Origin of the sequence: Pseudomonas sp. NS1(2017) (assembly GCF_002269425.1) — a bacterium.
GTDB lineage: Bacteria > Pseudomonadota > Gammaproteobacteria > Pseudomonadales > Pseudomonadaceae > Aquipseudomonas > Aquipseudomonas reactans.
The window spans coordinates 4,259,130-4,313,669 of record NZ_CP022960.1; the positions used below are offsets into that span (position 1 = coordinate 4,259,130).

General features: G+C 59.8%; 49 protein-coding genes and 2 riboswitches. Of the genes, 25 read left to right on the forward strand and 24 right to left on the reverse strand.

The window, feature by feature from the left end; all coding sequences use genetic code 11:
* Positions 1–183: 183 nt before the first annotated feature.
* Positions 184–768: a Fe-S biogenesis protein NfuA gene (gene nfuA, locus CI807_RS20090; RefSeq protein WP_003190728.1), complete on the forward strand. Its 585-nt coding sequence runs from the start codon at positions 184–186 to the stop codon at positions 766–768.
* Between the two features lie 63 nt (positions 769–831).
* Here nfuA and cobM read toward each other — a convergent pair whose 3' ends face one another.
* From cobM to CI807_RS20115, 5 genes are all read right to left on the reverse strand, one after another.
* Positions 832–1,578 (reverse strand): precorrin-4 C(11)-methyltransferase, encoded by a 747-nt coding sequence (gene cobM, locus CI807_RS20095; RefSeq protein ID WP_095015898.1) that lies wholly within the window; start codon positions 1,576–1,578, stop codon positions 832–834.
* A gap of 69 nt (positions 1,579–1,647) precedes the next feature.
* Entirely contained in the window at positions 1,648–2,040 is a 393-nt protein-coding gene (locus CI807_RS20100) for a cobalamin biosynthesis protein (RefSeq protein WP_095015899.1), read from the reverse strand.
* On the reverse strand, positions 2,037–2,741 hold the full coding sequence (locus CI807_RS20105; protein WP_095015900.1) for a CbtA family protein: 705 nt from the start codon (positions 2,739–2,741) through the stop codon (positions 2,037–2,039). Before CI807_RS20105 ends, CI807_RS20100 begins: the two co-directional genes overlap by 4 nt.
* 11 nt (positions 2,742–2,752) lie before the next feature.
* Positions 2,753–2,941: a CbtB domain-containing protein gene (locus CI807_RS20110; protein WP_095015901.1), complete on the reverse strand. Its 189-nt coding sequence runs from the start codon at positions 2,939–2,941 to the stop codon at positions 2,753–2,755.
* 94 nt (positions 2,942–3,035) lie between these two features.
* Positions 3,036–3,241, reverse strand: a riboswitch (cobalamin riboswitch).
* 77 nt (positions 3,242–3,318) lie between these two features.
* Positions 3,319–3,996, reverse strand: coding sequence for a hypothetical protein (locus CI807_RS20115; protein ID WP_095015902.1), 678 nt, complete (start codon positions 3,994–3,996; stop codon positions 3,319–3,321).
* 265 nt (positions 3,997–4,261) lie between these two features.
* Positions 4,262–4,462, forward strand: a riboswitch (cobalamin riboswitch).
* A gap of 91 nt (positions 4,463–4,553) precedes the next feature.
* Between CI807_RS20115 and cobW the strand changes: the two genes are divergently transcribed.
* From cobW to CI807_RS20135, 4 genes are read left to right on the forward strand one after another with little or no spacing between them, the layout of a single operon-like run.
* Complete coding sequence (gene cobW / locus CI807_RS20120) at positions 4,554–5,615, forward strand: cobalamin biosynthesis protein CobW (RefSeq protein WP_095015903.1); 1,062 nt, start codon at positions 4,554–4,556, stop codon at positions 5,613–5,615.
* A gap of 3 nt (positions 5,616–5,618) precedes the next feature.
* Positions 5,619–9,380 (forward strand): cobaltochelatase subunit CobN, encoded by a 3,762-nt coding sequence (gene cobN, locus CI807_RS20125; protein ID WP_095015904.1) that lies wholly within the window; start codon positions 5,619–5,621, stop codon positions 9,378–9,380.
* On the forward strand, positions 9,380–10,378 hold the full coding sequence (locus CI807_RS20130) for an ATP-binding protein (protein WP_095015905.1): 999 nt from the start codon (positions 9,380–9,382) through the stop codon (positions 10,376–10,378). Before cobN ends, CI807_RS20130 begins: the two co-directional genes overlap by 1 nt.
* 53 nt (positions 10,379–10,431) lie before the next feature.
* Entirely contained in the window at positions 10,432–11,031 is a 600-nt protein-coding gene (locus CI807_RS20135) for a VWA domain-containing protein (protein ID WP_095017588.1), read from the forward strand.
* On the opposite strand, the gene CI807_RS20140 is transcribed toward CI807_RS20135, so the two are convergent.
* On the reverse strand, positions 11,028–11,975 hold the full coding sequence (locus CI807_RS20140) for a DUF1853 family protein (RefSeq protein ID WP_095015906.1): 948 nt from the start codon (positions 11,973–11,975) through the stop codon (positions 11,028–11,030). The genes CI807_RS20135 and CI807_RS20140 overlap by 4 nt on opposite strands.
* A 144-nt stretch (positions 11,976–12,119) precedes the next feature.
* Here CI807_RS20140 and CI807_RS20145 point away from each other — a divergent pair, with 144 nt between their 5' ends.
* From CI807_RS20145 to CI807_RS20175, 7 genes are all read left to right on the forward strand, one after another.
* Entirely contained in the window at positions 12,120–13,010 is an 891-nt protein-coding gene (locus tag CI807_RS20145) for an NAD(+) kinase (RefSeq protein ID WP_038845279.1), read from the forward strand.
* Entirely contained in the window at positions 13,007–13,981 is a 975-nt protein-coding gene (locus tag CI807_RS20150) for a metallophosphoesterase (RefSeq protein ID WP_371858013.1), read from the forward strand. Before CI807_RS20145 ends, CI807_RS20150 begins: the two co-directional genes overlap by 4 nt.
* Entirely contained in the window at positions 13,978–14,847 is an 870-nt protein-coding gene (locus CI807_RS20155; protein WP_016979428.1) for a rhomboid family intramembrane serine protease, read from the forward strand. The genes CI807_RS20150 and CI807_RS20155 overlap by 4 nt, the downstream gene beginning before the upstream one ends.
* Before the next feature lie 14 nt (positions 14,848–14,861).
* Positions 14,862–15,122, forward strand: a complete 261-nt coding sequence (locus tag CI807_RS20160) for a YeaC family protein (RefSeq protein ID WP_016972751.1) — start codon at positions 14,862–14,864, stop codon at positions 15,120–15,122.
* Entirely contained in the window at positions 15,119–15,949 is an 831-nt protein-coding gene (locus CI807_RS20165) for a DUF2797 domain-containing protein (protein WP_095015908.1), read from the forward strand. Before CI807_RS20160 ends, CI807_RS20165 begins: the two co-directional genes overlap by 4 nt.
* Before the next feature lie 13 nt (positions 15,950–15,962).
* Positions 15,963–18,620: an aminopeptidase N gene (gene pepN / locus CI807_RS20170; protein ID WP_095015909.1), complete on the forward strand. Its 2,658-nt coding sequence runs from the start codon at positions 15,963–15,965 to the stop codon at positions 18,618–18,620.
* A 188-nt stretch (positions 18,621–18,808) separates the two neighbouring features.
* On the forward strand, positions 18,809–20,251 hold the full coding sequence (locus CI807_RS20175) for a serralysin family metalloprotease (protein WP_095015910.1): 1,443 nt from the start codon (positions 18,809–18,811) through the stop codon (positions 20,249–20,251).
* 35 nt (positions 20,252–20,286) lie between these two features.
* On the opposite strand, the gene CI807_RS20180 is transcribed toward CI807_RS20175, so the two are convergent.
* Entirely contained in the window at positions 20,287–21,333 is a 1,047-nt protein-coding gene (locus CI807_RS20180; protein ID WP_095015911.1) for an aldo/keto reductase, read from the reverse strand.
* Between the two features lie 159 nt (positions 21,334–21,492).
* Here CI807_RS20180 and CI807_RS20185 point away from each other — a divergent pair, with 159 nt between their 5' ends.
* From CI807_RS20185 to CI807_RS20200, 4 genes are all read left to right on the forward strand, one after another.
* A complete protein-coding gene (locus CI807_RS20185; RefSeq protein ID WP_016979424.1) occupies positions 21,493–22,209 on the forward strand; it encodes a YafY family protein in 717 nt (238 codons plus the stop codon).
* Between the two features lie 52 nt (positions 22,210–22,261).
* Complete coding sequence (locus CI807_RS20190) at positions 22,262–22,597, forward strand: nuclear transport factor 2 family protein (RefSeq protein WP_095015912.1); 336 nt, start codon at positions 22,262–22,264, stop codon at positions 22,595–22,597.
* A 15-nt stretch (positions 22,598–22,612) separates the two neighbouring features.
* Positions 22,613–23,716 (forward strand): cell division protein ZapE, encoded by a 1,104-nt coding sequence (gene zapE / locus CI807_RS20195; RefSeq protein WP_095015913.1) that lies wholly within the window; start codon positions 22,613–22,615, stop codon positions 23,714–23,716.
* Between the two features lie 173 nt (positions 23,717–23,889).
* Positions 23,890–24,381 (forward strand): GNAT family N-acetyltransferase, encoded by a 492-nt coding sequence (locus CI807_RS20200; RefSeq protein WP_095015914.1) that lies wholly within the window; start codon positions 23,890–23,892, stop codon positions 24,379–24,381.
* Between the two features lie 102 nt (positions 24,382–24,483).
* Here CI807_RS20200 and CI807_RS20205 read toward each other — a convergent pair whose 3' ends face one another.
* The 4 genes from CI807_RS20205 to CI807_RS31335 form a co-directional block, all read right to left on the reverse strand.
* A complete protein-coding gene (locus CI807_RS20205; RefSeq protein WP_095015915.1) occupies positions 24,484–24,705 on the reverse strand; it encodes a hypothetical protein in 222 nt (73 codons plus the stop codon).
* Positions 24,706–24,849: 144 nt separating this feature from the next.
* Complete coding sequence (locus CI807_RS20210) at positions 24,850–27,075, reverse strand: TonB-dependent siderophore receptor (RefSeq protein ID WP_095015916.1); 2,226 nt, start codon at positions 27,073–27,075, stop codon at positions 24,850–24,852.
* A gap of 114 nt (positions 27,076–27,189) precedes the next feature.
* Positions 27,190–28,947: a phosphoethanolamine transferase CptA gene (locus CI807_RS20215; RefSeq protein ID WP_095015917.1), complete on the reverse strand. Its 1,758-nt coding sequence runs from the start codon at positions 28,945–28,947 to the stop codon at positions 27,190–27,192.
* Positions 28,948–29,107: 160 nt separating this feature from the next.
* On the reverse strand, positions 29,108–29,287 hold the full coding sequence (locus CI807_RS31335; protein ID WP_157742049.1) for a DUF6026 family protein: 180 nt from the start codon (positions 29,285–29,287) through the stop codon (positions 29,108–29,110).
* A 269-nt stretch (positions 29,288–29,556) separates the two neighbouring features.
* Between CI807_RS31335 and gnd the strand changes: the two genes are divergently transcribed.
* Genes gnd through CI807_RS20230 form a run of 3 tightly spaced genes read left to right on the forward strand, consistent with a single transcriptional unit; the run spans position 29,557 to position 32,881 of the window.
* Positions 29,557–30,540 (forward strand): phosphogluconate dehydrogenase (NAD(+)-dependent, decarboxylating), encoded by a 984-nt coding sequence (gnd, locus tag CI807_RS20220; RefSeq protein WP_021491799.1) that lies wholly within the window; start codon positions 29,557–29,559, stop codon positions 30,538–30,540.
* Positions 30,537–32,060 (forward strand): glucose-6-phosphate dehydrogenase, encoded by a 1,524-nt coding sequence (gene zwf / locus CI807_RS20225; RefSeq protein WP_095015918.1) that lies wholly within the window; start codon positions 30,537–30,539, stop codon positions 32,058–32,060. Before gnd ends, zwf begins: the two co-directional genes overlap by 4 nt.
* On the forward strand, positions 32,057–32,881 hold the full coding sequence (locus CI807_RS20230; protein WP_016979414.1) for a Cof-type HAD-IIB family hydrolase: 825 nt from the start codon (positions 32,057–32,059) through the stop codon (positions 32,879–32,881). The genes zwf and CI807_RS20230 overlap by 4 nt, the downstream gene beginning before the upstream one ends.
* 59 nt (positions 32,882–32,940) lie before the next feature.
* Here CI807_RS20230 and CI807_RS20235 read toward each other — a convergent pair whose 3' ends face one another.
* Positions 32,941–33,201, reverse strand: a complete 261-nt coding sequence (locus tag CI807_RS20235; RefSeq protein WP_033897462.1) for a hypothetical protein — start codon at positions 33,199–33,201, stop codon at positions 32,941–32,943.
* Positions 33,202–33,544: 343 nt separating this feature from the next.
* Between CI807_RS20235 and CI807_RS20240 the strand changes: the two genes are divergently transcribed.
* Complete coding sequence (locus tag CI807_RS20240; RefSeq protein WP_095015919.1) at positions 33,545–34,870, forward strand: sigma-54 dependent transcriptional regulator; 1,326 nt, start codon at positions 33,545–33,547, stop codon at positions 34,868–34,870.
* 177 nt (positions 34,871–35,047) lie between these two features.
* Here CI807_RS20240 and CI807_RS20245 read toward each other — a convergent pair whose 3' ends face one another.
* From CI807_RS20245 to CI807_RS20275, 7 genes are all read right to left on the reverse strand, one after another.
* Positions 35,048–36,352 carry a hypothetical protein gene (locus CI807_RS20245; protein ID WP_016979411.1) on the reverse strand — a complete coding sequence of 435 codons (1,305 nt, stop codon included), beginning with the start codon at positions 36,350–36,352 and terminating at the stop codon, positions 35,048–35,050.
* A 49-nt stretch (positions 36,353–36,401) separates the two neighbouring features.
* The gene (locus tag CI807_RS20250; protein ID WP_095015920.1) at positions 36,402–37,145 is read right to left on the reverse strand and encodes a hypothetical protein; all 744 of its coding nucleotides are present in this window, start codon (positions 37,143–37,145) and stop codon (positions 36,402–36,404) included.
* Between the two features lie 38 nt (positions 37,146–37,183).
* Positions 37,184–37,864, reverse strand: coding sequence for a C39 family peptidase (locus tag CI807_RS20255; protein WP_095015921.1), 681 nt, complete (start codon positions 37,862–37,864; stop codon positions 37,184–37,186).
* Positions 37,865–37,924: 60 nt separating this feature from the next.
* The gene (locus CI807_RS20260) at positions 37,925–38,665 is read right to left on the reverse strand and encodes a hypothetical protein (RefSeq protein ID WP_095015922.1); all 741 of its coding nucleotides are present in this window, start codon (positions 38,663–38,665) and stop codon (positions 37,925–37,927) included.
* A gap of 67 nt (positions 38,666–38,732) precedes the next feature.
* The gene (locus CI807_RS20265; RefSeq protein WP_095015923.1) at positions 38,733–39,284 is read right to left on the reverse strand and encodes an adhesin; all 552 of its coding nucleotides are present in this window, start codon (positions 39,282–39,284) and stop codon (positions 38,733–38,735) included.
* Positions 39,284–39,739: a hypothetical protein gene (locus tag CI807_RS20270; RefSeq protein ID WP_095015924.1), complete on the reverse strand. Its 456-nt coding sequence runs from the start codon at positions 39,737–39,739 to the stop codon at positions 39,284–39,286. The genes CI807_RS20265 and CI807_RS20270 overlap by 1 nt, the downstream gene beginning before the upstream one ends.
* A 329-nt stretch (positions 39,740–40,068) precedes the next feature.
* Positions 40,069–41,064 carry a FecR family protein gene (locus tag CI807_RS20275; RefSeq protein ID WP_095015925.1) on the reverse strand — a complete coding sequence of 332 codons (996 nt, stop codon included), beginning with the start codon at positions 41,062–41,064 and terminating at the stop codon, positions 40,069–40,071.
* A gap of 142 nt (positions 41,065–41,206) precedes the next feature.
* On the opposite strand from CI807_RS20275, the gene CI807_RS20280 reads away from it, so the two are divergent.
* On the forward strand, positions 41,207–41,476 hold the full coding sequence (locus tag CI807_RS20280; protein WP_016979404.1) for a PepSY domain-containing protein: 270 nt from the start codon (positions 41,207–41,209) through the stop codon (positions 41,474–41,476).
* A gap of 51 nt (positions 41,477–41,527) precedes the next feature.
* Here the strand turns inward: CI807_RS20280 and CI807_RS20285 are convergent, their stop codons facing one another.
* Positions 41,528–46,666, reverse strand: a complete 5,139-nt coding sequence (locus CI807_RS20285; protein ID WP_256578551.1) for a M35 family metallopeptidase — start codon at positions 46,664–46,666, stop codon at positions 41,528–41,530.
* Positions 46,667–46,842: 176 nt separating this feature from the next.
* Between CI807_RS20285 and CI807_RS20290 the strand changes: the two genes are divergently transcribed.
* A complete protein-coding gene (locus tag CI807_RS20290; RefSeq protein ID WP_095015927.1) occupies positions 46,843–47,880 on the forward strand; it encodes an Ldh family oxidoreductase in 1,038 nt (345 codons plus the stop codon).
* A 34-nt stretch (positions 47,881–47,914) separates the two neighbouring features.
* Here the strand turns inward: CI807_RS20290 and CI807_RS20295 are convergent, their stop codons facing one another.
* The gene (locus CI807_RS20295; RefSeq protein ID WP_095015928.1) at positions 47,915–48,235 is read right to left on the reverse strand and encodes a YqjD family protein; all 321 of its coding nucleotides are present in this window, start codon (positions 48,233–48,235) and stop codon (positions 47,915–47,917) included.
* A gap of 163 nt (positions 48,236–48,398) precedes the next feature.
* On the opposite strand from CI807_RS20295, the gene CI807_RS20300 reads away from it, so the two are divergent.
* Positions 48,399–48,653, forward strand: a complete 255-nt coding sequence (locus tag CI807_RS20300; RefSeq protein ID WP_003190904.1) for a hypothetical protein — start codon at positions 48,399–48,401, stop codon at positions 48,651–48,653.
* Here the strand turns inward: CI807_RS20300 and CI807_RS20305 are convergent.
* Positions 48,646–49,539, reverse strand: a complete 894-nt coding sequence (locus CI807_RS20305; RefSeq protein ID WP_095015929.1) for a LysR family transcriptional regulator — start codon at positions 49,537–49,539, stop codon at positions 48,646–48,648. The two genes, CI807_RS20300 and CI807_RS20305, sit on opposite strands and share 8 nt — an antisense overlap.
* A gap of 81 nt (positions 49,540–49,620) precedes the next feature.
* Between CI807_RS20305 and CI807_RS20310 the strand changes: the two genes are divergently transcribed.
* The gene (locus tag CI807_RS20310) at positions 49,621–50,547 is read left to right on the forward strand and encodes a carbon-nitrogen hydrolase family protein (protein ID WP_095015930.1); all 927 of its coding nucleotides are present in this window, start codon (positions 49,621–49,623) and stop codon (positions 50,545–50,547) included.
* A 181-nt stretch (positions 50,548–50,728) separates the two neighbouring features.
* On the opposite strand, the gene CI807_RS20315 is transcribed toward CI807_RS20310, so the two are convergent.
* Together CI807_RS20315 and CI807_RS20320 are read right to left on the reverse strand one after the other, a co-directional pair.
* Complete coding sequence (locus tag CI807_RS20315) at positions 50,729–51,190, reverse strand: LEA type 2 family protein (RefSeq protein WP_095015931.1); 462 nt, start codon at positions 51,188–51,190, stop codon at positions 50,729–50,731.
* 12 nt (positions 51,191–51,202) lie between these two features.
* On the reverse strand, positions 51,203–52,630 hold the full coding sequence (locus CI807_RS20320; protein ID WP_095015932.1) for a nucleobase:cation symporter-2 family protein: 1,428 nt from the start codon (positions 52,628–52,630) through the stop codon (positions 51,203–51,205).
* A gap of 235 nt (positions 52,631–52,865) precedes the next feature.
* On the opposite strand from CI807_RS20320, the gene CI807_RS20325 reads away from it, so the two are divergent.
* Entirely contained in the window at positions 52,866–54,491 is a 1,626-nt protein-coding gene (locus CI807_RS20325) for a methyl-accepting chemotaxis protein (RefSeq protein ID WP_095015933.1), read from the forward strand.
* The last annotated feature ends 49 nt before the right edge of the window (positions 54,492–54,540 follow it).

Genomic DNA, 54,540 nt, shown 5'->3' on the forward strand with positions numbered 1-54,540 from the left:
CCTTTTGGTTACTTTTGGGGCTCTTTTCCAAAAGTGACCCGCCGTAAGGGCGGAACCATAGGCCGCCATCACCCAAATAACGGATATGCCCCCAAAAACAAACCTATCCCGACAAAAACACTAGGACTTTGTACCTACGTAATATTTTGGCGTAAACTGCCGGCAAGCCTGTGAGGAGTTTCCATGACTGCCATAACCATTACCGACGCCGCCCACGATTACCTGGCTGACCTGCTGTCCAAGCAGAACACCCCGGGTATCGGCATCCGCGTCTTTATCACCCAACCCGGCACCCAATACGCCGAGACTTGCATCGCCTACTGCAAGCCTGGTGAAGAGAAACCTGAAGACACCGCCCTGGGGCTGAAAAGCTTCACCGCCTACATCGATGCCTTCAGCGAAGCCTTCCTCGACGACGCCGTGGTCGACTACGCCACCGACCGCATGGGCGGCCAGTTGACCATCAAGGCGCCAAACGCCAAGGTGCCCAACGTCAACGCCGACAGCCCGGTGAACGAGCGTATCAACTACTACCTGCAGACCGAGATCAACCCAGGCCTGGCCAGCCACGGCGGCCAGGTCAGCCTGATCGACGTGGTCGATGACGGCATTGCGGTGTTGAAGTTCGGCGGCGGTTGCCAAGGCTGTGGCCAGGCGGACGTGACCCTGCGCGAAGGCATTGAGCGCACCCTGCTGGAGCGCATTCCAGAGCTCAAGGGTGTGCGTGACGTGACCGACCACACGCAGAAAGAAAACGCCTACTACTGAGTAAGGCGTTCACTGCGAACAAAAAAACGGCGCCCCGTGAGCGCCGTTTTTTATGCCCGGGTTTCAGGGGCGGTAAAGATGGGCATGGCCCGCACGATACAGCGACGATTCGCTGAAGCTGTCACTCGCCAACACTCGGCCCACCACAATCAATGCCGTGCGCCGAAAGTCCTTGACCGCCACTTTCTCGGCAATATCACTCAAGGTGCCCATCGCCCAATCCTGATCCGGCCAGGTCGCCCGGTGCACCACAGCAATCGGGCAGTCCGCGCCGTAGTGCGGCAGCAGTTCAGCGACGATCTTTTCCAAGTGATTGACCCCCAGGTGAATCGCCATGGTGGTGCCATGCCGGGCCAGGCTGTCGAAATCCTCGCCGGCGGGCATGCTGGTTTTATCGGCGTAGCGGGTCAGGATCACGCTCTGGGCGATGTCCGGCAGGGTCAGCTCGGTTTCCAGCAAGGCTGCGCAGGCGGCTACGGCGGTGACGCCGGGAATGATCTGGAAGGGGATGCCCAACTCCCGCAAGTGGCGGATCTGTTCGCCTATGGCGCCATACAAGCTTGGATCGCCAGAATGGACGCGCGCCACATCCTGGCCTTTCCCGTGAGCTGTCCTGATCAGATCGATGATCTGCTCCAGGTGCAATTCGGCGCTGTTGACCAGCGTTTCTGCCGAATGACCTTCCAAAACCGCCGTGGGGACCAATGAGCCTGCATAGATGATCACCGGGCAGCTGCGGATCAGCCGTTGGCCTTTGACGGTGATCAGTTCCGGGTCGCCGGGGCCTGCGCCGATGAAGTAGACGGTCATGGTGGTTCCTGTCGAAAAGCGGGCGAGCATGAATGTTGCTCATGATCGGGGAGGGCGATTATCGGGATTTTAGTCGGCGCAAGCCAATGCAAAGGTGGCCTGGGCAGTTTTTTTGCGGGTAATCAGCAGGCGCGGAGGGCTGCCTGTGAGGCGTTCGGCAAGGGCCAGCGCGGCGCTTTCGGCGATGCCATAACAGCCGGTATGGGCAAAAGCGATGTCGGATTTATGGCTCAGGCGGTGTTCAAATACCGCCAATTGTTCAGCGCTGAAACACTGCAATGGCAGGTTCAGCGTCTGCGCCAGTGCCAGTAATCCCGGTTCATTCTGTTTGCGATCGATACTGGCGAGCGCAGCAATGCGCTGGCGCTCGATACCGCCCTCGGCGAGGGCGGCATCAAATAGCGCCAGCAAGGTATGAGCATCACAGCCCCGCTGGCACCCCAGGCCGACCACCAGGGTCATGCCGAGTATTGGTCGTCACGGTTGCGACGGAACAGCCACGCGCTGATCAGGCCCAGGGCCAGCCAGAAGGCGACATTGGTCAACTGCGAAGCGATCTTGAACTGCGCTTCCAGGGCCTCCGGGGCCAGCATCGAATGCACTTCCGGCTGTGGTGCGCCGATCACGTGCGGTACGGCGAGGATCGCTACACCCAGTACTTTCAGCAGCCAGTTGCGACCAAACACGATCAAGGCGGTGCCGGCAGCGGTAGACGCCGCAGTGCCGATCCACCAGGTCTGGCGCAGCGCCAGGTCGGCGGCGGCAGTACCCGGCAGCTCAGGCGGCAGGCCCATCGTCGGTGCCAGCACGAAGGTTGCGTAACCGGCCAAGCCCCACAGCAGGCCTTGGGCGGTACGGGTTGGCGCGCGCAGTGTATAGAGACCGGCCAGCATCAGCGCAAAACCGACGGCGACCACCAGGTTACCGCCCGTGGTGGACAACACGCGCTGCCAGCCGTCCTCCGGCTCCCAGGCTTCGGCGTCATGGGTATGGGCGGCAGCACCTTCGGCGTGCTCGTGGGCCATTTCGGTGGCGGCCGGGGCTTTTTCAAAGGTTTCCGCCTGCAGAATCAGCGGGGCGACCCAAAAGCTTTGCAGCAGAGTCAGCAGCAGGGCGGCCAACAGACCGGTGAAACCTGCGGTTTGCGCGATACGCTTGATCATGTCGGCAGGTCTCAGTGGCACGGGAACGCGGCGCTGTGGCGGGTATCGTGGGCAGCGTTGTGTACGGCCTCGATATGCGAGAAACCGGCGAAATACACCAGGCACGCGCCGAGGATCGACGCGCCGATGGCGGCGGTCAGGCGTTGGCTCAGGGTGGAGGTGCTGCTGACGGAGTGCGGAGTGCTGCTGATGATCGACATGGCGCGTCCCTTTCAGGTATCAGGGTGAAACGAGCGCATGAAAACCCCGCGAGCCGGGCACGCAGGGTTTGAACAGCGCCCGCTCACCGCGGGTTTGTTATCTGATTTTTCGGGCCGGTCTCCGGGCTTGCGAGGGGCATTGCGCCTATTAAACATCGCCTTCCCATGCCGTACCGGCACAGTGGATCTGACGCTTCGCTCGCTTACCGTTGCGGGGGCAGCACCGGACTGGTCATATCGCTATGACGCACCGGTTTCCCGTTTCACCCTGTGAAGGGCACCCGAAACAAGATGTGTAGGAGAGCATGGACGAGCAATGTGCGTCAAATACATGAAGTCAATGACTCAAGTGTTGTACGCCTCGTCCTTCCAGGAGGTCAGACAGTTATACTCCTGGATGGGTAATTAACCCGCTTGGAACTGTTTTTAATCATATAGTCGAGGTTGGTGACGTCATAGCGTTCATCATCCTTGCCTGCGAACCCGAGGAAGCCGACACCAATATCCAATTGCTTAAGAAGTTCTGGGCGCGCGAGTAACTCTCGGGCAACTTTTTTTGCCAGTTCGGGAATGTCACGGTCTTCGGCTTTTCTCAGTTCGTTGTAGTTGACATAACCATTATCTGTGGTGTCGTAAGTGGTATGGAAATCCTTGGCTAACTGCATCAGCTTGCGGTCACTAACCTGTGAAATCTCTCCCGCTATATAGGCAACTGAATCCAAATCTATATTTCCGTCTGGGGTGCTACCATAGGGCAGGCTATCGAGGTGATCATAAAGATCAGGGCGTGCCAGAAACTCCTTCATCGTCTCTATTTGTTCTTGGGTAGCAGGTTCGCCGTTCTCTTGTGTGCCTTTTGCCATTCGATCGGCAGTATGGAGCGTGAAAAATTCGTTTCCCCAGGGGTCAAGTGCAGGGGCCAATTCCAGTACTTTTTTCGTCAACGCTTGATCACTCAACGACTCAAGAGGGCGCGAGGTTGAAGTCAGGGAGGTTTCATTCAGTTGTGCGGGCTGCGGGGTGGCGTCGGTGCGCGTAGAGGCGATAGTAGACATAAGTTGATCTCAGTTGTGGTGTCTTAAATAGTCGTACGTCTAGGAGAAATCACGTTCATGGCCTCTTAACTAGACAGAATGTTTGTGTTGCCCTCCCTAGGTGGCGCAAGTCGTTTAATTGTTCCATGAACAGGGTTGATAAGTTTTTGCAAAGTAATACGTCATGTATTCGCGTCAATATGATCAGGTCTGCAATGTCGGCAGGCAGTGCGCTTGTTGATTCTTCAATAAAGCCCACTGACATTGACCATCCTGTCTGCACTGCGTAGCCTTGCACCCTCGAGGTTCTTCAGCCCCAGGCCGAAGCTAAGAAGGGAACGCGGTCCAAGCCGCGGCTGCCCCCGCAACTGTAAAGGGTTCAGCTGACTGCCACGCCACTGCCGAAAGGCGGGAAGGCGCAGCCAGCGCCGGTCGCAAGACCCGCAAGCCCCAAGCCAGGAGACCTGCCTCGCAACCGATTTTCTACTCAACCGGGCGGGGTGATCCGGTGACGAAATCCGCTGCTGCGCACCGTCGCAGGGCCTATCGTCCCGTATGCCCGCCCCCAAGGGCATCCGATGAAAACACTGGCCAAACTCCCCGTCACCATCGTTACCGGCTTCCTCGGCTCGGGCAAAACCACCTTGCTGCGCCACATGCTCGACAACGCCCAGGGCCGTCGCATTGCCGTGATCGTCAACGAATTCGGCGAGCTGGGTATCGACGGTGAAATCCTCAAGCAGTGTTCCATCGGCTGCACCGAAGAAGAAGCCAACGGCCGCGTCTACGAGCTGGCCAACGGCTGCCTGTGCTGCACCGTGCAGGAAGAGTTCTTCCCGGTGATGCGCGAATTGGTGGCCCGCCGCAGCGACCTTGACCACATTCTCATCGAAACCTCCGGCCTGGCCCTGCCAAAACCGCTGGTCCAAGCCTTCCAATGGCCGGAAATCCGCAGTGCCTGCACCGTCGACGCCGTGATCACCGTGGTCGACAGCCCGGCCGTGGCCGCCGGCACCTTCGCCGCCTTCCCGGACCAGGTCGATGCCCAGCGCAAGCTCGACCCGAACCTGGACCACGAATCACCCCTGCACGAGCTGTTCGCCGACCAACTGGCCAGCGCCGACCTGGTGATCCTCAATAAATCCGACCTGATCAGCCCTGAAGACCTGGCCCGCGTGCGCCTTGAAGTCGCTGAAGAACTGCCACCCGCGGTGAAGATCATCGAGGCCAGCAGCGGTCGCCTGCCGCTGGACGTGCTGATCGGCCTGGGTGCCGGCTCCGAAGAACACATCGACGGTCGCCACAGCCATCACGATCATCATCACGAAGGTGAAGACGATCACGACCACGACGCCTTCGACTCCATTTCCATCGACCTGCCGCAAGCCGACGAAGCATTGCTGCTCGACGCCTTGACCCAACTGGTGGTGCAACACGGCATCCTGCGCGTCAAAGGCTTCGCCGCAATCCCGAACAAGCCTATGCGCCTGCTGATCCAGGGCGTGGGCACGCGTTTCGACAAGCACTTCGACCGCGCCTGGAGCGCTGACGAGCCGCGCATCACGCGCTTGGTGCTGATCGGTCAGGACCTCGACGCGGCTGGCCTTGAAGCGCAACTGCGCGCCGCCCTCAGCGTTTAACCCATGCACCTGCTCAGGACCCAGCCCGGTGGTTTCGTCTCGGACGACAATATTGCCGACCTTGGCCAAACCCCCGCTGACCTGGTGATCCTGTGCAGCGGCGATTCCAGCCTGGCGCTGCTGGCCGAAGCGGCGCAGCAGTTACCCGACGATTACCCCAGCTTTCGCCTGGCCAACCCGATGCAGGTGCAGAACCACGCCTCGGTCGACCTGTACGTCGATGAAGTGCTGCGCCACGCCAAGGTCATCCTGATCTCGCTGCATGGCGGTATCGGTTATTGGCGTTACGGCATCGAGCGTCTGGTGGAGTTGGCCGAAAGGGGCGTGCAGCTGATCCTGGTGCCGGGGGATGATCGCCCGGACCCTGAACTCAGCGGGTTGAGCACCGTCGGCGCCGAAGCGCGTGATCGCCTCTGGCACTTCCTGCGCCAGGGCGGCCTGGGCAATGCGCTGGATTTTTATCGCTGCCTGGCCAGTGCCTACCTGGGCCGTGACTACGCCTGGGCCGAGCCGCAGACCCTGCCGCGCACGGCGATTTATCATCCGCGCCACGCTAACGCCCGCCTGAATGATTGGCAGGCCGACTGGAATGCCGAGTGGCCGGTGGCGGCGGTGCTGTTCTACCGCTCCCATTTGCAGGCGGCCAATACCGGTTTTATCGATGTGTTCTGCCAGCGCTTGCAAGCGGCGGGCCTCAACCCGTTGCCGATGGCGGTGGCCAGTTTAAAAGAGCCCGGCTGCCTGGCGGTGGTCGAGGACCTGCTGGACGAGGTGGGCGCGGCGGTGATCCTCAACACCACCGGCTTCGCCCAATCCAGCCCGGAAGCGCCGCATTTGCGCCCGTTTCGCCGCAATATCCCAGTGATCCAGGCGATCTGCGCCCAGGACAACCAGCCCGGCTGGGAAGCCAGCGAGCAAGGCCTTGGCCCCCGTGACCTGGCGATGCACATTGCCCTGCCAGAGTTGGACGGACGCATCATCAGTCGGCCGATCAGCTTCAAGGACCTGGCCTGGCACAGCGAGCGCAGCCAGTCGGATGTAGTGTGCTATCGAGCAGCGCCGGAGCGCATGGATTTTGTCGCTGAACTGGCGCGACGCTGGGTCGAGCTGGCGCGGGTGCCGAATGCCGACAAACGCATTGCGCTGATCCTTGCCAACTACCCGACCCGCGATGGGCGTATCGGCAATGGTGTCGGCCTGGATACGCCGGCGGCGGCGCTGAATATCCTGCGTGCGTTGCACGCCGAAGGCTATCCGGTACCGGATGCACTGCCGGAGAGCGGCACGGCGCTGATCCACGATTTACTGGGTGGCGTCACTAACGACCTGGACAGCCTCGACCTTCGCCCCTGCCACCAGAGCATGAGCCTGGACGAGTACGAGGCGATGTTCAGCCGCTTGCCCGAGGCCAATCGCCAGGCGGTAGTGGAGCGCTGGGGCACGCCCCATAACGATCCGATGTTCCGCGATGGCCGCATGATGATCGCCGGCCTGCGCCTGGGCATGACCTTTGTCGGTATCCAACCGGCGCGGGGTTATCAGGTGGACGCCAGCGCGGTTTACCATGATCCGGACCTGGTGCCGCCCCACGGCTACCTGGCGTTCTATTTCTGGCTGCGCCACACCTATGGCGCCCACGGTGTGATCCATGTGGGCAAGCACGGCAACCTTGAATGGTTGCCCGGCAAGGGCGTCGGCCTGTCGGAAAACTGCTGGCCCGATGCACTGCTGGGGCCGCTGCCGAATATCTACCCGTTTATCGTCAACGATCCGGGCGAGGGCGCCCAGGCCAAGCGTCGTACCCAGGCGGTGATCATCGATCACCTGATGCCGCCGCTGACCCGTGCTGAAACCTACGGCCCGTTGCGTAACCTTGAATTGCTGGCGGACGAGTATTACGAAGCGCAACTGCTCGATCCGCGCCGCGCCCTGGAGTTGCAGAAAGACATCCTCAAGCTGGTGCGCGAAACCCGCATCGACCAGGAGCTTGAGCTGGAGAGCGACGCCGATGCCGCCGTGTGGTTGCCGCGCCTGGACACTTACCTGTGCGACTTGAAGGAGTCACAGATCCGCGATGGCCTGCACATCTTTGGTGAGTCGCCCGCAGGCCGTTTGCGTATCGACACGTTGCTGGCCTTGTTGCGTATCCCGCGTGGCGATGGGCGTGGCCCGCAATCGAGCCTGCTGCGTGTGTTGGCCAAGGCTTTCGACTTGGGCTTTGATCCGTTGGACTGTGCCCTGGCCGAACCTTGGACGGGGCGCCGACCTCAGGTATTGCAGAAGATCGACGCGCAATTGTGGCGCACCGCTGGCGATACCCGCGAACGCCTGGAGCTGTATGCCGCACGGCTGATCGAGCAGGCGCTCGAAGGCCCGCTTGAACAGTTGGAAGAACCCGGCTGGGAGGAGGTGAAGGCGGTTATCGAAAGCCTGCGCATCGTGGTTGCACCGCGACTGGATGCTTGTGGCCCTGCGGAAATGCGCGGATTGCTGGATGCCCTCAGCGGCCGGTTTGTACCGGCGGGTCCGAGTGGTGCACCGAGTCGCGGGCGTTTGGATGTGCTGCCGACGGGGCGCAACTTCTTCACCGTCGATGTGCGCAACCTGCCCACCACCACGGCCTGGCGCATCGGTTTCCAATCCGCCAACCTGATTCTTGAGCGACATCTGCAGGACCACGGCGACCACCTGCGCCAGCTCGGCCTGTCGGTGTGGGGCACTGCCACAATGCGCACCGGCGGCGACGATATTGCCCAGGCCATGGCACTGATGGGCGTGCGCCCGGTGTGGGCGACCGGCAGCCAGCGCGTGGATGATTTCGAGATCCTGCCGATCAGCCTGTTGGACCGCCCGCGCGTGGACGTGACCTTGCGGGTGTCGGGCTTTTTCCGCGATGCCTTCGCCAACCTGATCCGCCTGTTCGACGCCGCAGTGCAGGCAGTGGCTGCGCTGGATGAGCCGGACGACATGAACCCGCTGGCGGCCAAGGTGCGTAGTGAGCGTGAGGCGCTGCTCCAGTCTGGCCTGGACGCAGAAGCGGCGGCGAAACAGGCCGGGTGGCGCATCTTCGGTGCCAAGCCCGGCGCCTATGGCGCGGGCGTGCAGGGCGCGGTCGACGGTCGCCTGTGGCAAAGTCGTGAAGACCTGGCCGAGGTTTACTTGAACTGGGGCGGCTACGCCTATGGCGGTTCCGACGAAGGCACCGCCGCCCGCGCGCAGTTTGCCCAGCGTTTGAGCCAGGTGCAGGCCGTTTTGCAAAACCAGGACAACCGCGAGCACGACCTGCTCGACTCCAACGATTACTACCAATTCCAAGGCGGCATGCTCGCCGCGGTGGAAACCCTGAGCGGCGACAAGGCGGCCAGCTATCATGGTGATCACAGCCAGCCCGACCTGCCGAAGATCCGCACGTTGAAGGAAGAGCTGAACCGGGTGATCCGTTCCCGCGCCGCCAACCCCAAGTGGATCGAAGGCGTGAAGCGCCATGGCTATAAAGGTGCCTTCGAGATGGCGGCGACCGTGGACAACCTGTTCGCCTTCGACGCTACCACGGCGCTGATTGACGATCACCAATATGCCCTGTTGGCCGACGCTTATTTGCTCGACCCCGACACCCGCGCCTTTGTGCAGCAACACAACCCCGATGCGCTGCGTGATATGACTGAGCGCATGCTGGAGGCCCAGCAACGTGGCATGTGGCAGGAGCCGGGGGCGTACCGCGAGGCGTTGGAAAACCTGTTGCTGGATATAGAAGAAGACAGCTGATGACCGATATTCCCCATTTCCCGCTGTCCGCCGTGGTCGGCGCCGATGACTTGAAACTGGCACTGTGCCTGACCGCCATCGACCCAAAGATCGGCGGTGTGCTGATCGAAGGCCCGCGCGGGATGGCCAAGTCGACCTTGGCGCGTGGTCTGGCGGACCTGCTCGCCAGCGGTCAGTTCGTGACCTTGCCCTTGGGCGCGACTGAAGAGCGCCTTGTCGGCACGCTGGACCTGGATGCTGCATTGGGCGAGGGCCGGGCGCAGTTTTCCCCCGGTGTATTGGCCAAGGCGGATGGCGGCGTGTTGTACGTCGATGAAGTCAACCTGCTGCCCGATCATTTGGTGGATTTGCTGCTGGACGTGGCCGCCAGCGGCACCAATCTGATCGAGCGCGACGGCATTTCCCATCGCCATTCGGCGCGGTTCGTGCTGATCGGCACCATGAACCCGGAGGAGGGTGAGTTGCGGCCGCAACTGCTCGACCGTTTCGGTTTCAACGTGGCGTTGAGCGGGCAGACCTTGCCGGCCGAGCGTGGGCAGATTATTCGTCGGCGCCTGGATTTCGACAACGATCCGGCGGCGTTCTGCGCGCAATGGGAAGCGTCGCAGGCGGCCTTGCGTGAGCGCTGCACCCAGGCGCGGGCACGGCTCGACACGATTGCGCTGGATGACGAGGCGCTGGCACAGATCACCGAGCGGTGTTTTGCAGCAGGTGTCGACGGTTTGCGTGCGGACCTGGTGTGGTTGCGCGGCGCTCGGGCCCATGCCGCCTGGCGTGGCGCCAGTGCGATCGCCGAGGAAGATATCGAAGCGGTGGCCGAGTTTGCCCTGCGCCATCGTCGCCAGGAACAAGCCCCATCGTCCAACCCGCCAAGTGAAGGGCAGTCGCCCAAATCCTCCGACGCTTCGCCAGGCCAAGGCCAGTGGGGCGACCTGCCCGCTCCGGCCCTGCCCACGGGCGCGCGCCGGGAAGTCCCCACCTGGCCAAAAAAGCCCTAGGCATTCGCCCCCGACCTGACGCGGGGGCGGATGCCCGCCCCAAGGCAGGGCGACTGGACAGCGGCAGGTACGGCAAGGCGCGCAGCGCGAAACAAGGCTCGATCAATTGGCCGGGCACCTTGCTCGGTGGTCGGCCGCAAACCCGTGAGGATCTGCTGTATCAACTGCGCAGTCGTTCGGCCCATGAGCTGTGGCTGGTGATTGTCGATGCGTCGGCGTCCACCCGGCGGCACGGTGCGCTCACCGATGCCAAGGGTTTGTTGGCGCAATTGTTTGATGACGCCTACCGCCAGCGGGCGCGGATGGCGTTGTTGACGGCCAGCGGGCACTCGCCCAAATGGCAGGTCCAGGGGTTGAAGGCGGCGAAGGGCTTGGCGGATTGGTTGGATCAATTGGGCGCGGGCGGTGGTACGCCGTTGCTCGCGGCGTTGACCGAAGCCGGGGCGTGGCTGGCGCAGCGGCGCAAGCGGTATCCGGCTGAACAACAGCGGCTGCTGGTGATCACTGATGGGCGACTCAAGGACATCGCCGGGTTGCCGTTGCTGGAGTGTCCTGGTGTGCTGGTTGATATGGAGCGTGGGCCGATCCGCTTGGGTCGGTCACAGGCGCTGGCGGTGGGGCTGCAACTGGATTACCGGCATATCGACGATTAGGTGTTGCCGGGCACGTTCGGCCACAGGTCGGCCACCAGGAACAGTCGCTCGGCTTCTTCCCAATCCTCGTTTACTTGAACCATCCGTACCAACAACTGCGCCGGCGCCATCGGGTCCAGCTCCGCCAGCCAGTCCCTCATCTGTTCTTCACTCCAGACTTCATCCGCCGAGTAATGCGCCGGTGCCAACCACGCATGTCGGGGCAGGGGTTGCCAGCGGCCCGGCTGGCTGTGGGCGACAAACGCTTGCCAATCACGCTGATGCAACCAGCGTCCCCGCAGGTGTTGTGGATGAGCGCCAACGGGCTCAACGGCCTCGCCGGGCCAGGGATATAACAGATAACCGCCCAGCCACAAATGTGCATCGAACTGCTGGATATCCAGCGCCGCCAGCGCCTCTCGGCTTTCCGCCCGCGCTGAAATCGGCAGTTGATGCTGGGCCAGATGCGCCAGTTTGCGGTCCAGCCGGTCGTGGCAGCCCGGCCCCAACCATTGATCCGTGTCCTGGCCATTGCCGTCCTGCGGACCGAGATAGAGTTTGATCGCCAGTTCCAGGTGATGCACGCCGTCACGGTCGCGCAGCAGCATGTCCAGCTCGCCGAGGGTATGCCCGGCGCGGCGGATTGGCAGATTGGCCGCCAACAGTTCCACGCCCGGCGCATGTTGTACGGCGAACTGCCACAGGCGCTCGTAATACAGGCCCAGGCGCCGGGTGCGTGACAGGCTCAGCCATTGCTGCAAGGCGCTGCTGTCGTGGTCGAGCTGGCGCAGCCACTGTTCAAGTAAGTGGGGTTGCTGCACCCAATCGCTGCCGGCCAGCGGATGGCGTTGCGGCCAGGGTGTTTGCGCCAGCATCGGCGGGGCGAGCATCACCCACGCCAGGTCGCGCACTTCGGGGTGGCGCAGCTGGCGGGGCAGGTTGTGCAGATCCGGGAACACAGTCATGGTCCGAGCATAGCCTTTTAAGTGCCGGGCAGGTGGCTGAGAACCATTGTCATCAAGGCTTCACGGCGACAAAGGATTTTGCCTGGGGCGGCCTTTCGCCCATAATCCTTCTTTTTGCCACACCCCACATCCCGCAGGAGCCCCATGGAGCAATTTCGCAATATCGGCATTATCGGTCGCCTGGGCAGTACCCAGGTGCTGGACACCGTCCGCCGGCTGAAAAAATTCCTGCTGGACCGCCACCTGCATGTGATCCTCGAAGACACCATCGCCGAAATCCTTCCTGGCCACGGCCTGCAGACCTCATCACGCAAGATGCTCGGTGAAGTGTGTGACATGGTGATTGTGGTCGGCGGCGACGGCAGCCTGCTCGGCGCAGCCCGTGCCTTGGCACGGCATAACGTGCCGGTGCTGGGGATCAACCGCGGCAGCCTGGGTTTTCTCACCGATATCCGCCCGGATGAGCTGGAAGTCGAAGTGGCCAAGGTGCTCGACGGCCACTACCTGGTGGAGAACCGCTTCCTGCTGCAAGCCGAAGTGCGCCGCCACGGCGAAGCCATCGGCCAGGGCGATGCCCTGAATGACGTAGTGCTGCACCCCGGCAAGTCAACGCGGATGATCGAGTTCGAACTCTATATAGACGGCCAGTTCGTGTGCAGCCAGAAGGCCGACGGCCTGATCGTGGCCACGCCCACCGGCTCCACCGCCTATGCGCTGTCGGCGGGTGGCCCGATCATGCATCCCAAGCTGGATGCCATTGTGATCGTGCCGATGTACCCCCATATGTTGTCGAGCAGGCCGATTGTGGTCGACGGCAACAGTGAGCTGAAAATCGTGGTGTCCAAAGACATGCAAATCTACCCGCAGGTGTCGTGTGACGGGCAGAACCATTTCACCTGCGCCCCCGGTGACACCATCACCGTGAGCAAAAAGGCACAGAAGTTGCGGTTGATCCACCCGCTGGACCACAACTACTACGAAGTGTGCCGCACCAAGCTGGGCTGGGGCAGCCGCTTGGGGGGTGGAGGCGACTGATGCTCGATCCCGCGCGTAGCTACGACCTGATTGGTGACGTGCACGGTTGCGCTCATACCCTTGAGCACTTGCTCGACCAGTTGGGCTATAACAAGGTCGGCGGAGTCTGGCGGCATCCATCGCGTATGGCGGTGTTCCTCGGCGATATCATCGACCGTGGCCCACGCATCCGCGAGGCGTTGCACATCGTCCACGACATGACCGAAGCCGGCCAGGCGCTGTGCATCATGGGCAACCATGAGTTCAATGCGCTGGGCTGGACCACGCCGGCACCGCCGGGCAGTGGCAGGCAGTTCGTGCGCGAACACAACCCACGGCACGCGCGGTTGATCCACGAAACCCTGACCCAGTTCGAACACCACCCGGCCGACTGGCACGACTTCCTCGGCTGGTTCTATGACATGCCGCTGTTTGTCGATGCCGGACGCTTCCGTGTGGTGCATGCCTGCTGGGATGACGGCTTTATCGATCCGCTGCGCGCCACGTTCCCGGACGGCTGCATCGACCAGCATTTCCTGCAGGCCGCTGCCGTGCCGGGTAGTTTTGCCTGCAACGCTTTCGACCGACTGTTGCGCGGCACCGACATGCGCCTGCCGGATGGCCTCACGCTGACCGGTGGCGATGGCCTGACGCGCTCGTTCTTTCGCACCAAGTTCTGGGAGGACGACCCCAAGACCTACGGCGACATCGTGTTCCAGCCCGACGCCTTGCCGGAGCCAGTGGCGCGTACGCCCTTGTCGTCCACCGAAAAGAATTCCCTGCTGCGCTACGGCGTCGACGAACCCTTGTTGTTTGTCGGGCATTACTGGCGCAGCGGCAAACCGGCGCCGATCCGCGAGAATTTGGCCTGCCTGGACTACAGCGCCGTGCTGTACGGCAAGTTGGTGGCTTATCGCCTGGATCAGGAAACGCGGCTGGATCCGAGTAAATTCGTATGGGTCGACGTTGAGCGCCCCGAGGTCATCAAATGAGTACCGTGGCTGTATTGCGCCTGCCCCTGAGTGTTGACCTGGGCGGCTTTGTCCAGTTGCTGCAACGCATGCAAGTGCCCCATCGCGTCAGCGAAGAGGCGGGCGAGCAGGTGTTGTGGGTGCCGGAAACCATCAGCGACGACGTGCGTGTCCTGTATCAACGCTTTCCCGCCGGTGACCCGGACCAGCAACTGGATATTCCCGAGCAGGCGCCGGTCAAGCGCCCCGGGTTTGTGCAGCAACTGCGCCAAAGCCCGGTGACTGCGCTGGTGTTGCTGGCAAGCATCATCGTAGGCGCGCTGACCTTGCTCGGTGAAAACCTGCAAGCCATGAGCTGGCTGACGTTCCTGCAGTTTCGCATCGTCGGCGAGTACATCCAGTTCACGCCCCTGGCCGACAGCCTGGCGGCGGGTCAGTGGTGGCGCCTGGTCACGCCGATGCTGATCCACTTCGGCATCCTGCACCTGGCCATGAACGGCATGTGGTACTGGGAGTTGGGGCGGCGCATCGAAGCGCGCCAGGGCAGCATCAACTTGCTCGGCCTGACGCTGTTGTTCAGCCTGGTGTCGAACTACGCTCAATACGTTTTTGGCGGCCCTGGCCTGTTCGGTGGGTTGTCCGGTGTGCTGTACGGCCTGCTCGGCCATTGCTGGATTTTTCAATTACTGTCGCCCAACCCGGCCTATCGCCTGCCCCGTGGGGTGCTGGTGATGATGCTGGTGTGGTTGCTGCTTTGCCTGTCGGGGCTGGTCTCGATGATCGGTTTCGGCGAAATCGCCAACGCTGCCCATGTCGGCGGCCTGGTTATCGGTTGCCTGACGGGTTTGCTGGGTGGGCTGTACAGCCGCCGCAAAGCCTCTCTTTGATAAGGAAGAGCCTTATGTCCTCTTTTGCTGAAATGATCGAAAACATCACCCCGGACATCTACGAGAGCCTCAAGCTTGCCGTGGAAATCGGCAAGTGGTCCGATGGCCGCAAGCTCACTGCCGAACAGCGCGAGCTGTCCCTGCAAGCGGTGATCGCCTGGGAAATCCAGAACCTGCCGGAAGACCAGCGCACCGGTTACATGGGCCCGCAGGAGTGCGCCTCCAAGTCCGCGCCAGTACCGAATATTCTGTTCAAGTCGGATGCGATCCATTGATTGAAATTGGTCGCGGTGCAGTCAGCAAGATGTCGGCGCAACTCGGTGAGCCGACCGTTCAATACGCGTTTCGACTGGGCGATGTCGAGGTGCCGGTCAACCCGCTGATTGGTACACACGTACGCCTGGAATACCTCGGTGCCATCCATTGCAGCCATTGCGGCCGCAAGACCAAGACCAGCTTCAGCCAGGGTTACTGCTACCCGTGCATGACCAAGCTGGCCCAGTGTGACCTGTGCATCATGAACCCCGAGCGTTGCCATTACGACGCCGGCACCTGCCGCGATCCGGGCTGGGGTGAAAAATTCTGCATGACCGACCACGTGGTGTACCTGGCGAATTCGTCGGGGATCAAGGTCGGCATCACCCGCGCCACCCAGTTGCCGACGCGCTGGCTGGACCAGGGCGCGAGCCAGGCGCTGCCGATCATGCGCGTGGCGACCCGCCAGCAGTCCGGTTTCGTCGAAGACCTGTTCCGCAGTCAGGTCGCCGACAAGACCAACTGGCGCGCGCTGCTCAAAGGCGACGCCCAAGCCGTCGACCTCAAGCAGGTGCGCGATGAGCTGTTCGCCTCCTGCGCCGAAGGCTTGCTCGGTTTGCAGGAACGCTTTGGCCTGCAGGCCATCCAACCGGTAACCGACATTGAACCGATCGAAATCCGCTACCCGGTCGAGCAGTATCCGGCCAAGATCGTCAGCTTCAACCTGGACAAGAACCCGATTGCCGAAGGCACGCTGCTGGGGATCAAGGGCCAATACCTGATCTTCGACACCGGCGTTATCAACATTCGTAAGTACACGGCCTACCAGCTCGCCGTGCATCAGTAGAAGGATGCCACCCATGCGCACCGAACAACCGAAGATGATCTACCTGAAAGACTATCAGGCGCCGGACTACCTGATCGAAGAGACGCACCTGACCTTCGAGTTGTTCGAGGACCACAGCCTGGTCCACGCGCAACTGGTGATGCGCCGCAACCCTGAGCGCGGCGCCGGCTTGCCACCATTGGTGCTGGACGGCCAGCAACTGGAGCTGCTGAGCGTGAACCTTGCCGATCAGGAGTTGACGGCAGATGACTACCAACTCACCGACAGCCACCTGACGGTACAGCCAAAGAGCGCGACCTTTACCCTGGACACCACGGTAAAAATCCACCCGGAAACCAACACCGCCCTGGAAGGCCTGTACAAGTCCGGCAGCATGTTCTGCACCCAGTGCGAAGCTGAAGGTTTCCGCAAGATCACCTATTACCTCGACCGCCCGGACGTGATGAGCACCTTCACCACCACGGTGATCGCCGAGCAGCATCGCTACCCGATCCTGCTGTCCAACGGCAACCCGATTGCCAGCGGCCCCGGTGAAGACGGTCGCCACTGGGCGACCTGGGAAGACCCGTTCAAGAAGCCGGCGTACCTGTTTGCGCTGGTGGCGGGTGATTTGTGGTGTGTCGAAGACACCTTCACCACCATGACCAACCGCGAGGTCGCGCTGCGCATCTACGTCGAGCCGGAAAACATCGACAAGTGCCAGCACGCCATGACCAGCCTGAAAAAATCCATGCGCTGGGACGAAGAAACCTACGGTCGCGAGTACGACCTCGACATCTTCATGATCGTGGCGGTAAACGACTTCAACATGGGCGCGATGGAAAACAAGGGCCTGAACATCTTCAACTCCAGTGCCGTGCTGGCCCGTGCCGAAACCGCTACCGACGCCGCGCACCAGCGGGTCGAGGCGATCGTCGCCCACGAATACTTCCACAACTGGTCGGGCAACCGCGTGACCTGTCGCGACTGGTTCCAGTTGTCGCTCAAGGAAGGCTTCACCGTCTACCGTGACTCGCAGTTCTCTGCCGACATGAACTCGGCCACCGTCAAACGCATCCAGGACGTGGCGTACCTGCGTACCCACCAGTTTGCCGAAGATGCCGGCCCGATGGCCCACGCGGTGCGTCCGGACAGCTTTATCGAGATTTCCAACTTCTACACCCTGACCGTGTACGAAAAGGGTTCGGAAGTTGTGGGCATGATCCACACCTTGCTCGGCGCCGAAGGCTTCCGCAAAGGCAGTGACCTGTACTTCGAACGCCATGACGGCCAGGCCGTAACCTGCGACGATTTCGTCAAGGCCATGGAAGACGCCAATGGCGCCGACCTGACGCAGTTCAAGCGCTGGTACAGTCAGGCCGGTACGCCACGTCTGGCGGTGAGCGAGTCTTACGACGCCACGGCTAAAACCTACAGCCTGACCTTCCGCCAGAGCTGCCCGGAAACCCCGGACAAGGTGGAAAAACTGCCGTTCGTGATCCCGGTAGAACTGGGCTTGCTGGACGGGAAGGGCGCGGGTATCGCCTTGCGCCTGGCCGGGGAAGCGGCGGCTGGTGCCACGTCCCGCGTGATCTCGGTGACTGAAGCCGAGCAGACCTTCACGTTCGTTGATATCCCTGAGCAACCGTTGCCTTCGCTGCTGCGCGGTTTTTCGGCGCCGGTGAAGCTGAGCTTCCCGTACAACCGCGATCAACTGATGTTCCTGATGCAGCACGACAGCGACGGCTTCAACCGCTGGGATGCCGGCCAGCAGTTGTCGGTGCAGGTGTTGCAGGAACTCATCGCCCAGCATCAGCAGGGCCAGGCCTTGCACATGGATCAACGTTTGATCACCGCGCTGCGCAGCGTGTTGAGCGACGAAAGCCTGGATCAGGCCATGGTTGCAGAGATGCTGTCGTTGCCGGGTGAAGCCTATCTTACGGAAATCAGCGAGGTTGCGGATGTGGATGCCATCCACGCTGCCCGTGAGTTTGCTCGCAAACAACTGTCGGAGAATCTGCACGAAGCACTGTGGTTGCGCTACCAGGCCAATCGCGAGCTGTCCAAGCAGACGCCTTATGTGGCGGCGGCCGAGCACTTTGCCCGTCGCGCGTTGCAGAACATTGCGCTGTCGTACCTGATGCTCAGTGGCAAGCCGGAAGTGTTGGCGGCAACCCTCGAGCAGTTCGAAACCGCCGACAACATGACCGAGCGCCTGACCGCGCTGGCGGTGCTGGTGAATTCGCCGTTCGAAGCGGAGAAGGCCAAGGCGCTGGCGGTGTTTGCCGAGAACTTCAAGGACAACCCGCTGGTCATGGACCAGTGGTTCAGCGTACAGGCCGGCAGTACCTTGCCGGGCGGGCTGGAGCGGGTGAAGGCATTGATGGAACATCCGGCGTTCACGCTGAAAAACCCGAACAAGGTGCGTGCATTGATTGGCGCGTTTGCCGGGCAGAACTTGATCAACTTCCACGCGGCGGACGGTTCGGGCTATCGCTTCCTGGCAGACCTGGTGATCGAGTTGAATGGCTTCAACCCGCAGATCGCTTCGCGCCAGTTGGCGCCGTTGACCCGCTGGCGTAAATACGACAGCGCGCGCCAGGCACTGATGAAGGCGGAACTGGAGCGCATTCGGGCTTCGGGTGAGCTGTCGAGCGATGTGTTTGAGGTGGTCAGCAAGAGCCTGGCATAAGCGTTGATTCAGAGGTCTGTCCAGCGGGTGACAGGCCTTTTTTTATCCAGTTCCTACATCGACACCGGCAACTTTCTTCTGTCTGTTTGGACTCGATCAACTGACGTCAAGGACAACTCCCCTAGGCCAGCTCGTAGACCAATGTCATCTTTTTTTATCACTTCAATGATTGTAAAAAGGATATTGATATGGTTATTACCAAGGCGGCTCCTACGCCCATTCCACCCAGCACCGCATTCGAACAGATGCAGGCATTCGCCCGTCGTGATGATCGCGTGCCGGGTCAAGACCTCAATGGCAAACCATCGTTGACCCACGACCAGGCGGCCGAGAAAATAAATGTCAAGGGGGTTGAGCGTTGGCCAGATCGCGACGGCGACGGCAAGGCAACCCTTAGCTATTCGTTCGCCAAATTCCCTGGCGCGACCTTCTCTTCTGCGCAGCTCATCGGTTTTAGTGAGTTCAATCAAGAGCAGAAGGCTCAGATGCGTCGGTCTCTACGGTCCTGGTCAGACGTCTCCAATGTCAACTTCACCGAGAAGGAAAATGACGGGGTGGGTGACGGGCATCTGCGGTTTGGTAACTTTCAACAAATCGAAGGGCTTGAAGCCCCGAATGGAAAGGCGGTCACCCTTTACGATCCACAGGGGCATGAACAGCAAGCCTGGTATCGAACGGGCGGTTATGACGGTCACCTGGCACCTACGGTGAACAGTCAGGGACGCAATACATTCACCCACGAGGTTGGGCATCAAATCGGCTTATACCATCCTGGAGACTATGGTGGACCCACAGCCGGGTATACGGAGGATGCCGAGTATGCCCAGGACTCTCAGGGACACTCGGTCATGAGTTATTGGGATGAGACTCACACGGGGCAGGACTTCAGAAAAAACGGAAAACAGTACTATGCCTCGGCCCCCCAAATGGACGATATCGTCGCAGCCCAGCAGCTCTACGGGCCGAATAGGCGAACCCGCAAAGGCGACACTGTCTACGGCTTTGGTTCCAACACCTGCCGTGATTATTACACGGTCAAATCAGCCGAAGATCCTCTGGTGGCTTCGATCTGGGACGGCGGTGGGCATGACACGTTGAACCTGAGCGTCTATCGCGATGATCAGAAAATCAACCTGAATGCGGGTTCCTATTCGGACGTCGGTGGCATGAAGGGCAACTTATCCATTGCGCCGGGTGTGGTCATCGAGGATGCCATCGGCGGTGTGGGTAATGATTGGGTTCTCGGTAACGAGGCTTCCAACACGCTATGGGGTGGCGCCGGTGATGATGTGATCGATGGCGGGATTGGGCAGGACACGCTTTGGGGCGGGACGGGCAAAGACATATTTTTGTTTTCTGACGCAAGCCATTCAACGTCCGATGCGCCAGATCACATCATGGATTTTCGCAGCGGCGAGGACAAGATTGACGTTTCCAGCATTCGGCTTGCCAGCGGTCAACCTGAATTGAGATTCGTCTTGGCATTCTCGGGGTGGCCAGGTGAGGCCGTACTGACTTACAACGCAAAGAAAGATGTGAGTATGCTGCAAATTGATACTACTGGCGACGCACGCCCAGATTTTAAAGTGCGCGTCAACGGTCAAGTGGGGCTCAGCGATATTGTCGCCTGATGAACTGGGCTGCCCTTGCGGGGCAGCCGAGTTATTCAGATTACCGGCGATCGCCGTGGGTCCGGGTCGTTTTCGACAGGGAAGCGCTCGGCAATGATGCCGTGCGGAACACCCAGTGGTATAGCGCTGGCGTTGTCGAGGCGGGTGACTTGCTCGGCTGACAACTGCACATTCAATGCGCCCAAGGTGCTGTCCAGTTGGGCGCGTGTGCGTGAACCCAGGATCGGGATCAGTGCGGTGGTGGAGCGGCGCGCCTTTTCCCGTAGCCAGGCGATGGCAACGTGGGTTGGGGAGGCTTCCACTTCGGCGGCGACCGCCAGCAGGGTGTCCAGCACGGCGGTTTCGCGGGCGCTGTGCTCGGCGTGCACCAGGATCCCGAGCTTGTTGGCGCGGTTGTCGTCCTGGGTGTTGCGGTACTTGCCGGTCAGGAAGCCACCGCCGAGGGGCGACCACAGTGTGGCAGCCAGGCCCAGGGCTTCGGCCATCGGCAGCAGTTCGCGGTCGGCGGTGCGCTCGACCAGGCTGTATTCCACCTGGATGCCGATGATCGGCGCAAAGTTGCGCACTTCGGCCAGCAGGTCGGCGCGGGCAATGCGCCAGGCGGGGAAGTTGGAAAGGCCGGCATAATGGATCTTGCCGGCGCGAACCAGGTCATCGAGGCCGCGCAGGATCTCTTCCATGGGCGTGACGTTGTCGCTCATGTGCGCCCAGAGCAGGTCGATGCGGTCGGTGTTCAGGCGCTTGAGGCTTTCTTCCACTGAGCGGACCAGATTCTTGCGGTTGTTGCCGAGCCTGATTGTGCCTTCATCCGACGGCTGGGTGCGCAAGGTGTATTTGGTGGCCACCACCAGGTTGTCGCGTTCGGCGGCGATAAATTCGCCCAGCAATTTTTCGGCCTGGCCGAACTGGTAGCCGTTGGCGGTATCGAGGAAGTTGCCGCCGGCTTCAAGGAAACCGTCGAAAATCTGCTTGGCTTCATCGCGTTCGGCGCCATGGCCCCAGCCCGTACCGAAATTACCGGTGCCCAAGGCCAGTTCAGATACCTGCAGACCGCTGCGGCGGCCAAAGACTTTATTGCGCATACAAGGACTCCTGAGGCAGTGATTTTTCTTACATGTTTAGCAACATGTATTTAATATGATCGCTATAATTTATTCGGTCAAGAGGCTTTTTTACTGCTGACGTTTTCTGACAGGGGGCTCTGCTAAGCTGCGGGACTTTTCCTTTTTGCGGGGATCCCCGTGTCGCGAACCACTCGTCTACTGACTTTGCTCCAGGCCCTGCGGGGCAAGAAACGTCCGGTGACGGCTGCCGTACTGGCGGCGCAGTTGGAGGTGTCCGAGCGCACGCTTTACCGTGATATTGCGGAATTAACAGCGCTGGGTGCGCCGATTTTCGGCGAGGCCGGGGTTGGGTATGTGTTGCGCAGCGGGTTGTTTTTGCCGCCCTTGATGCTGAACGCCGAGGAAACCGAGGCCATCGTGCTTGGCTTGCGTTATGTGGATCAGCGCGGTGATGACGTGCTCAGCCGCGCCGCCGCCAACGCCTTGGCAAAAATCGCCGACGTGCTCGACCCCGCCGCCCAGGAAGCGTTGCGCAACCCGACGGTTTTGCCCGGTCCGCCTGGGTTTGGTTACCCGGAGAACCGTGTGCCGCTGAATGTGTTTCGCGAGGCCATCCGCAACCAGGCCAAGCTGCATATCGATTACGCGGACGCCAGCCAGACCCAGAGCCAGCGCCTGATCTGGCCCCTGGCCCTGGGATTCCTGAATGAAGTGCGGGTGATCGTCGCCTGGTGTGAGCTGCGTGGCGCGTATCGCACCTTTCGTACCGACCGCGTGGCGAGTGCCGAGGCCCATGGCGAGCGTTATCCGGGGCGGCGCAGTGATTGGCTGCGCGGCTGGCGCAAGCTGATGGAGCAGAATGAATCCGGGCCATTCACTCCTGACAAAAACTGACACAACCCTGGCTTAGCATGGCGTCACAAATCACCAAGAAAGGAGCTGTGCCATGTCTATTCCTGAGTTGGCACCGGCCATCGTGGCCTATCTCGAAGCCGCCAATGCCCGTGATACCTCGGCTGTTGCCCGCTGTTTTGCCGACGACGCCAATGTGTTCGATGAGGGGCAGCATGAGGTCGGCACTGCTGCCATCGCGCGGTGGATGGAAGACACCGCGCGCCGTTACCAGCCAAGGGTCGAAGTGCTCAAGGTGCAACACCGCACGGGCAAAGTGTTGGTCAGCAACGTGGTGTCCGGCAATTTTCCCGGAAGCCCCTTGGAGCTGCGCTACACCTTTCGCTTGAACGAACAAGGCAAGATTTCACGGCTGGATATTTCCCTGTAGGTCATACTGGCGGGCATGACTTTCGACTCGCCCCTCGCTGCCTACCAACACGCCATCGCTCAACAAGGCTTCGTGGCCGACGACGCCCAGCGCCGCGCGGTGGAAGCGTTGCAAGCCTGCCATGAAGCGTTGCATCAAGGTCGTGCGCCCACCACGGGCGTTTATCTGTGGGGCCCGGTGGGCCGTGGCAAAACCTGGTTGATGGATCAGTTCTACCAAAGCTTGAAAGTGCCCGCACGCCGCCAGCATTTTCATCACTTTATGGGCTGGGTGCATCAGCGTCTGTTTCAACTGACCGGCACGCACGATCCTTTGCAGGCGCTTGCTCGGGAATTGAGCCGTGAGGTGCGGGTGCTGTGCTTTGACGAGCTATTCGTCAATGACATTGGTGATGCAATCATCCTGGGGCGTTTGTTTCAGGTGATGTTCGAGGAAGGCGTGGTGATGGTCTGCACCTCCAACCAACCGCCAGACCAGCTGTATGCCGAGGGTTTCAATCGCGAGCGGTTCCTACCGGGGATTGCGGCGATACAAGAGCATATGCAAGTGATTGCGGTGGATGGGGGAGAGGACCACCGTTTGCATCCGGGTATCGGTATCCAACGCTATTGGGTCAATCAGCCCTCCGCGTTGGCCGGTGTGTTCAAGCAATTGGCCGAAGGCCAGCCAGTGCGCAGTGGGCCTGTCGCAGTGGGGCATCGGTCCATCGTCGCGGTGCAATCCAGTGATACCGTACTGTGGTGTCGTTATGCTGAGCTGTGTGAGCAACCCCTGGCAGCGATGGACTTCATGCTGCTCTGCGATCGGTTCAAGGCGATCCTGCTGGGCGAGGTGCCCAACCTCAGTGCGCAAAAACGTCCAGGGCGGATTGCCCGTGGCACCGAAGACGGTGCGCAACGGGTGGAGGCGGGTGATCGCGAGTTGCCCGAATTGTCGGTGCATGATGACAGCGTGCGACGGTTTATCGCCTTGGTGGACGAGTGCTACGACCGTAAAGTGCCGTTGTTCATCGAGGCTCAGGTGCCGCTTGAGCGCCTCTATACCGAGGGTTACCTGGAATTTCCCTTCCGTCGCACTTTGAGCCGCCTGCAAGAAATGCAATTGCAGCGTTTTTCCTGAAGCGTGTGTGAACAAACCCTTGAAACGAGCAACCTCGCCCTTTTTAGGGGCACAACCTACGCGTTTTCAAACGCCTATTTGTAGTTAATCTCCTTCAGTTGGCGGTGCTCCCACGCTTACAATCATGCCCTCAAAGGGAACCGAGTCCCTTGTTGCCGTTATCGAGGAAGGAAATGGACACCCCTGACATCCTGGTGCTGCAAGCCAGCTACACCAATACCGTGCATGCCGAAGCCATCGCTTTGGTACTCAACCACTACGCCGAAGACCCTATGGGGGGCGGGCACAGCCTGGACCCGGATTTGCTGGCGCAGTTGCCAGCAGAATTGGCCAAGCGTGCGCACGCGTTCAGCGTACTGGCGTTTGTGAACGGAGAGCCGGCCGGGCTGGTGAATTGTTTTGAAGGGTTTTCCACATTTGCCTGCCGTCCGCTGGTCAACGTCCACGACGTGGTGGTGATGGATGCGTTTCGGGGGCTGGGGCTCAGCCAGAAAATGCTGCAGAAGGTCGAGGAAATCGCCCGTCAGCGCGGCTGCTGCAAAATCACCCTGGAGGTGCTGGAAGGCAATGCGGTGGCTCAGTCGGCCTATCGCAAGTTCGGTTTTGATGATTCGATATTTGATCCAGCGCACGGGCGCATGTTGTTCTGGAGCAAACCGCTTTAATAAATAACAGGCAAAAAAAGGGCGCCATTAATTAAATGGCGCCAAGTTCACCTTAGCCATAGGAGCAGGATGGTAAAGGGCCGTGCGGTTAAACCCGTTGAATCAAGTGTTCGGTTGTTGCTCGGCGGTGGATTGACCGGCCGCCTCTTTCTTCACGTTCTTCCCATCAGCCTGCGCGGTTTGTTCAGCCGTGCCGTGAGTCTTTTGCTGCATGAACGTGAAGTTGTTGTAGAACTCCTTCGAACGCTCGGAACCGCCTTCGGCAAAGGCTGCGGCGGAGGTCAGGGTCATCAGGCTGGCAAGCACTAGGGTGGAGAGTTTCATGGCAGTATTCCCATTAAGAGTGATCGGTATCCGCTCTGTCCTTGATCAGATTCATGGGGCGAGTTTGGCGTGAGTTTATTAAGTAGGAATTAACGCGAAAAACCCCCGAAGTTAACAATTTCGTTAACTTCGGGTTAAAAAGCCTTACAGCTTCCAGTCCAATGCCAGAGTGATCGAGCGCGGGTCGCCCCAATACACGCCATTATAGAAACCGACGCGCTCGTAATATTTTTTATCAAATAGATTGTTGACGTTAAGTGATGCCGAAACATGTTCGTCGAACTGGTAGCGCGACATCAGGTTGACCACGGTGTAGGCCTGTTGCGTGATTTTCGCGCGCTCGGTCACTAGCCTGTTACCGATGCGTTGCCCTGTAGGCCGGTTGCTGAATTCGTAGATATCGCTCTGCCAGTTCACCGCGCCGCCCAACGTCAGGTTGCGCCATGCCCCCGGCAATCGGTAGGCACTGGAGACCTTCACCAGGTTGAGAGGCTGCCCGGTGTTGTTGCGCTTGTCCGTGCCATTCACCGAGTGGGTATAGGTGTAGCCTGCCGTCAGGTTCCAGTCCGGCATCACTTCGCCGGCAACCTCCAGTTCAAAGCCATTGACCTTATTCCCCTTGCCGCCGGATTTGTAGTATTCCTCGCCGGTGGTCGGGTTTGGCGGTACCGAATAATCCCGTTCGGCGACGTTGTCCTGTTTGCTCCAGAAATACGCGGCCGCGACGTTCAGGCGCTCATTCAACAGACTCCCCTTGAGCCCGACCTCATAGTTGCTGCCCACCACCGGTTCCAGGTATTTGTTGCTGACGTCCTTGAGGCTCTGCGGCTTGAAGATGTCGGTATAGCTCGCGTAAACGGTGTACTCCGGCGTGATGTCGTAAAGCAGGCCGGCATAGGGCGTCCACATATCGTTGTGGGTCTGGCGGGTCTTGTTGGCCCTGAGTAGCTGATCATTGCCATCGTATTCGGGCGCCGCGCTTTCCAGCTCCCAGCTGCCATAGCGGCTTCCGAGTACCGCATGCAAGCGGTCAGTCAGACTCAGGCGAGTAGCCAGGTAGCCAGCTTTCTGTTGCTTGCTGCTGTGCTCGCCCTTGAGGCCGGTGACCGTGTCGCCGAACTTGCCGATCCCGCCCATGTATTTCCAGTCTTCGATCGTGTAGTAGCCGTCAGGAATGTTGCTGCGCATCACCGGGGACACGTCGCGTTGTGTCGCCTCGCCATACCCCATCATCAGTGCATGTTCGTGGCCCAACAAGGCGTAGCTGCCGGCGAGGTTGAGGTCGACCGCTTCCATTCTCGAGGTGCCGCGCATGTGGCTGGCCCAGGCGGTCATGCCGCTGCGGTCGTCATTGGGGAAGCCCGCGCCGCCGTAGTACACCTTGCCATCGGTGTCGCTTTGGCGATGGGTATAGGCGGCTTTCAAATGCCAGTCACCGCCGAGCCGATGATCGAGGGTGGCGAAGGTGGTCTTGTCCGTCAGCGGCCAGGAACTCCAGTGCGCCGCCATATTGGTGGAGCGGGACAGCCCCGCCTTGCCTCCCTGGCTGTTCCAGTACGGCACGGTGCCCCAGGAAGTGCCTTGGACCTGCTTGTTCTGGTAATCAAAGCCTACGGCTAAGACCGTATCGTCTGATAGGTCGCCTTCAAGGATGCCGTATCCCACCGCCCGTTGCAGCCCGTAATTGTCGCGGAAGGATTGGCTGTCCCGGTAGGCCAGTACCGTCCGCCCGCGCAGCTTGCCGTCAAATGCCAACGGACCGCCCACGTCTACGTAGCTGTAGTAGTTGTCATAGCTGCCGGCCTTGACCCCGGTTTGCGCCTGCCATTGGGCCGTCGGGCGTTTGCGCACCATATTGACCGTGGCGGAAGGGTCGCCGGCGCCGGTGGTCAAGCCCGTGGCGCCCCGCACCACTTCGATGTGGTCATAGATGATGGTGTCGGAATCGGACTTCATGTAGCCAAACGTGTTGAGCATCCCGTCAATCTGGAAGTTGCTGATGCCATAGCCACGTGAAGAGTACGAAACACGGTCGGAGTCGTTGTGCTGGACGTTGACCCCCGTGGTCTGGCGCAACACCTCGGTCAAGGTATTGAGATTGAAATCATCCATCTGCTGGCGCGTGATCACCGAGATCGATTGCGGGGTTTCCTTGACGGACAGGTTGAGGCGGGTGGCGGTACTCATGGAGCCGGTGGTGTAGGCCCCGGTGTGTTCGGTGGTGGCGCCCAGGCCTTCGGCAGTGATGCTGGTGGCACCCAGCTCCAGGGCTTTGTTTTCGGGGTCGGTTTCAGCCAGCAGAGTGGGGCTGGTGGCCACACTGAAGAGGCCGAGGGTGAGGGTCATGGAACGGGTGAAAGGCGCGAACATCGCGGAAGACTCCTTGTCGTCTTTGCGGCCTTTCCGGTCGGGAAAGGCCATGGTTCAAAGACGAAAGGACGGGAGGAACTTTAGGCTTAAACGAGAATGATTATTATCTTTCTGTTACAGCGCTGGTTTTTCCTGGAGCACAACGTCGGTTGGATTGACCTTTTTCGGCTTGATCAGGCTGAAGTCGATCAGTGGTTTCTGCTGACGCAGGTAGGGGTTGCCGATCATTTGTGGGCGGGCCGTGAAGCTGTCGCTCACCAGGCTTTTCGTGCGGTCCAGCTCTTTGAAGCTCAGCCCGGCAAGGTCCGCCCAGGTGTGAATCAACTGCGAGCTGCTGTAGGGCCGCTGTAAATCACCGGCGAAGCTCCAGTCGTGGGTTTCCCGCCATTTTGGCGAGGCATACGCCATGAAGGGAATGGTGTACATCGGCGCGGTCGGCTTGGCTTCGTTGCGCCCCAGAGTGGCGTGGCCCGCTGAGTCGAATACGTCTTCGCCATGGTCTGACAGGTATAACAGGAAGCCGTTGGGATCGGTCTTGGCGTAGTCCTTGATCAGGCTAGACACCACGAAGTCGTTGTACAGCACGGCGTTGTCGTAGCTGTTGTAGGTCGGCAGTTGATCGTCGGTCACGCCCGCCGGTACGCCCTGGCGGTCAGTGAATTTGTCGAAGGTCGGCGGGTAGCGGTACTGGTAGCTCATGTGGGTGCCCAGCAAGTGGACCACGATGAATTTACGTTCCGCAGGATCAGCCAACGCCTTGGAAAACGGTGCCAGCACATCGCCGTCGTATTGGCGGGCGTTCTGGTTGCGGTTGTTGTTCAGGTACACCTGTTCGTCGGCCTGTTCGGAGAAGGTCGTGAGCATGGTGTTGCGTTTGGTCATGGTCTGCTGGTTGGTGATCCAGTAGGTCTTGTAGCCTGCCTGTTTCATCACGCTGACAATGGATGGCGTCTTGAGGTACAGGTCAGGGTTTTCTTCGTCGGCGAAGGTCAGTACCTGTTGCAGCGCTTCGATGGTGTAGGGGCGTGGGGTGATGACGTTGTCGAACACGGCTAATTGATCGCGCAGCTTGTCCAACTCGGGCGTGGTGTTGCGCGGGTAGCCGTAGAGGCTCATGCGCTGGCGGTTGGTCGACTCGCCGATGACCAGCACCAGGGTGGAGGGCTGGCCGGCCATGGTGTCCTTCAGGTTCGTCAAGGGCGGAATCTGGCTGGCGCTGTCGAGCATGCCTTGCATGTTGTCCAACTGCTCGGTGTAGCGGCGGTAGGCGACGATCATCTGCCACGGTACGGCGGGTTCGATGCGCGATTCAAAGCGGTCGATGGCATCGTCGAGGGTGTCGCTGCGGGCGATCTGTTTGACCAGTGGGTAACCAATGATGCCCACCAGGATTGCGGTCGCCGCGATCAGTGCCTGGCCACGCGGCAGGTACACCGGGCGTACGCGAGTCCAGAGGAAAATAGCCACGGCGGTGTGGGCCATGAACGCCAGCACGATCCACCAGGCGAAGTATTGGGTCGCGTATTCGCCGGCTTCAGAGATGTTCGACTCGAACATGATGAAGATGACGCTCTGGGAAAACTCCTGCTGGTAGATGAAGAAATATCCCAGGCTGGCCATGGAACAGGCCCACAGCACGACGCCGATCAAGGCGGCAAGCAAACGCGTACGACGAGGGAATATCAGCAGCGGCGCCAGCCAGATCGCACTCATGAAGAACGCTTGGCGAAAACCACTGAAGCCGGCAGTGCCGCTGAGTTGAATCAGCAGTTGGGTAATGCCCGAGAAATACCAGAAAAACAGGAACAGCCAGCCAAGACCGGCCCAATCAAAGCCTTTCGCAGACTTGGTGCTGCGTTCGAACATCGCCATCCAGCGCTCCAACCCGGTAATTTTTCAGTCGACACGCAGGGCTGCGCGCAACAGAGGCCACCCTTGCATGGGGTGGCCCTTCGGGCGGGAGTATCGGGAGGGGCATGTGAAAACTTTGTGAGATTTGTGTAGACGTTATCTTACAAAGCGATGACAGGGCTTAGCAGAGCGCTGGCTGGGCGCCGGAAGGCTGGTCCAACTGGGCTTGGATGATGTGCGAGCGCAAGCGCAAGACTTCCTGCTGCAGCTGTTCGCGTTCGTCTTTCAACTGGCGCAGCTCATCGCGTCGAATGGTGACGTAGAGAGTCTGTGGAGGACGGGTCATCTGTGCAGTGCTCATTGCTTACCTCGCAAATAGCCGGTGTGTCGCGGTGTGCCAGAACGCTTGAGTCGAGGTTCTCGGCAGCAGTCAGGACAATTCTGAATTCTTTTTGCGGGCAATGGAACTTTTTTATTTTTGATGGTCGTGTGACTTTTTGTGCCGTGATGGTGAAATGGTGGCAGCTTTTTTCCATGAAACTACATCGATATCCACCTGACTAACCCTCATTGGCCTCATTGCGCTATAAACTATGCACACATTTTTTTAGTAGTTAGGAGCATCAGCACATGCAACTGGGGATTATCGGACTAGGCCGCATGGGCGGGAATATTGCACGGCGCCTGATGCTCAATGGGCATACCACCGTTGTTTACGACCGTAACGAAGCTTTTGTAAAAGGCTTGAGTGAAGAGGGCGCCACGGGCGTTGCTGACCTCAAGGCATTGGTGGCCGGGCTGCAGAAACCGCGCACCGTTTGGGTGATGTTGCCAGCCGGCGCACCGACCGAAGACACCATCAACGAACTGAGTACGCTGCTGGAAGACGGTGACGCAATCATCGACGGCGGCAACACCAACTACAAGGACGACGTTCGCCGGGCCAAGGCCCTGGCGGAAAAAGGCCTGCACTATGTTGACGTCGGCACCTCCGGCGGTGTCTGGGGCCTGGAACGTGGTTACTGCATGATGATCGGTGGCGACGCCGAGACCGTGCAGCGCCTCGACCCGATCTTCAAGAGTCTGGCCCCGGGCCTGGGTAATATCCCGCGTACCAAGGATCGTTCAGACAGCGCTGACCCGCGCGCCGAACAGGGCTACATTCACGCCGGCCCTGCGGGTTCCGGGCACTTCGTCAAGATGATCCACAACGGCATCGAATACGGGATGATGCAGGCGTTTGCCGAAGGGTTTGACATTCTCAAGACCAAAAATTCGGAAAACCTACCGGAAGACCAGCGCTTCGACCTGAATGTGGCCGATATCGCTGAAGTCTGGCGCCGTGGCAGCGTGGTCTCGTCCTGGCTGCTGGACCTGACCGCCGATGCGCTGGCCACCGACCCGAAACTCGACGGTTACTCCGGCTCCGTGGCCGACAGTGGTGAAGGCCGCTGGACCATCGAAGCCGCCATGGAACAAGCCGTGCCCGTACCGGTACTGTCCACCTCGCTGTTCGCACGCTTCCGCTCGCGCCAGCAAAGCACCTACGGTGACAAAATGCTGTCTGCCATGCGCTTCGGCTTTGGCGGCCACGTGGAGACTTCCAAAAAATGACCGCCAACGGCAAGAAACCCAAGGCCGAACCTGCTCCGCCCACCACGCTGTTTCTGTTTGGTGCCCATGGTGATCTTGTCAAGCGCCTGCTCATGCCGGCGCTGTACAACCTCAGCCGGGATGGCCTGTTGGGCGACGGCCTGCGCATTGTCGGCGTTGATCACAACGCCATCAGTGATGCCGACTTCGCCAAGAAACTCGAAGACTTCATCCGCACCGAAGCGGCGAGCAAGGTCAAGGGCAATGGCGAAAACGCCCTGGACCCGCAGTTGTGGGCCCAGTTGGCCAAAGGCATCAGCTACGTCGAGGGTGACTTCCTCGACGACAGCACCTATGCGGACATCGGCAAGAAGATCGCCGACAGCGGCACCGGCAACGCCGTGTTTTACCTGGCCACGGCACCGCGTTTCTTCAGTGACGTGGTGCAGCGCCTTGGCAACGCCGGGCTGCTGACGGAAACTGACGACAGCTTCCGTCGTGTGGTCATCGAGAAGCCCTTCGGCTCCGACCTGGCCACCGCCGAAGCGCTGAACGCCAGCCTGCTCAAGGTGATGAGCGAGAAGCAGATCTATCGCATCGACCATTACCTGGGCAAGGAAACGGTGCAGAACATCCTGATCAGCCGTTTCTCCAACGTGCTGTTCGAAGCGTTCTGGAACAACCATTACATTGATCACGTGCAGATCACTGCGGCCGAAACCGTTGGCGTTGAAACCCGTGGCAACTTCTTCGAGAAGACCGGCACCCTGCGCGACATGGTGCCCAACCACCTGTTCCAGTTGCTGGCGATGGTCGCGATGGAACCGCCTGCTGCCTTTGGCGCCGATGCCGTACGCGGTGAAAAGGCCAAGGTGATCGGTGCGGTACGCCCTTGGTCCCTCGAAGATGCGCGGGCCAACTCAGTGCGTGGCCAGTACACCGCCGGTGAAATCGGCGGCAAGGCACTGCCGGGTTATCGCGAAGAGGCCAATGTCGCCCCGGACAGCAGCACCGAAACCTTCGTCGCCCTCAAAGTGATGATTGATAACTGGCGTTGGGTCGGCGTGCCTTTCTACCTGCGTACCGGCAAGCGCATGAGCGTGCGCGACACCGAAATCGTTATCTGCTTCAAGCCTGCACCCTACGCGCAATTCCGTGATACCGAGGTGGATGAACTCAAGCCCACCTACCTGAAAATCCAGATCCAGCCCAATGAAGGCATGTGGTTTGACCTGCTGGCGAAAAAACCTGGGCCGACCCTGGACATGGCCAATATCCAGCTGGGTTTTGCCTACAAGGACTTCTTCGAAATGCAGCCGTCGACCGGGTACGAAACCCTGATCTACGACTGTATGACCGGCGACCAGACCTTGTTCCAGCGCGCAGACAACATCGAGAACGGCTGGCGTGCGGTGCAGCCCTTCCTTGATGCCTGGAAGGAAGACGACGGGATCCAGGCCTACAAGGCCGGTGAAGATGGCCCGGCTGCGGCCGACGCCTTGCTGGCCCGTGACGGCCGCACCTGGCATAGCCTCGGATGAGTGATGCCGCGATCCATCCCATCCGTTTTATCCTCAGTGACGTGGACGGCACCTTGCTGCATCCCGATCACAGCCTCAGCCAACGCACTGCCGACGCGGTGCGGGCCTTGCGTGACAGCGGCGTGTTTTTCAGCCTGGCCAGCGGGCGTCCGCCCAAGGCCATGCTGCACCTGATCGAAACCTTCGGTATCGATGTGCCGGTGGCTGGCTTTAATGGCGGCACGCTGATCAACCCGGACGGCAGCATTCTGGTTGCTCACCATCTGCCGGCCGAAGCGGCGCTGGTCACCCTGGCGCTGTTCTCGGCAGAGCCGGATGTGGAAGTCTGGGTGTTTGCCGACGGTGACTGGCTGCGCCGCGACCCGCCAGGGCCGATGGTGCAGCGCGAGGCCGATGGCCTGGGCTACGGGCCGATTGTGGTGGAGAGTTTCGAGCCCTACCTGGATCGTGTGGACAAGATCGTCGCTGCCAGCAACAACACGCAATTACTGGTGGAGCTGGAGGCGCAGTTACAGCCCAAGGTTCAGGGGCTGGCTCAAGTATCCCGTTCGCAGCCGGTGTATCTGGACGTGACGGCGATGCTGGCCAACAAGGGCGAAGCCTTGAAAACCTTGGCGGCGTACCTGGGTGTCCCCGTGGAGCAGACGGCGGCTATCGGTGATGGCGGCAATGATCCGGCCATGTTTCACGTGGCCGGGTTGTCAATTGCCATGGGGCAGGCGGAGGAAACCGTCAAGCGCCAGGCCAACGTAGTCACCGGCAGTAATGTCGATGACGGCGCGGCAGAAGCAATCGAGCGGTTTATTCTGGCCGCTCAATAAGCGTTCTAACACTGAACTTGCGCCTCTCTAAACCGATAAGCGCAAGTTGCGGTGTTGGATTACTTCGGCATTGCCCAGGATTGCAACTGGTAGCCACTTTTATCGAGTTCGGCACGGGCCTGCAACAGCAGGTCTTCCAGTTGTGCCGGGTCGGTATAAGCGCTCGAAGACAGTTGTTTGCTGCCGATACGGTTGTTGGTGCGGTCGATGACGCTCAGGCTGAGGGCGCCATTGCCGTCATGCCAGGCCACGCACTGAAAGGGCTGGAAGGCACGGTCTGCGATCAAAAGAGCTTCGTTGATGCGGAGCGGGGCGTTCATGTGGGGTTCTCTCTCATTGCCCATTCAAGTGAGTGCCGGCGGTTGGGCTGACCGTGCGGCGGGTTACTTGTACTGATGCACGATGGCGGGGTACGGGTCACATGTTAGAGCAACTATTTTCGATGTTTAGTGATTAATGTCATGTAAGCGGCTGTTTTGAAAGCTGAATGAAAGTTTCGGCAACCCTGAACTTTTTTGCGCTAAGCGTAGCGCGATGGCTTTTTGCCCAGACTTATAGCGAAACGGTACAAGGACCGCGTCAAGACCTTGCTAGTGTTAGCGCCAGGCGTCACAAACCGTTGTTTCTAAATAACTTTAACAATTTTGACGCCAAGGAATAGTCATGGTTGTTACACCTGTGCAGCGTCGCTTGCTCGTGGTCGACCCCTGTGACGACTGCCATGGGCTATTGCCTGGTTTGCGCACCGCCGGGTGGGAGGTGGATAGCTGTACGCTGGAGGCCGTGGGCGACCGATCCTGCGATGTCGGGCTGCTGCGCCTGCAGCCCTACCACCTGGAGCGTCCGGAAGCGGTCAAGGAACTGATCGGCCGCAGCGGCACTGAATGGATCGCCGTACTCAGCCAGGACGTGCTCCGCCTGCAGAACGTGGGTGACTTCGTCTGCGAATGGTTTTTCGATTTCCATACCTTGCCCTTCGATGTGGCCCGTGTGCAGGTCACCCTGGGCCGCGCGTTCGGCATGGCGCGCCTGCGCGGCAAGGGCCATATGCCGGTGGATGAGCCCGAGCACGAGTTGCTGGGGGACAGTCGACCGATCCGCGAACTGCGCAAGTTATTGTCCAAGCTCGCACCCACCGAATCTCCGGTATTGATTCGCGGCGACAGCGGCACCGGCAAAGAACTGGTGGCCAAGACCCTGCATCGCCAATCCCAACGTCACGCCAAGCCGTTTGTGGCGATCAACTGCGGGGCGATTCCTGAACACTTGATCCAATCCGAATTGTTCGGCCATGAGAAGGGCGCCTTTACCGGCGCCCATCAGCGCAAGGTCGGGCGTATCGAAGCCGCCAACGGTGGCACGTTGTTCCTCGATGAAATCGGCGATTTACCGATGGAGTTGCAGGCCAATCTGCTGCGGTTTCTGCAGGAGAAACAAATTGAACGCGTCGGCGGCAGCCAACCGATTCCCGTGGATGTGCGGGTATTGGCGGCCACTCACGTCGACCTGGAAGCAGCGGTAGAGAAGGGCACCTTTCGCGAAGATCTGTATTACCGCCTCAATGTCCTGCAAGTGGTCACGGCGCCTTTGCGCGATCGGCATGGCGACGTTGCGATGCTGGCCAATCATTTCTCACGTTTCTACAGCCAGGAGACCGGCCGCCGCCCGCGCAGCTTCAGTGACGATGCGCTGGTTGCCATGGGTGATCATGCCTGGCCGGGTAATGTCCGCGAGCTGGCCAACCGCGTCCGTCGCGGCCTGGTACTGGCCGAAGGGCGCCAGATAGAAGCCGTTGATCTGGGATTGCATGGTCAACAGGCAATTTCGCCGCCGATGGCTACACTGGAAGACTATAAACACCGCGCCGAACGCCAGGCGCTGTGCGATGTGCTCAATCGGCACAGCGACAACCTGAGTGTCGCAGCCCGTGTACTGGGAGTTTCCCGGCCCACGTTCTACCGGTTGCTGCACAAACACCAGATCCGCTAGGGCGGGTAAACCGAAAAGCCCCGCAACGACCCTTATCGTTGCGGGGCTTTTCCTTGCTCCGAAGACCTGTAGGAGCGAGCTGGCTCGCGAAAAACGCAATGGCACCGCATTTATCCTGGCACCACGCGTCATGGTGGGGGGGCTTCGCGGGCAAGCCCGCTCCTACAGCGTTTGTGGTTAGAAGTAGTACGGGAATTTCAGACTGAACGTAAAGTCCGGCGCATCATCCGTCATGCCGATCGCCAGGTTCGGCACAATCGTCAGGTTTTCCGACGCCGCAATCGTCATGCCCACGTTGAAGTAACCGGCGTTGGCATCACTGGACACCACCGACTGCCAGTCCCCGCCATTCGGCTTGAGCTTGCTTTTACGCTGGATCAGGTCGGACACCGAGAACGACATACTCATCTTCTCGTTCAGCGCAAAGGCAACGCCGACGCCCAGTTGGAAGCTGTCGCCCAGGCTGACTTTGCCGCCGACTTTCTGGTTGACGTCACTGCTGATGTCATCAAACGACTCTTCGAAGTTGTGGGTGTAGGAGAACGAGCCGAACAGCACCGCCGGGTCGAAGGTCTTGACCAGCGAGATCCCCGGGGTGATCGACCACACACCATTACCCGTCGGCAGGTTTTCCGGTACATACAGGTTGTCGTTGGCGGTTGAGCGCACCAGTTTGATGCCGAACGGTTCTTTACCCGTCGGCGCCTTGACGCGTACCGACACCACGGCATCGGGCAGGGTGGGGGTTTCATCCAGGAACTTGTAGGCCACACCGAAGTTGACGTCGCCGATGGTCGGGTCGCGGCTCACCGATTCTTCCGAGGTGGCGTTGGCGTTGTTACCCGCACCGCCGGACTGGTAGGTCGATTCGCGGTATACCACCGGCACGTTCACGTCGAACTGCCAGCGGTTGTCGACGTTATAGCGACCGGTCAGGTCAAGCGTCCAGTTATCCGCCTTGATTCGATCCAGGTTGATATTGCCGAGGAAGATCGAGTCCAGCGCCAGGAAACCGTTCAGCGTGAGCTGGCGTGCATCGTAGCGCGCGTAGGTAATACCGGTTTCAAAGCTGAACTTGCCGTTGCCAAAGAAACCGCTGGCTTCGTTGTAGAGGTTGCTCACGCTCTGCGCCGGCGCCGAATCATCCTTGAGCGACTGGCCGTAGGAACTGCCGCCGCCGCCCGCACCACCGGATGCCGCTGCCGCACCAGTACCGGCGACGGTGGCGCCGCTGGCTTTCTGGAAGTCGGCTGGGGATTTTGCCAGGCGTTTCGGTGGCGGGGCTGCCGGTTGATCCTCCACCTGACGCACCCGTTGCTCCAACACTGCCAAGGCTTTTTGCTGCACTTCGTACCGCTGCTTGAGTTCCAGAAGCTCCTGTTTGAGGGTCTCGATATCGGCATCTGGCGCGGCATACAGAACGGATGCGGGCAAGAGCGTACTTAAACAGACCACCGCACGTAGCGATAACGATCGATGCATGAAATAAGCCGTCCTTTTCTAATGCGTAAGTGTCGAGGGTCAGCGTAGTTCAATAACCGAGAGTGCGTAGGCCTTTGAGTTGATCCAGATTGCAATTCAATGCCGGGTTGTTCAGCCCGTTATTCATCACCACATTGAGTTGGGTCATGTTGCTGACGAAGTTTCTGTCACCCGTCAAGACGGTGCCTTGCAGCACCTGGCCGCCGCCAATCTGCTGGAGGCTATTGCCTTGGTTGTGGTTGCCCTGAATCGCCATCTGCAAGCCGCCATTGTTGGCCGATACGCTCACACGGCCTGCGGCGCTGTCACCGGTGACGGTGCCGCCGGCAACCAGTACTTTTCCGGATTGCACAGCGTTGGAGGGCGCGAAGCCGTTCTCGGTGACGTTAATGCCGACATTGTTGTAGGCGGTGTTGCCGTCGCCGGCGGTGCGCACGCTTTGGGTCACGCCTGTGCCTGAGCCCAGGCCGGCGCCTCCGCTGACATTACCGGTGCCAGTATTGGGGTTGGTGCCCGTGCCTGTCGAACCGGTGGTCTGCACGTAAAATTGAGGGGTGATGGTGGAAGAGTCGACTTGCATGCTGGCCTTGCCAGTGATGGTGTCACCCACGGCGTTGGTCCAGGTGCTGCTCATGACAATACCGAAGCTGATAATCCGCCCCGGCATCACATAACGGCCGCGCAGCTCGGCCATTTCCGAGTCCTTGAGTTCGATCGGCTTGAACGCCGATGAAGCATAAGCGGGCATTGAGGCTGCCAGACACAAGACCGTCAGCCAACGGGAAGTGTTCATCTTCTGCTCCTGGAGCGTCCTGCCCCTTATTGCGCTTCTTAGAAGAAGTCGCTCTGGATGAAACCGAAGTCCATCAGCTCGGCATCGCCGACAGGCCTGAACTCATTCAACTGGTTCTTGGCGGTCAGTGGCATGGGTGGGGCGAGCAGGGCGTTGGCCTTGTCGTAACCTTCACCCAGCACGGCGAAGACGATGCCATTCCAACCTTTGATGAAGTCGTCATGTGAATAGCGTTTGTGGCCCAGTACTGGGTCGCCGATATAGACCCAATCCTTGTCCGCGCGCTGAAGTACCACGAAGTGCTTGTAGCCACGAATCTCCAACAGCACCACCACAGGGATTTTCACGGTCACCAGGGTGTCTGGCCCGATCTTGTAGCCCCGGGCACGCATGCCGATGCTTTCGAGGTAGCGCTTCATGTCCAGCATGGAAAAGCCCTGGGTGCGTACCAGGTCCTGGTCTGCATTGACCAGCATGCCTTTGATCACGTGAGCTTCGTCGACGTCCAGCCAATAACCCTGGCGCAGGATGGTGGCGAGTGCCGCAGCACCGCAGCTGAAATCGGTTTTCTGTTCCACCAGGTTGGCGAACCGGCGTTCACGGATGCTCTCGACCTTCTTGTAGATGACTGCACCGCCAGGCATGGCGGAGATCGCCATGGTGCCTGCCCAGGTCGGGCCGGTGAGCAGCATCAAGAGGGTGAGGGTCGCGAGGCGCATGATCGTCTGACCTGATGGACACTGAAATAAAAAGGGCCTTGTTGCCAAGGCCCCGTTGGATCAGAAGCGCACGCCGCTGGAGCAGACGCTGCAGCCTTGGCCTACAGATAGGCTGTTGCTGGCTTGGTTGCCGGCACCGGATTGCAGGTTCACACCGATGTTGCCGGAGTTGTTGTTGATCGAGTTGTCAGCACTGGCGTTGTTCGAAACGTATTGAGGTTTGCCGCCATGATGGCCGTACCCGGTGGCAGCGGTGTTGAGGTAGTTGTTGGCGAGCGAGTTTTGCTCGGTGTTGGCAGCCGCTGCGATGTTTTTGCCATCAGCCGTGGTGATTGCCAGGTTGTTTTTGCCTTGGTTGCCTTGACCTGCCTGGCCGTTGTAACCCACGTTGCCGGAGTTATGGTTAACGGAGTTATCCAGGGAAGCGTTGTTTTGGGTGCCTTTGTTTACGAAGTTGTTCAGCGCGCTGTTTTGATTCACATCGACTACAGCGAACACGGTCGCAAAGTCGCCTTTGGCGCTGGAGATGGCGCCAGAGTTATCGGCCTCGTTGCCAGTGCCGCCCTGAATGTTGGCGCCGGTGTTACCACTGTTGTAGGTGACCGAACCGTCGGCAGAGGCGTTGTTTTCGGTTTTTGTATCATCAAACTTGTTACCGACGCTGTTTTGTACATCCGTAACCACGGAGGCAACCACACCGGTCGGTTGAGGCGCAGGGTGCCAGCCACCTGCTTGAGCAGCAGCAGCCATGAGTGCGGCGAGAGCGAAAACCATTGGTTTCAGAGCCATTTGAGGTTTCATGGTGTTTCTCCTTGCTTCTAATTAGTTGGTTAAGTGTTGGTACGGTCTAACTAGTGCTACCAAGCAGTTACTTGATAGTGATGCCCAGGGTGTTAGCCACTCGGTTCCCCACCCCAGCACTCTGGTTCACCTGAATCACTCCTCGGCTGCCGGTGAAGGCCTGGTCGCTTGTCACGACCTGGCGGCTGCCAGTGGTGGGGGTGAGCCCTGAGTCGGTTGCCAGCGTCGTCGTGTTCTGTTGCAACAGGACGCTGTCGTCGATGGCTTGCGGGCCAGGGTTGACGCTGATCCGCACGGCATTGACTAATTGGTTGTTGGCCCCGGCGGACTGGTTGATACCCACCATGCCGTTGCCATTGCTGAAAGAAGTGCCCTCGATCGCCGCCTTGGCGTTCATGGACGGGTCGACGTTGCCGTCCACCCTCTGGATATTGCTGGTGGTCGCCTGGCCGCCGAGCGCGACGGCGCGGTTGTTGGCGGTTTGCTGTTGATTGCCCGCGGCCTGGTTGACCATCAGGTTGCCGCGGTAGTCTTTGCCGCTGTTGTTGATCACGGCCGTGTTGTCGGCCATGGCCGAAGCGCTGCCCAGCAGGGCCAGAATGAGCAGGGAACGGTTCATTATTTGCCCCCCATCATGCTGCCGATGTTGTTGAGGGGCGCCAGGCCACGCTGGATCGAGTCGCTGATCTGCCCACCCATGCTGCCGCTGCCCCCCGAGCGGCTGGCGGCTGCGCCAGCCCCCAAGGTGGACATGCTGTTTTGTGTGGCACTCAAACCGGTGAGATTGCCGTTGGGCTGCATGGCGCGAGTGATACCCAAGCCGCTATTGATGTTTCCGAAGTCACGGTCGGTCAGTTCGCCCGAGAGGGCGCTGTTGATTTCTCGGCTTGGATTGACATTGGCGGTCTGGGGATAAGGATCGGGGCCAAAGGAAGCTCGGCCATACATGTGGCCTTGTACGTCGCGGCCTGTCACGATCACGCCGTCACCCGCCAGGGCTGGAACACTGATGCTGGTACTGAGTACACAGCTGATCAGCAGTACCTGCATCGAACCTTGAGTGAGTGTGATCACGGCGGCATTCCTTATTCTTCGCGCTGACCCTAAACAGCGCTGTAAGGGATAGAGCAGAAGCCGTGCCGCTTTTTATTTTGTGTTGTTATTCAAGGTCTTGAAGATATTGATGGGCAAAGTGATGGCAACGCTGTTTCAGGCATGAAACAGCACCCCAGCCATTCGCACCTCGCCAGCCACTGCGCAAACGCTTCACTCGGTTGTATCAGCGCTGTAACACCACCGATGACGAAACGATGAATCCGCTACGCATGGGCGCTTCAGGGCAGGGGGGTGTTAAAAAAACGGACACTTCAGGCGTGGCGAAGCCCACCGCTGTGTGCAGCGGCTCAGCTTTTCGGCGTTTTACGCGGGATGGCGTTGAGTACAGGGTTGCCGTCCTGGTTCTGGGTCAGGTAGACCGGCAAAACCTTGGGCAGGGAGGGGACGAGGTTGTTGACCTCGTTGATGTTGTAGATGCCACCGATGCGAATCGTGCCGGTGTTGGCGTCGGCCAGCATCACCGGTTTGCTCAGGTAGCGGTTGATCAGCGGCAACGCGTCGGCCAGGGCCAGGTTGTCGAGGATCAACTTGCCCTGGCGCCAGGCCAGCGCAGTGTCATTGGGGGTGATCGCCCTTACGCGCGGCGTGGCATCGCCTTGTTGGTAGTTGGCCTGCATGCCGGGAGTGAGCGGCACGCTGCCATGCACTTTGTCGCTGGAGATCTGCACCGAACCTTCGAGCAGCATCACGCGCACCTGGTCTTCATACTTCCACACGTTGAACTGAGTGCCCGTGACCCGCACCTGGCCTTCGCCGGCGTGCACGACAAAGGGGTGGGCGCTGTCATGACTGACGTTGAAGAACGCTTCACCTTTTTTCAGCGTGATACGGCGCTGGTCCTTGTAGTTGCTGTAGACCAACTCGGTGCCCAGGTTCAGCTCTACCTGGCTGCCATCACCCAAGGTGATCTGGCGCAGACCATTGGCGGCATCGTAGCGTTCATAGGAGCTGGGCAGCCAGCCGGCTTCCCAACCGGTGAAGGCTGCCAGGGGCAGGGCGGCCAGGCAAATCGCCGCCGCCACGGCGTAGGTGCGTAAGCGGCTGCGGGGTTTGAACGGCACTACGACCGGCGTGGGTTCGTGGCGGGGGAGGTGGTCGGCAACGTCCCAGATCTCCAGCATCGCCGCGTATTCAAAGGCATGCAGCGGATGGGAATCGTGCCACTGTTCAAAAGCCTGACGTTCACCCGTGGTGCAATCACCCGCGTGCAGGCGCATGCACCAATGCGCGGCAGCGTCGGTGATGGCGTCGTATTCGGCTTCTGAAAGGGACTTTTCGGTCATTGACTCATCCTGATTTCCCACATTCTAACCTCCGCACGCGGGCGGCGAGAACAGCCGTCATGGCGATTGCACATCAATTGGAACTTATTCTCGTTTGAGAGCACCTAAAAAATTCAGGACATTCCCACCATGGAGAACGAAAATGCTGAAGAAAACCTTAGTCGCGTTGTGTGCAACCACCGCTCTGCTCAGTGCTGGCGCTGCCTTGGCGGATAAACCGGGGGCGGGCTGGATTACCATTGAAAAGGCCATCGAAGTCGCCAAGACCAAGGCCGGTTATGTGGAGGTCTACGCCGCCGAAGCTGACGACAATGGCTATTGGGAGGTCAAAGGGCGCAAATCCGATGGCACGGTCTATGAAGCGCGCATTGATGGCGCATCGGGCAATATCTTGCGAGATCAGAAAGACTGACGCTGCCTGCCGGGAGCCCTCCAGGGCTCCTGGATCCAATGGGTCGACTTATCAAGGGTCGAGCTCACGCCCCATTTCACAAATAAGCCGGGCAACGGAGTCGGCGTTGCGCAGGATTATGTCAATGCGTTTTTCGGCTGATGTGGTGCTCAAAAATGCTATACGGGCGTCATTGATACTTGTTGTGGCTGTGGTTTCCATGATGGCCTTGGCGGCCAGGTCATCGGAGTTGGCAGAGTCCATAGTCACCCAATTACCGGAGCCACCGGAGCCACTGGAGCTACCCGAACTAGGGAACCATCGCGAGAACAGCTGACGAAACGGTGTGCGCAGTGACAGGATGTTACTCTGAAAGTCCTCCAACATCGTGTGTTCGTCCCTCCCTCTCTTAGTCCTGGTATCGATCAGGTCCAGGAACGGCCGACGGGCTTCGGTGTAGCAGATATCTTCGGTACGCGAGTAGAGGTGGGAGAACTCGTGGATCAATGTGGATGCTCGCGCATGGCCTGCAATGTTGAAGGGGGCGGTCAATAGATTTGCGTACTTGTGTTGCAAGATTCGTTGATCAAAGAACAGATCGGTAAAAAAAACCCGTTCCTTTTTGTCGCCATCGACGACGAATGCGACCACCTGTTGCGACGTCTGTCTTCTTGCGCCAACCACGAAACGTGACATGTCCCATCCGTCAAGGTCGGGGTCTTGCAACGCTATGCACAGGGGGGTGATGGCGTCGTACACTTTTTTTCGGATGCCCGTGTCAATATGTCCGACATCAAAAACTCTCTTCAGGATCCCCTCTATGCGTGTGCCTTTAGCCCGCTTTTGGAGTTGGGCCATGTTATGCATTGCACGTAATGCATAAGTTCTTGCGATATCCAGTGCCTCGATAATTTGCCAGGCCTTGGTCGGGTAGAGCCGGCGAACCTCTTCCATGCCACTGGCTTCGATATTCATGTCCAGCCCGGCGCTCAAGCGGCTCACGAAATCATTACCTAGCCGCGTGATGACTTGGCCGTATCGCAGTGGGTGATGATCCGGATCAAGCACCATTTGCTGGTGAGGGGAGCTGGAAAGCAACGGGCCATCACTGTTGGCAGGCAGGTCGGCGATCCGCAGTTGTGGGGTTTTCTTGATCGGGTAGACCTTGCCCTCCACGGCACCGTAAAGCGTCTTGCCGTCCGCGGTCGCGAAGAGGCCTGTTCCCGCTTGCTTTTGCAAGTCTTGCAACGCCACCTGACGGGTCTCGAAGTATTGCAGACGCGTGCGCCTGGGGTCGGTCACGTCGATGTCCTTGACGGTCGGTGCAACGACGGTGTTGGCAGTGCCAAGGTCGCTTGCGTTAACTTCCTCGTAGGCTGGGGGAGGTGCCTTGGGCACTGGCGCGCGCATCAGTAGCCCCAGCCCCGCCATCGTCGCAAGACCTAAAATGAACGAACGCAATGCATCCCGCCAATGATGCTGTTGCAGGGCCTCGGCAGAGTCCTTGAACAGTCTATAGCTCTGCCAGATCAGAACCGGTATCCGCAGTTTTCCTGGCAAGAATTGCACGGAGATCTGCACGCCGCTGCTCAAGAGACTTTTGATGGTGTCCCAACGGCTCTGCCCATCGGGGTCTTGCTGAGCGTTAAGCATTCGCCCCATCACCACCTGGTTGTCCTGATAAAGCTGCTTGATGGCGTGGCCTTTGATCGGTTGATTGGCCAAGGTGATTTCGGAGGTGGCACCCGCGGTGCTGGCCAGTAGATTTTTATATTTCGTCTTGTCAGCGCCCTCCAGGTGGGCGGTGATCCAGTCTTGCAGTTTGCCAGGAACATTCAGATGGGTGAGAAACTGCGCAAGATTTTCAAACTCCATGAAGCACTGGCCTGGGTAGTAAGGCGCGTAGAGAATCAACGGCCCAGTGGCACCTGCGCTGATCACGTAAAGCCCAAGCGCCTTGGCGATGCTGGCACCTGGTGTGGCGATCATCTCAAGGGGACGAATGGTCGCGGTTGCACCTGCGATTGTGGCCCGTGCGATGGCGTCCGGCATGTCCACGACCTGCTGAATCAGGTTGTAGCCCGTCTCCGATAGCCGCTCTTGCAGTTTTAGCGCATGGGCGTGTTGCAACAGTTGCCACGGCAATTGCCGGATAAAAAGCAGCTCACGCTCCAGTGCGCCTGGTTGGTCGGGCGCCAGTTTCTCTTTCAGGTAATCGTGAGCGACCTGGGCGATGTTCAATTTGAGCAGGAGTTGCCGGATCGTCGATTCAGTCAGTTGCGTTGCGCTTGACTCCACGGTAAAGGAACTCGCCTGCTCGTTGATGTGAGCCAGTGCGTAGTCGGTAAGGTTCTGTTGTTGACCGCCCAAGGAGAGCCGTGGCGTGATAAAGACGTCTTCCGGGTAAACGGAATAGTCCACCAGCATATCGTTCAGTTTGTCGTGAACCTGCTGGCGCAATGAGAAAAGCTCGTAAAGATAGTCTTTTTCATCCTGGGTATTGAGCCGATATTGCTCAAGCAGCTCAGCATGGTGCTGCTGTTCAGCAGGGCTTGCCATGCCCAGCCAGGCGGGTAGCGAGCGTTGTGCGACAAAATGATGGGCGAGCTGTGCCGCTCCCCCAAGGACAGGGGTAGGCAGCACCGCCATAAGCTTCAATAGTGCTTTGCCGGTGGGTTTCTGTGCCAGCCAATGGGCCCGTTGGGCGATGTAGTGGTCGATCCAGGACTGCTGGCGGTTTTCGCTGATCGGTTCGGTGATCAGCCAGAATGCCCCAAGGGTGTAGTTGGCATGCGGCTGGCGTAGACGCGGATCAAGATTATCCAACAGTGCCAAGCATGCGGTGGGGTCTTTCAGGCGCTCCTCAAGTTGCTGTTTTGCCACGGCTGGAGACACGAAGGTTTCCAGGCCCCAGGCCGGCGTCCAGAGAATCGCGTGGCCCGAATGATGGTGATCAAGCCCGCCGCGCTCGGTGATCATCAGGCAACTGGCCAGTCTGTGGCGCAGTGCTTCTTCATCGCGTTGGACGGTGATGTGATAGACATCCGGGATAAACCCTTCCAGGTCCTCCCGTCGACGACGGTCAGGGTTGAAGGGGTCAAACACGGCTTGAATGATCGCATCGTCCCTGGCATCCAGTGTCTTGTTGAGACGTCGCAGATAGGCCTGGTTGCGTATCGCGTTGGACATCATGGTCTCCATCTGCGGCAGCAGGTCCTGGAGGTGTTTGCGGGGGATGTCGTGGATAGGATGCTCTTTGTAGTGGGCCAACACTTGATTGACGATCCGGTTGAGTGTTTTGACGTCCACACGATTCAGTTGTTGCCCATAGGCGGTGTGGTCTGGCTTGTAAACGCCGTAATGCGGGGTTTCAGCCACCGGGCCAAGCCCTTCGGCCAGGCGCTTGGCGAAGTGATCCACCAGGCTTTGGCTTTCCAATGGCGCCACAAGGGGGTAGGGGACCGCCGCTTCGGTGTAGCGATTGATGAACACCCGTGCCGGGTCGAGTGCCTGTCGTTCGCGGCTTGCCAAGGCCTCTGCCAGCGGCGTGATGATGGACGGCAGTGGTTTGATCAGGTTTTCCAGCGCGTGTGGGATATCAATCAGCTGTTTATGCAACTGCTCCGCTCGTTTAGCCGCGACCGAAATGGGTCGAAGAGGATCAGCCAACACAGAGTGGGTGGTCCAGCGGTGTTCAGTGTCCAGCGTCAAGAGCTTGTCATCGACCATGAAGCGCACGTCCATGGCGTGATCCAGCAGTGCCGAAAGGTTGATGTCGCCGCGTTCACGTCGGAACTGTCCGAGAACGTAGATCAGGTTTTGCCGCTGTTTGTCGATGATGCCCTCCACCAGGTGTTCAAATACGTTTCCGTCAATCAGGTTGCCGCTGACTGATGGTTGGGTAAAACCGATAAACAACAGGCGCTCCTCCAGGGACAGGAAGTTGTAGGCATCGTCTTCGTAGGCGGGCGCCTTGACCATTGCCTTTAAGAACTGAATCAGGTCATCGTGATCGGCCAGTACCTGCAATCCCTTGGGCGGCGAGTAAAACCAGGTATGCGCATTCGCGATCATCACCGAACTGCTCAGCTCGACGAAATGAGAGGCGTGCTCCCAGAACCGCACCGTCTCAAAGCGTAATCCGTCACTGGCTTGCGTGCGCGGCGCTCCGTTGGCGTGGTAAAGGGCGGCCAGTTCATCGGCTTGTTCAGGTGTGATGATCTCACTCTGGCGTTTGAGCAATAGATCGATTCGGGCCTTGTGCTCCATGGTGTGCGCCAGGAGTTCGCGACGTGAGGTGCCGTTTGGCGACTCTGTGTTCCAGAACGTCTCAAGGGCATTTTGCAAGAACGATGATAATTGTTCTGATGCCTGTTTCAGGCCGCCTTCCCAGCGGGTTGCGTCGTTGGAGGCGGTGATGGATTGGGGATTAAAGAACTCGCGGGTTTGGCCCACCGGCCAGGTTTGCTGACGGTAAATCATCAAGAGCGCCGCGCTGATCGACAGCGAACTGACCCATTGCCGCGGTTCCCCTTCCGTGGGTGGTAATTTAAAGAAATTGACTCGGGTCCGGTTGGGGTCAAGCCTGGGGAAGAGTGAGTGAAACACGGCTGTGAGGAGCGCCTGGAGCATCGTGTCGAGGCTGGGTAATTTCACCAGCTCGGCGAGCACGGCTTGCAGGTTGAGCGTTTGCTGGTGGTCGATCGCGGCTTTCTGTTCGTCAAATACATCGCCCTCAATATCCACAGGCGTCAGCAGCAGGGTGCGAGGCAGCCTCAATCCTGAACGTGTGCCCAGAGCAATAAACTGCAAGAGTTCATCGGCCTTGGCCGGCGTTTTGAAGCGCTCAGTCAGCTCACTGAGTAATAGCGCTCGACTTTCAAATTTTTCCAGACCGCCATACGGTGTGTAGAGAAAGGCGCTGGTGTAGGTGCCTGTTGAACTCATCATGAAACTGCCCACCAGTTCCAACTCCGCGGGGCTGTTTTTATTCAGCCAAAGCGTCTGGGCGATCATCGGGAGAACTTGCTTGCGTCGCTCCTCATTGCTGCTCAAAGGCAAGCTGCGCAGAAACTCCCTGTCGTTGGCGCTGATTCCGAAATGTCGTTCGCGATCGCGCTCCTTCCAGGCTGAACGCAGGACCTCAGGAAAAAAATAGGGTGGTGGTACCTGACTCATTGGGTAGACCTCAAAGGTGTTGAGGCGGTGCACATGGCCCGCCCGAGAAGTCGTGAGCCTAGAGTCGTCGTCCCAGGGAGCGGCAGTAGATATGTTTGACACGCCGGGCCGCGTGTCGTGGTCGACAGCCACGCGCGAAACACTGTTTAATCGTCACTGCCGATTATTCGTACGCAGTGCCCCTTCCAATAATTAAACGGGAGCTACCGATGTCTGCATCGCCTTTGGATCACGACGCTTCAACCACGCACCTCAGCTACGAGACATTGACGCGGCTGTTGCAGCGCATCTTTGTGCGCCACGGCACGTCTGAATCGGTGGCTCAGGTACTGGCCGAGAACTGCGCCAGCGCCGAGCGTGACGGGGCCCATAGCCACGGGGTGTTTCGCGTGCCTGGCTATGTGTCGACGTTGAACAGTGGTTGGGTCAACGGCAAGGCAGTGCCCGTCGTTGAAGACGTTGCCAGTGGTTTTGTGCGGGTGGATGCGGCGAATGGTTTTGCCCAACCGGCGCTGGCTGCAGCCCGGCCACTGTTGGTAGACAAGGCCCGCAGTGCTGGTATTGCGCTGTTGGCCATTCACAACTCCCATCACTTTGCCGCGTTGTGGCCAGACGTTGAGCCCTTTGCCGAAGAAGGCCTGGTGGCGCTGAGCGTGGTCAATAGCATGACCTGTGTGGTGCCCCATGGCGCCGACCGGCCGTTGTTCGGCACCAACCCGATCGCGTTCGCTGCACCTCGGGCGGACGGCCCTCCCATTGTGTTTGACCTCGCCACCAGCGCCATCGCCCACGGCGACGTGCAGATTGCCGCGCGCAAAGGCGAGCGCCTGCCACCGGGCATGGGCGTCGACAGCCTGGGTCAGCCGACCCAGGACCCCAAGGCCATTCTTGAAGGCGGGGCATTGTTGCCGTTTGGCGGGCACAAGGGCTCGGCGCTGTCGATGATGGTCGAGTTGCTGGCAGCAGCATTGACGGGCGGCAACTTTTCATTCGAGTTCAATTGGTCGGAGCATCCCGGGGCACGTACGCCTTGGACAGGCCAATTGGTGATTGTGATCGACCCGAGCAAAACCGCCGGACAGAGCTTCGCCGAGCGCAGCCAGGAACTGGTGCGGCAGATGCATGCAGCGGGGTTGCGGCGGTTGCCGGGGGATCGACGTCATCGCACACGGGCGAAGTCCCAGCAGACAGGTATTGAAATGGACACGAAAGATCTTAGGCAGTTGCAGGCACTGGCCGAAGATTGAACGGGGCTGCGCCAGTTGCGCAGCCCCGATTGTTTCAGTTACGACGGCCGAGCAGCAGGCCTACGACCAGGCCAAATCCGGCGGAAATCGCCACGGTCTGCCATGGGTGGCCACCGATGTAGGTTTCGGTTGCATCGACTACCGGCTTGCTACGTTCGCGCACGCTGGACACCGAATCCAACGCTTGCTTGAGTTTGATGGCTACCTGCTCGCGCAGGGTTTCACCTTCCTCGCCGACCAGGGAGGCGCTGCTTTTGAGCAGTTTGTCCGATTCTTCGATCAGCGCGGTGAGTTCGCTGAAGGCTTGGTCCTTGATTTGGTCTTCGACGGCTTGGGCAGCAGTTTTGCGGGCCATTGTGTGACTCCTTGCGAGTGAATGTGACAGTGAACAATGGAGTGTCGGGCGTTGGCAAAAGTTGCAGTTTTTTTGCCGACCGGCCGTTTCGAGCAAAATCCGGATCAGGAAAATTCGACCTACAGTGTAAGATGTCGCCTATTTGTGCAGCAGGTAACTCAACATGAGCTTCAATCTGGCCAACAAGACCCTCGCCGAACGCGCCGAGCTGGAAGATGAAAAGTCCCGCCTCTACGACCTGTGGCAAACCAACCTGGGCAAGGCCAAGGGCGAAGCGGCCCGCTTGTTCGGTGAGCGCGCCAAGCGCAAGGGCAAGTGGGCCGAGTGGGTGCGCGCCGAACTCGACGGCATGTCGCCGCCGGAGTTTTCCAACATGGTACGCAGTGAGGTCAACAAGTTGATGGCGGCGGCTAAGTAAAGCTCGCCACAGTCGCTTCACGCACTTTCAGCAACAACGGATCGAGCTGCGCCTGTGTGCGCCAACCCAGTTCCACTGGGTAGCGCGGCAGAGCCACAGGGCAAGCCAGTACCCGCAGCCCGGTCATCGCGCCGATCGCCTCGGCGGCGTGACCGGGAATGGTCGCCACCGCCTGGCTGCCCTTGAGCAGAAAAGGCAGCGCGGCGAAGTGGCTGGTGGACGCACACACTTGTCGGCTCAGCCCTTGCGCCGCTAAACCCTCATCGGTAATCCCTATGAATCCGCCTGACGACACCAGTACGTGCTCGCGAGTGACGAACTCCTCCAGGCTGATGCTGGCCTGATCCGAGTCCACCAGGCAGCGGTAATCGCCTTCTCCCAGTACTTGGCGGCTCAGTCGGCCCTGGGCAAAGCCACCGGCTGTGATCGCAAGATCCAAGGTGCGGTCGAGCAGGGCGCCTGCGACGATCTGGCTATGGGTCTGGCGGAAAATCACCCGTAGTTTCGGCGCCCGTCGTGCGATTTCCTCCATGAGGCGGCGCCCATAGGCAATCTCGAAATCATCCGACAGCCCCAGCACTACGGAGCGCCCCTGATACTGCTGGTTGGCCGGATCGACCATGGCCAGGCTCTGTCGGCAGCGATCCAGTGCTTCACTGATCAGCGGTTTCAACTGGTTGGCCCGCAAGGTCGGCGCCAGGCCACGCCCGGTGCGCACAAACAATTGATCGCCATACACCTCGCGCAAACGCCGCAAGCCTGCACTGATGGCCGACTGCGTCACGCCCAGGCGCAAGGCGGCGCGGCTGGCGCTGGATTCGTCATGCAAGGCCTCGAAGGTTTTCAGCAGGTTGAGATCGACCTGGGCGATATTGATCTGGCTCATATCATTCAGCACTGAAGTGGGCTTTATTCATGATCGAGGCTGGCGGGAGAATGGGCAACCCCTGACTTTGGAGTGATCGTGATGCCTGTTTCTACTGTGGCCGCGTTGCAAATCGGTTCCTTGCCCGGCGGCAAGGCTGAAACCCTGGCGCAAATTCTCAGCTATGAAGGCGAAATCGTTCGTAGCGGTGCGCAACTGGTGGTGATGCCGGAGGCGTTGCTCGGTGGCTATCCCAAGGGCGAAGGGTTTGGCACGCAACTGGGTTACCGCCTGCCGGAAGGGCGTGAAGCCTTCGCTCGCTATTTTGCCAATGCCATCGATGTCCCTGGCCCTGAAACGGAGGCGCTGGCTGGGCTGTCGGCGCGCTCCGGCGCCAGCTTGGTACTCGGCGTAATCGAGCGCAGTGGTAGCACGCTGTATTGCACCGTCCTGTATTTCGAGCCGGCGGGTGGGCTGGTGGCCAAGCACCGCAAGCTCATGCCCACTGGTACAGAAAGGCTGATCTGGGGCAAGGGCGACGGCTCGACCCTGCCGGTGATTGATACGGCGGTGGGACGTGTCGGCGGTGCAGTGTGCTGGGAAAACATGATGCCGTTGCTGCGCACGGCGATGTACGCCAAGGGCGTGGAGATATGGTGCGCGCCGACGGTGGACGAGCGCGAGATGTGGCAGGTGAGCATGCGCCATGTGGCCCATGAAGGGCGTTGCTTTGTGGTGAGTGCTTGCCAGGTGCAGGCCTCTCCGGAGGCGCTGGGGATGGAGGTCGCCAATTGGCCAGCCGAACGCCCGTTGATCGCGGGTGGCAGCGTGATTATCGGGCCCATGGGCGACATTCTGGCGGGACCGTTGCTGGGAGAGGCCGGACTGTTGACGGCGCAAATCAACACGGAGGATCTGGTGCGCGCACGGTATGACTACGATGTAGTAGGGCACTACGCCCGGCCGGATATTTTCGAACTGGTGGTAGATGAGCGCGCTAAACCGGGCGTGCGCTACATCACCGACTAAAACACTCCTGTGGCGAGCGGGCTTCTGTGGCGAGCGGGCTTGCCCCGCGTTGGGCTGCGAAGCAGCCCCTTTCAGGATTACCGCGATACCGAATTGTAAGGTTTTGGGGCCGCTTCGCGCCCCAACGCGGGGCAAGCCCGCTCGCCACAACCACAAGTCAGCAATGTTGGTTGCATAGCGTTTACCAGGTGGCAGTATTCGGCAAGTCCAGCGTGCCACGGTCAACAAAGCGCATCGTGCCAAACAGCCCACCCGCCAGTTTGCCCCGCAGCACATAAGGCAGGTTGCTCAAACTCTGCGTTTGGCTCAGGCCCAGGGTCTGGCGCAGCACCGAAAACGCCGAAACACTGACCGGCACCATCAGCACAGTCTCGGAAAAGCGTGGGATGGAACCGCGTTGATCACTCACCCCTGACGCCAGCGGCCGGCCATTGACCTCCAGGTCCAGGGCCACGCCGTTGTAGTCGATCGCCGTCTCATTGGGGTTCTGCACCCGCAGCTTCACGGCGAAGCGCACTTCCAGGTCCTGGCTTTGCAGGGGCTCGATGCCCACTACGTTGATGTTCACCGGGTCACGATTGGGGAACAGCGCGCAAGCGCTCAGGGTCAGCAGCAACAGCGATAGAACCATGAGCTTGCGCATCGATAAGTGCTCCTATTTGGTGACGTCCGGGTCCTGCATCACTTTGAGGGTCGAGGACTCTGGATCAAATTCATCTTCTTCCAGCTCTATGAACTCTTCCGGCAGGAAAATGTTCAGCAGGATTGCACAGAAAGCCCCCACGGTGATCGGCGACTCGAAGATGTTGTGCAGCGCCTTGGGCAGGTCGCGCAACACTTCCGGCACGGCGGCCACGCCCAGGCCCATGCCCAGGGAAATCGCCACGATCAGCACATTGCGGCGGTGCAGCCCGGCTTCGGCGAGGATCTTGATGCCCGCCACGGCCACGGTGCCGAACATGATCAGGGTCGCGCCGCCCAGCACCGGCTTGGGCATCAGTTGCAACACCGCGCCGATCATCGGGAACAACCCCAGCAACACCAGCAGGCCGGCGATGAAGTACGCCACATAGCGGCTGGCCACGCCGGTCAACTGGATCACCCCGTTGTTCTGGGCGAAAGTCACCATCGGCAGGCTGTTGAAGGTGGCTGCCATCGCCGAGTTGAGGCCGTCGGCCAGCAGGCCCGACTTGATGCGTTTGATGTACAGCGGACCCTTGACCGGCTGCTGGGAAATCATCGAGTTGGCGGTCAGATCACCGGCCGCTTCCAGGGGCGAAATCAGGAAGATCACCGCCACCGGGATAAACGCCACCCAGTCGAACGAGAAACCGTATTTGAACGGCACCGGCACGCTGATCAGGGGCACCTGGGGCAATGCGGCCATATCCACACGCCCCATCAGCCAGGCCACGACAAAACCCAGGGTCAGGCCGATCACGATGGAGCCCAGGCGCAGGAACGGGTTATTGAAGCGGTTGAGCACCACGATAGTCAGCAACACCAGCGCCGCCAGGCCCATATTGCTGGCGGCGCCGAGGTCGCTGGCGCCGAAACCGCCGGCCATGTCGGTGACCGCCACTTTGATCAGCGACAAACCCATCAAGGTAATGATGGTGCCAGTGACCACCGGGGTGATCAGTTTGCGCAACTTACCGATGAATTGGCTCAGCACCACCTCGATAAACGCGGCGAAGAAGCAGATGCCAAAGATTGTCGAGAGAATCTCATCGGTGCCGCCGCCCCGGGCCTTGACCATGAAACCCGCGCTGAGAATCACGCTGATAAAGGAAAAGCTGGTGCCCTGAAGGCACAACAGCCCGGAACCGATCGGGCCGAACTTGCGCGCCTGCACAAAGGTGCCGAGCCCCGACACAAACAGCGCCATGCTCACCAGGTACGGCACTTCGCTTTCCAGGCCCAGCACGCCACCGACGATCAGCGTGGGCGTGATGATCCCGACAAAACTTGCCAGCACGTGCTGCAACGCGGCAAAAATCGCCGCGGTGAAGTACGGGCGGTCTTCCAGGCCGTAGATCAGGTCGGATTTATAGCGCGGGCGGGGGGCTTGAGCGTCAGACAAAATACGGGCTCGGGTCAGAAAATGGAGGCGCAGGATGCCAGAAAGCGCCGGTCGTCAGAAGTGTAAAAAAATATTTATGAATGACCTGCGGGAAACCCCAGGCCCTGCCGATATCGAGGATAGGCCCACATACCAACGACAACAGTGGTGACCACAGGTCAGAGCGGCGCGTTGACGCCGACTGATCGTTTCGCAGCAGGGACGCTCGCAAACACTACTTCTGAGAGCACCCCCTATGTCCCTGCGCCAGTTGAATATTGCCCCTCGAGCGTTTCTCGGTTTTGCATTCATTGCGTTGTTAGTGGTTTTACTGGGGGTGTTTGCGGTCAACCGCATGGCACAGATTCGCCAATCCTCCGTGGACATGACCGCGACCCAACTGCCCAGCGTGACCTCGTTGGGCATCATCACCGAGAACGTGCTACGCCTGCGCATCCTGTCGTTCCGTGTGCTGGTCAACCGCGAACCTGCCAGCCTGCAAGAGGCTGAAACCCGCATGGGCGTGCTCGCCGACAAGGTCAAGACGGCCCAAGCCAGCTACGCGGCCCTACCTGCCGGCCCGGAAGAAGCCGCGCTGTACAAAACCTTCGTGGTCACGCTGGACAACTACTTCAAGGCCCAGGCCGACATGCTCGCGCTATCCAGGCAGGGCAAAGTGGATGAGATGCGCGCGCTGATCAACAGCCGCATCAAGGACGGCACCGACCAGATGGGCGAGCAACTGAACAAGCTCATCGCCATCAACGCGGCCGATGCCAAGACTGCTGACGCTGAAGCCGGGCAGAGTTACGACGGCGCGATCACCGGCGTCATTGCAGTTTCCGTAGCTGCTGCATTGCTCACCGTGCTGCTGGCGTGGCTGTTGACCCGCAGCATTGTCACGCCGCTGCGCAAAGCCGTGGAGGTTGCCGAAACCATCGCCGGTGGCAACCTGAGTAAAGCCATCGAAGACGACGGCAAGGACGAACCGGCGCGCTTGCTCGGCGCCTTGGCGGCCATGCAGGCCAACCTGCGCCAGACCATCCAGCAGATCGCCGGCTCGGCCACTCAGCTTGCCTCGGCAGCGGAAGAATTGAGCGCGGTCACCGAAGAAGCCTCCAAAGGCCTGCAACAACAGAACAATGAAATCGATCAGGCCGCCACGGCGGTCAACGAAATGACGGCGGCGGTGGAGGAAGTGGCGCGCAACGCGGTGTCCACCTCCGAAGCGTCCAGCCAGTCCAACCAGGCTGCCCGTGAAGGGCGCGACCGTGTGGTGGAAACCGTCGGCGCGATCCAGACCATGACCCAAGACGTACAAAATACCGCCGCGATGATTGAAGGCCTGGCCACCCAAGGCCGCGACATCGGCAAAGTGCTGGACGTGATCCGCGCGATTGCCGAGCAGACCAACCTGCTGGCGCTCAACGCCGCCATTGAAGCGGCCCGTGCCGGTGAAGCCGGGCGTGGCTTTGCCGTGGTGGCCGACGAGGTGCGCGCGCTGGCCCATCGCACCGCGCAGTCGACCCAGGAAATCGAGAAAATGGTCGCCGGCATCCAGAACGGCACCGGTGAAGCCGTGCAATCGATGCAGCAAAGCAACCAGCGTACCCAGGACACCCTGGAAATGGCCCGCGCCGCCGGTGTGGCCTTGGAGCAGATCACCCAATCCATCAGCCTGATCAATGAACGCAACCTGGTGATCGCCAGCGCTTCGGAAGAGCAGGCTCAGGTGTCCCGCGAAGTCGACCGCAACCTGGTGAACATCCGCGACCTGGCGACCCAGTCGGCGGCCGGTGCCAACCAGACCAGTGCGGCCAGCCATGAACTGTCGCGCCTGGCGGTGGACTTGAATGGGATGGTGGCGCGTTTCGTTATCTGACCCTGTTACCCTGATCTGTAGGAGCCGGCTTGCCGGCGATGAGGCCCTT

Coding starts and splice junctions, on each gene's coding strand:
- CI807_RS20180 (WP_095015911.1), bottom strand. CDS start 21,333: ATGCGCAATAAAGTCTTTGGCCGCCGCAGCGGTCTGCAGGTATCTGAA.
- zwf (WP_095015918.1), top strand. CDS start 30,537: ATGACCGCCAACGGCAAGAAACCCAAGGCCGAACCTGCTCCGCCCACC.
- CI807_RS20200 (WP_095015914.1), top strand. CDS start 23,890: ATGGACACCCCTGACATCCTGGTGCTGCAAGCCAGCTACACCAATACC.
- CI807_RS20325 (WP_095015933.1), top strand. CDS start 52,866: ATGTCCCTGCGCCAGTTGAATATTGCCCCTCGAGCGTTTCTCGGTTTT.
- CI807_RS20310 (WP_095015930.1), top strand. CDS start 49,621: ATGCCTGTTTCTACTGTGGCCGCGTTGCAAATCGGTTCCTTGCCCGGC.
- CI807_RS20290 (WP_095015927.1), top strand. CDS start 46,843: ATGTCTGCATCGCCTTTGGATCACGACGCTTCAACCACGCACCTCAGC.
- CI807_RS20155 (WP_016979428.1), top strand. CDS start 13,978: ATGAGTACCGTGGCTGTATTGCGCCTGCCCCTGAGTGTTGACCTGGGC.
- nfuA (WP_003190728.1), top strand. CDS start 184: ATGACTGCCATAACCATTACCGACGCCGCCCACGATTACCTGGCTGAC.
- CI807_RS20205 (WP_095015915.1), bottom strand. CDS start 24,705: ATGAAACTCTCCACCCTAGTGCTTGCCAGCCTGATGACCCTGACCTCC.
- CI807_RS20245 (WP_016979411.1), bottom strand. CDS start 36,352: ATGCATCGATCGTTATCGCTACGTGCGGTGGTCTGTTTAAGTACGCTC.
- CI807_RS20115 (WP_095015902.1), bottom strand. CDS start 3,996: ATGTCTACTATCGCCTCTACGCGCACCGACGCCACCCCGCAGCCCGCA.
- CI807_RS20230 (WP_016979414.1), top strand. CDS start 32,057: ATGAGTGATGCCGCGATCCATCCCATCCGTTTTATCCTCAGTGACGTG.
- CI807_RS20260 (WP_095015922.1), bottom strand. CDS start 38,665: ATGAAACCTCAAATGGCTCTGAAACCAATGGTTTTCGCTCTCGCCGCA.
- CI807_RS20315 (WP_095015931.1), bottom strand. CDS start 51,190: ATGCGCAAGCTCATGGTTCTATCGCTGTTGCTGCTGACCCTGAGCGCT.
- CI807_RS20210 (WP_095015916.1), bottom strand. CDS start 27,075: ATGTTCGCGCCTTTCACCCGTTCCATGACCCTCACCCTCGGCCTCTTC.
- CI807_RS20105 (WP_095015900.1), bottom strand. CDS start 2,741: ATGATCAAGCGTATCGCGCAAACCGCAGGTTTCACCGGTCTGTTGGCC.
- CI807_RS31335 (WP_157742049.1), bottom strand. CDS start 29,287: ATGAGCACTGCACAGATGACCCGTCCTCCACAGACTCTCTACGTCACC.
- CI807_RS20145 (WP_038845279.1), top strand. CDS start 12,120: ATGGAGCAATTTCGCAATATCGGCATTATCGGTCGCCTGGGCAGTACC.
- CI807_RS20215 (WP_095015917.1), bottom strand. CDS start 28,947: ATGGCGATGTTCGAACGCAGCACCAAGTCTGCGAAAGGCTTTGATTGG.
- CI807_RS20235 (WP_033897462.1), bottom strand. CDS start 33,201: ATGAACGCCCCGCTCCGCATCAACGAAGCTCTTTTGATCGCAGACCGT.
- CI807_RS20160 (WP_016972751.1), top strand. CDS start 14,862: ATGTCCTCTTTTGCTGAAATGATCGAAAACATCACCCCGGACATCTAC.
- CI807_RS20265 (WP_095015923.1), bottom strand. CDS start 39,284: ATGAACCGTTCCCTGCTCATTCTGGCCCTGCTGGGCAGCGCTTCGGCC.
- cobW (WP_095015903.1), top strand. CDS start 4,554: ATGAAAACACTGGCCAAACTCCCCGTCACCATCGTTACCGGCTTCCTC.
- cobM (WP_095015898.1), bottom strand. CDS start 1,578: ATGACCGTCTACTTCATCGGCGCAGGCCCCGGCGACCCGGAACTGATC.
- CI807_RS20190 (WP_095015912.1), top strand. CDS start 22,262: ATGTCTATTCCTGAGTTGGCACCGGCCATCGTGGCCTATCTCGAAGCC.
- zapE (WP_095015913.1), top strand. CDS start 22,613: ATGACTTTCGACTCGCCCCTCGCTGCCTACCAACACGCCATCGCTCAA.
- CI807_RS20305 (WP_095015929.1), bottom strand. CDS start 49,539: ATGAGCCAGATCAATATCGCCCAGGTCGATCTCAACCTGCTGAAAACC.
- CI807_RS20300 (WP_003190904.1), top strand. CDS start 48,399: ATGAGCTTCAATCTGGCCAACAAGACCCTCGCCGAACGCGCCGAGCTG.
- CI807_RS20280 (WP_016979404.1), top strand. CDS start 41,207: ATGCTGAAGAAAACCTTAGTCGCGTTGTGTGCAACCACCGCTCTGCTC.
- CI807_RS20240 (WP_095015919.1), top strand. CDS start 33,545: ATGGTTGTTACACCTGTGCAGCGTCGCTTGCTCGTGGTCGACCCCTGT.
- CI807_RS20275 (WP_095015925.1), bottom strand. CDS start 41,064: ATGACCGAAAAGTCCCTTTCAGAAGCCGAATACGACGCCATCACCGAC.
- pepN (WP_095015909.1), top strand. CDS start 15,963: ATGCGCACCGAACAACCGAAGATGATCTACCTGAAAGACTATCAGGCG.
- gnd (WP_021491799.1), top strand. CDS start 29,557: ATGCAACTGGGGATTATCGGACTAGGCCGCATGGGCGGGAATATTGCA.
- CI807_RS20255 (WP_095015921.1), bottom strand. CDS start 37,864: ATGCGCCTCGCGACCCTCACCCTCTTGATGCTGCTCACCGGCCCGACC.
- CI807_RS20130 (WP_095015905.1), top strand. CDS start 9,380: ATGACCGATATTCCCCATTTCCCGCTGTCCGCCGTGGTCGGCGCCGAT.
- CI807_RS20140 (WP_095015906.1), bottom strand. CDS start 11,975: ATGACTGTGTTCCCGGATCTGCACAACCTGCCCCGCCAGCTGCGCCAC.
- cobN (WP_095015904.1), top strand. CDS start 5,619: ATGCACCTGCTCAGGACCCAGCCCGGTGGTTTCGTCTCGGACGACAAT.
- CI807_RS20175 (WP_095015910.1), top strand. CDS start 18,809: ATGGTTATTACCAAGGCGGCTCCTACGCCCATTCCACCCAGCACCGCA.
- CI807_RS20110 (WP_095015901.1), bottom strand. CDS start 2,941: ATGTCGATCATCAGCAGCACTCCGCACTCCGTCAGCAGCACCTCCACC.
- CI807_RS20250 (WP_095015920.1), bottom strand. CDS start 37,145: ATGAACACTTCCCGTTGGCTGACGGTCTTGTGTCTGGCAGCCTCAATG.
- CI807_RS20295 (WP_095015928.1), bottom strand. CDS start 48,235: ATGGCCCGCAAAACTGCTGCCCAAGCCGTCGAAGACCAAATCAAGGAC.
- CI807_RS20100 (WP_095015899.1), bottom strand. CDS start 2,040: ATGACCCTGGTGGTCGGCCTGGGGTGCCAGCGGGGCTGTGATGCTCAT.